Genomic DNA, 56,620 nt, shown 5'->3' on the forward strand with positions numbered 1-56,620 from the left:
GTGGTCCCGGCGGCCCCCTCGGTCCCGGCGGCCAGGGCGGTCCCGGAACCCCCGGCATCTCCGGCGGCCGGCCCACCGCCCCCGGCAACCAGCTCGGCACCGGCGCCCCCGGCACCCTCGGTCACCCGGGCGCCCCCGGCGCGGGCCTCGGCCCCGGTGGCGGTCTGAGCGACGACACCGCGATCCTCACCCCGCAGAAGCCGGCCCCCGAACCGGGCGCCCCCGGCTTCGGTAACCCGGACAACGTCTCCGGGCACACCGTCACCAGCGGCATCCCGGTCGTCCCGGGCGGCGCCCAGGCACCGGGTGCCGACGGCGCGCAGAGCGCGAAGCGGTCCGACTCCGCGTCCCAGGACGCCCCGGCCGCCTCGTCCAAGAAGAAGAAAAAGAAGGGCCGCAGTAAGCTCGCGATGGTCGGCGGCACCGTTGTCCTCATCGGCGTCGGCGCCTACGGCACGGGCCTGCTGATGAACCGGTCCGACGTGCCCAAGGGCACCACCGTGCTCGGCGTCGACATCGGCGGCGGCACCCGCGACGACGCCGTCAAGAAGCTCGACGACGCCTTCGGCGACCGCGTGAACCAGCCGCTGAAGCTGTCGGTCGGCGGCAAGACCGTCTCGCTCAAGCCGGACCAGGCCGGACTCCAGCTCGACGAGCAGGCCACCGTCGCCGCGGCCGCGCACAGCGACTACAACCCGGTCTCCGTCATCAGCTCCCTCTTCGGCAAGCACCGGATCGTCGACCCGGTCATGCCGGTCGACGAGGAGAAGCTGACCGCGGCCCTCCAGAACGCCTCGGGCGGCTCCGGCTCGTCGACCGACGGCACGATCAAGTTCGAGAACGGCAAGGCCGTCGCCGTCTACGGCAAGGCGGGCAAGGGCATCGCCGTCGACAAGTCGGTCGCGTCCGTCGAGGAGGCGTACCGCACCCAGGTGGAGACCGGCACGGCCGGCTCGGTAACCCTCCCGACGACCACCAGGCAGCCGACGATCGCCAATGCCGAGGTCGACCGGGAAATGAAGGCCTTTGCGACACCCGCGATGTCGGCCAACATCACGGTGCGGACGGACGCCACCCACTTCATCGAGTTCAGCCCGGAGAATTCCCTGTGGAGGTTCCTCCGGGTGAAGGCGGTGAACGGCAAACTCGTCGACAGCCCTGATCTGGAAGCGCTCAAGGAGCTCTACGGCAAGACCTTCGACGGCGTACTGATCACCCGGGGCAGCGGCGACAAGACGGCAGTCACTCCCCAAGACGTCTATGGCGCTGTGCGCCAGGCACTGCTGAGCACGACTGACAGAGACGTCACCATCGAGACGAATCCGACCTAGTCGAGCAGGGCAGAGAGGGGGCAGCCGGTGCACACCGGCTGCCCCCTTGTCGTAGGCTCCCGACCCTTCAGAACTGCCAACACGCCTTTAAAAAGGGCGCGTTGAGAGTGCACGAGGATGGTAGGTTGACGCGGCTGTTTGCAGGACAAACCTCGTCGGACTTCACTCAGACAGGAAACTGCATGCATTTTCTCCGTCGCGCCATGGTGTTCCTGGCCAGCCTGGCCACGCTCACCGGTGCCACCGTGTTCCTCGCGTCCCCCGCGCAGGCGGCTACTTCCTGCTCCGGCACCATCACCTACTCCGACACCGTCTCGCGCAGCGGGAGCGTCATAGGCGAGCTGGTCATCTACTACAACTCCAGCAATGGCGGCACCAACAGCGCCTGCTTCTACCACCGCGGCGTGTCCTACGGTGTTACGGCCTACACATCGATCCAGATCTACCGGTGTTCGCAGACGTCGGGCACCGGCGACGTGTGCAACCCGACCCAGAACTCGCTTCCGGACGACGGCAACTATGCCTACTACGCCGGTCCGGTAGGTGTGACGGGCACGGCGAACTACTGCGTCTCGGCGATCGGCTCCGTCACCTGGGCCGGTAGGGGATACTCCATCGAGACCGGTACGCGGGGTTGCTGAACCACACGTACTGACCAGGACAGTCCCAGGGGCATCCGGCACACGCCGGGTGCCCCTGGTCCTCGTATGACATCTGTCATGCGGCACTCCGGACGCCCGACACTGCCCGCCGCCGCCCCCGCGAAGCCACCATGGCCGTATGACAACGACAGCCCCGGTGGTCGCCTTCGACCAGGTGAGCAAGGCATACGGTGAGGTACGCGCCGTGGACGGACTGAGTCTGACCCTGCGGCCGGGGGAGACCGTGGCGCTGCTGGGGCCCAACGGGGCCGGCAAGTCGACCACCCTCGATCTGCTGCTCGGCCTCAAGCAGGCCGACAGCGGCAGCGTCCGGCTCTTCGGCACCACCCCGCGTGAGGCGATCGTCGCCGGGCAGGTGGGCGCGATGCTCCAGAGCGGCGGCCTGATGGACGAGGTCACGGTCGCCGAACTGGTCCGCCTCGGCTGCGCCCTGCACCCGAAGCCGTACCCGGTGAGCGACGTCCTCGCCCGGGCCGGGGTCTCCCAGATCGCCGACCGCAAGGTCAACAAGCTCTCCGGCGGCCAGGCCCAGCGCGTCCGCTTCGCCCTCGCGACCGTCGGCGACAGCGAGCTGATCGTCCTGGACGAACCGACGACCGGCATGGACGTCACCACCCGCCAGGCCTTCTGGGCCACCATGCGCGAACAGGCCGACCAGGGCCGTACGGTCCTCTTCGCCACCCACTACCTCGAAGAGGCCGACGCCATCGCCGACCGGGTGCTCGTGCTGCACCGGGGCCGCCTCCTGGCCGACGGCACCGCCGCCGAGATCAAGGCCAAGGCGGGCGCCCGCAGGATCGCCTTCGACCTGGAGGGCACGATCGACGAGGCCCCGCTCAGGAACCTGCCGTTCCTCAGCGCCGTCGACATCTCCGGCCAGACCGTCCGCATCCAGTCCACCGACGCCGACGCGACCGTCCACGCCCTCTACGGCCTCGGCGTCTACCCCCGCAACCTCGAAGTCGCCGGGCTCGGCCTGGAGCAGGCCTTCGTCGCCATCACCGAGGCCGAGGAGGCCAAGCAGTCATGCTGAGTACGTTCGCTTCGCGGGGCCTGATCAAGCTGGAACTCACCCGCGCCCTGCGCAACCGCAAGTTCCTCTTCTTCTCGGTGCTGTACCCGTCGCTGCTGTTCCTGATCATCGCGGGCAACGCCGACAGCACCACCAAGGTCGACGGCACCGGCCTGACCGTGCCGACGTACATGATGGTCTCCATGGCCTCCTTCGGCGCCCTGACCGCCGTCCTGATGGGCAACAGCGAGCGCATCGCCAAGGAGCGGGAGAGCGGCTGGGTACGGCAGCTGCGGCTGACCACGCTCCCGGGCCACGGCTATGTCCTCGCCAAGACCGCGAGCGCCGCCGTGGTGAGCCTGCCCTCCATCGTGGTGGTGTTCGTCGTCGCCGCGGTCGTGAAGGACGTACGACTGGACGCCTGGCAGTGGCTCGCCCTCACCGGCGCGATCTGGGCCGGCAGCCTGGTCTTCGCCGCGCTCGGCGTGGCCATCGGCTATCTGGCCAGCGGGGACGCCGTCCGCCCGATCACGATGATCACCTACTTCGGCCTGTCCATGCTGGGCGGCCTGTGGATGCCGACGACGACCTTCCCGCAGTGGCTCCAGGACATCGCCAAGTGGCTGCCCACACACGCGTACGCTGCGCTCGGCAGGGCCATCGAGCAGAGTCAGGCCCCGCAGGCCCAGGACATCGCCATCCTCGTCGTCTTCTTCGCCCTGTTCGCGGGCGGCGCGGCCTGGCTGTACCGGAAGGACACGCTGAAGGCGTGAGCACCGTCGGCATCGGACAGCGTCCGCAGAATCGCAGGCAGCAGGTCGTCAAGCTGCTCTGGATCGGCATCTGGCTCGCCTATCTGAGCGCGCCCGTCGGCGACTTGCTGCACGGCGGTCACAGCGACGGTGTCGCCGTCCTCGGCTGGATCGGCCTGGTCGCCTTCGTCGTCTGGTACTTCGCCCTGGTCTTCCGTACCGGACGCGGTGAGACCAACGCCGTGGTGCTGGGGTCGGTGGCGGTGCTCGGTGCCCAGTCGACGGTCCTCTCCCTCACGCTGGGCCGGGAGTGGCTCGTCCTGTACGTGTACGTGGCGATCTCCTCGGGCGCCGCCCTGCCGTTCCGGCTGGCCCGATGGAGCATCCCGGTCGTGTCCGCCCTGCTGACCGCCGTCGCCCTGGTCGTCCCGGGCGGCACCGCCTTCCTGGCCGGACTGCTCTTCCCGGCCCTCCTCGGCGGCTTCTCCATGACGGGCGTACGCGAACTCATCCGTACGACCATCGAGTTGCGGGAGGCCCGGGCCAAGGTCGCCCACCTGGCCGCCAACGAGGAGCGGCTGCGGCTCGCCCGCGACCTGCACGACCTGCTCGGCCACTCGCTCTCCCTCATCACCCTGAAGAGCGAGCTGGCGGGGCGTATGCTCCCCGGCCACCCGGAGAAGGCCGCCCAGCAGGTCGCCGACATCGAACAGGTCAGCCGCCAGGCCCTGGTGGACGTCCGCGAGGCCGTCACCGGCTACCGGCGCCCCCGTCTGGCCGCCGAACTGGCCGGAGTCGAGGTCGCGTTGTCCACCGCCGGTGTCACCGCCCGGGTTCCCGCGGAACCGGACCTCGCCGGCGTCCCCGAGGACAGCGAGGCCGCCCTCGCCTGGGCGCTGCGCGAGGCCGTCACCAACGTCGTACGGCACAGCGGCGCCCGGCGCTGCACGGTCGAACTGCTCCGCCGCCAGACCCTCGACGGACCGATGCTCGAACTCACCGTCGAGGACGACGGAACCGGGGGTTCGGGGGAAGGCCCGGGCAACGGCCTCACCGGTCTCACCGAGCGTCTGGAGAAGGCGGGCGGCACCCTGGAGGCCACCGGCTCCCGGCGCGGTTTCCGGCTGGTCGCCCGCGTGCCCGCCGGTTCCGCGACCGACGTAGGATCCGCCTCATGACGAGCCGCACGATCAAGGTCCTGCTCGCCGAGGACCAGTCGATGGTCCGCGAGGCCCTGGCCGCCCTGCTCGGCCTGGAGGACGACATCGAGGTCGTCGCCCAAGTGGCCCGCGGCGACGAGGTCCTGGCGACGGCCCGCGCCCACGACATCGACGTGGCCCTCATGGACATCGAGATGCCGGGCGCCACGGGCATCGAGGCGGCGGCCCAGCTCCACAAGGAACTCCCCTCGGTCAAGCTGGTCATCCTCACCACCTTCGGCCGCCCCGGCTACCTCCGCAGCGCGATGGAGGCGGGCGCCGACGCCTTCCTGGTCAAGGACGCCCCGGCGGCCCAACTCGCGGCAGCGGTACGGAAGGTCCTCGCGGGCGAGCGCGTCATCGACCCCACCCTGGCGGCGGCGGCCCTGGCAGAGGGCGCGAACCCCCTGACGGACAGGGAGAGGGAAGTACTGAGAGCGGCGGCCGACGGCTCCACGAACGCCGAACTGGCCAAGGAACTCCACCTCTCCCAGGGCACGGTCCGCAACTACCTCTCGACAGCGATCCAGAAACTAGCGGTACGGAACAGGGCGGAGGCGGTGAGGATCGCGCGTGAGAAGGGGTGGCTTTGATCGCCGTCCAGGGCAGCGGACCTAGGGGCGCGGGGAACTGCGCGACCAGCCACGACGCACCCGCAGACGCCCACGACCGTCAGTTCAACATCGCTCGCGCGGAATGAGCCTGCTGCCGAATCCGAGCCGCCGCAGCCTCGTCCACCGCGGCCACCACCCCCGCGTACGCCTCCAACTCCCCGGCCCCCTCGACGAAGTCACCCCGCTGCACCAGCAACTGCGCCCGCTCATACCGCAGTCGCGCCGGATGCGAGGGAAGCAGTAGGGCCAACTCCACGGCCCACAGCCCCACATCCGACCGCTCCGGCCGGGCCGTCGCCCACGCCCGCACGTTGTTGAGGATCCGCTGCACCACGTCGAGCGGAGCAGCCGGTGTCAACATCGCCGGATCCAGGGGCGCCCCCGTGGCCCCCGCCACCAGCAACTCGGCGTCGGCCCCCGCCAGGACCCGCCCCCCGTCGAACGGATCCGCCAGCACCTGCTCCTCCGGCGGCCCAAACCCGACCACGAAGTGCCCCGGCAGCGCTACCCCGTACACCGGCGCCCCCGCCCGCCGGGCCACCTCCATCCACACCACGGACAGCAGGATCGGCAGCCCCCTGCGCCGCCGCAGCACCTCGTGCAGCAGCGAGGACTCCAGCCGCTGATAGTCCACCGGCGCCCCACGGAACCCGCACCGGTCCCCGAGCAGTTCCCGCAGGGACACCGCCCACGACCGCGGCCCGCCCGGCCGGAACGGCAACTGCCCGGCCAGCCGGTCCAGTTCGATCTGCGCCCGGTCGATCCCGGCCTCGTCGAGCCCTCCGTCCGCCGCGGCCCCCAGCAGCAGACACAGCGCCGACAGATCGGGCCGTTCGGAGCGCGCCTCTTCGGCGAACCGCCTCCGTAGCTCGGCGGAACGTTCGGGCGGCGGGGGATACGGGGGACGCATAGCTGGCTCGTGCCCTCTCACAGCGATCGCTACTACCGCGCGCCGCCGGGGACGCCCGGCTCCCGGTAGTGGTGGTAGGCGTGGTGCGCGGTGAACCCCATGCCGTCATAGAGCGCCCGCGCACCGGAGTTGTCCGACTCGACCTGGAGCCACGCGGCCGACGCCCCCTCGTCGAGCGCCCGCCGCGCCAGCGCTGCCATCACGGTCGAGGCCAGCCCCCGTCGTCGCAGCGAAGGATCCACCTCGACCGCGGCGAACCCGGCCCACCGTCCGTCGACGACACACCGCCCGATCGCCGCGGGCGCTCCGCCGGTCTCCGAGGGGACCGTCGCGAACCACACCGAAGGGCCGCTCCCCAGCACCCGCAGCGCCACCTCGCTCACCCCCTTGCGCTGATACCGGGCCAGCCAGTCCGCGTCGGCCTCCCGGGACAGCACGACGACGTCACCGGGGGACCGGTCCGCCACCGGCGCCAGCGCCCCGGTCCACAGCTCCGACGTCACCTCCCGCGTCCAGCCCCGCGCCTCCAGCTCCGCGCAGAGCACCTCCTGGGTGCCCGCGGCGCCGGTCGCGGTCTGGATGTACGCCGGCAGGCCGCGGTCGCCGTACCAGCGTCGTACGGCGGTCAGGGCCGCGTCGAGGGGCAGCCCAGGGTCGCCGAGCGGGAGGACGGAGTTGGCGCGGCGGGTGAATCCGGAGGCGGCCCGCAGCTCCCAGTCGCCGAGCCGCTCGCTCTCCACCGGCTGCCAGCCGCGCGCGGCGATCCGGGCCAGCTCCTCGTACGAGGCGGCGGGGCCCCTGCGACGGGCGGGCGCCGCGGGGACGACCTTGCCCGCCACCAGCGCCGACTCCGGAATCCGGACACTCTCGCCGTCCCGGCGGGTGATCAGCAGCACACCGTCGTCCCATGATGTGAGAACACCCACCGTGTCGGTGAACTTCTGCTGCGTGACGCCGGTTTCGGCCAGGCGGCGCACGGATACCCGTTTGCCCACGTCAGCTGCGGAGATACGCACGACAAGGCGCCCGGCGGCGGAGATTTCCACAGGTCAGTTCACCCCTCCTGTTCGGATCATGCCCAAGAACGGAGATACTAGGGGCGGGCATCGACGACGCCGCGCTCCCGCGCGCGAGGCGGCGGAGCCTGAGGAGGCCCGCCAGCGCCCTATGGAGGAGGAACGACAGCGTGACCTACGTCATCGCGCAGCCTTGTGTCGACGTGAAGGACAAGGCCTGCATCGAGGAGTGCCCGGTCGACTGCATCTACGAGGGCTCCCGGTCCTTGTACATCCACCCGGACGAATGCGTCGACTGTGGTGCCTGTGAGCCGGTCTGCCCGGTCGAGGCGATCTTCTACGAGGACGACACCCCGGATGAGTGGAAGGACTACTACAAGGCGAACGTCGAGTTCTTCGACGAGCTCGGTTCGCCCGGCGGCGCCAGCAAGCTGGGTCTGATCGAGCGGGACCACCCGTTCATCGCCGCGCTGCCGCCGCAGGCCTGATCATCCGGCACCCCCAGGCGTGCCGCCTCGGTCCCGTACGGCCTGATCGTCCCTGATCACGGCCGTGCGGGACCGAGGCGTTTGCCGTACGACCCGTACGACCCGAAAGCGAGCCCGAACGCCGTGTCCGCAGTCTCCGACCGCCTTCCCACCTTCCCCTGGGACAAGCTGGAGCCGTACAAGAAGACGGCTGCCGCGCACCCCGGAGGCATCGTCGACCTCTCCGTCGGCACCCCCGTCGACCCTGTCCCGGACCTGATCCAGAAGGCCCTGATCGACGCGGCGGACTCCCCGGGCTACCCGACGGTCTGGGGCACCCCGGCCCTGCGCGACGCGATCACCGGCTGGGTCGAGCGCCGCCTGGGCGCCCGCGAGGTCACCCACCGGCACGTCCTGCCGATCGTCGGCTCCAAGGAACTCGTCGCCTGGCTCCCCACCCAGCTGGGCCTGGGCCCCGGCGACCGGGTCGCCCACCCGCGCCTGGCCTACCCGACGTACGAGGTGGGCGCGCGCCTGGCCCGCGCGGAGTACGAGGTCTACGACGACCCGACCGAGCTGGACCCGGCCGGCCTGAAGCTCCTGTGGCTCAACTCCCCGTCGAACCCGACCGGCAAGGTCCTGTCCAAGGACGAGCTGACGAGGATCGTGGCCTGGGCCCGCTCGCACGGCATCCTGATCTTCTCCGACGAGTGCTACCTGGAGCTGGGCTGGGAGGCCGACCCGGTCTCCGTCCTGCACCCGGACGTCAATGGCGGCTCCTACGACGGCATCGTGGCCGTCCACTCGCTGTCGAAGCGGTCCAACCTCGCGGGCTACCGCGCGGCCTTCCTCGCGGGCGACCCGGCCGTCCTGGCGCCCCTCCTGGAGATCCGCAAGCACGGCGGCATGATGACCCCGGCGCCGACCCAGGCGGCGGTGGTCGCGGCCCTCGGCGACGACACGCACGTGCGTGAGCAGCGCGAGCGCTACCTGGCCCGGCGCACGCTCCTGCGCGAGGCGCTGCTCGGCCACGGCTTCCGCATCGAGCACAGCGAGGCCAGCCTCTACCTGTGGGCCACCCGCGACGAGTCCTGCTGGTCGACGGTCGCGCACCTGGCCGAGCTGGGCATCCTGGTGGCGCCGGGCGACTTCTACGGCGAGGCGGGCGAGAAGTTCGTACGCGTGGCGCTGACGGCCACGGACGAGCGGGTGCGGGCGGCGGTCGAGCGGCTGGCGTAGTTGCATACGCGTACGGCGAAGGGGTCCAGGAACACCGTCCTGGACCCCTTCGCCGTATGCGCGCGTACTAGCCGAGCGGCAGGCTCTTCACCGGCAGGGAGTCGGCCGCCGGCAGACCGCCCTTGGTGAGGGAGTCGGTCGGGAGGCCGCCCTTGGTGGCGGTGGACGTGGTGTCCCCGACGAGGTCCCCGGCGGAACCGGCCGCGTCGCCCGCCGTCTTCTGCGCGGCCGGCGCCGCCTTCTTCACGGCCTTGCCGCCGGTCTTGCCCGCGGACGGCACCGCCTTCTCGACCGTCTTGCCACCGGTCTTGCCCGCGGACCCGGTGAGGTTCTGCGTCGCGCCGTCCACCGTGTTGCCGACGTGCGCCGCGTCCAGAGCGGTCAGCCCGCCGAGGTTCGGGGCGGCCGGCAGCTGCGCGGGGGCCGCACTGGCGGCGCCGGCCGCACCGACCCCGGCTGCCGCTCCCGCAGCGACGAGCAGCGCGGCACGGGCGATCCTGCGGGTCAGGGGGAGGGACATGTTGCTCCTTCGACGGAGGAAACGTTGCTAGGACGCCGTGACTACCGCTCGAAGCCGACGAAGGTTGCGGAGGGCCAACGTAAAGAGTTGGCAATGCGTCGCATTATCACCTGCGGATAAAAACGGGCAAAAAGCTGCCGGTCTGAAAGTCCGTCGAATCCTTGCAGCCCTTTGTTCGCAAGGGATCTGGCGGATACGGGGGTGACGTGACGAAAACCTGCGCACACCCCCTCCCGCGGCGGGCGGACGTGACCCTTCCAGGCGATCTTCCGAACTACCGTGCCGTGAGTATCCGCACCGACCCCGTGGCGCCCGCGCTGCCCGCCGGGCGCCACTGGCTGTCCGTGTTCCCGGCCGTCCACTGCCGCCCCGCGTACGAGACCCGCTCGATGCGCAGCGCCGAGGAGTTGGCGACCGCCCAGTGGGCGAGCTGCCAGCCGCGTTCCGTGAGGCTGCGGTCGGCTCCCGGGCTGGTGTCCTCGCGCACCGGAAGCGTCACCGTGCGCGCGTCGGCAGGGGCGGGCGAGGGACTCGCGCTCGGCGAGGACCCGGCGCTCACCTCGGCGGCGGTCGTCTGGAGCGCGTCCCGCCCGAAGTCCCGTACGAGAGCGGACCGTACGGCGTCCGGACCGGTGGCCGGGGGCGTGGCCGCCGCCGCGGTGGCCGTGGCCGTGGCGGCGGCAGTGGCGGTCCGGCTGGTGTCCTGGCGGCCGTCGCAGGTCAGGGTGGCCGCCGCGGAACCGGTGAGGGCGGCGGCGAGCACGGTGGCGTCCGGCTCGTGCTTGGCGTACGCCTCCGGATAGCCGCTGCGCTGCACGCGCTGCGCGGCGACGGTCAGCGGCAGCTCCTGGTAGTCGTCCACCTTCACCAGGTGCTTGTAGAACTCGCCCGCCGCGTACGCCGGGTCCAGGATCTCCTTCGGGGTGCCCCAGCCCTGCGAGGGCCGCTGCTGGAACAGGCCGAGGGAGTCCCGGTCGCCGTGCGAGATGTTGCGCAGCCCGGACTCCTGGAGGGCGGTGGCGAGGGCGATGGTCACGGCCCGCTCGGGCAGCCCGCGCCCGGTGCCGACGGCGGTGATCGTCGCCGCGTTCACCGCCTGCTCGGGCGTGAACTCGTACGACGGTCCGCCCGCCCGGCCCGAGACGACTCTGCAGGTCGGCCCTTCCGAGCCTCCGGTGACGTACTGCACCACGAGGTAACCGGCGACCGCGCACAGGACCACGAGGGCCGCCGCGAAGCGGAGGAAGCGGCCACGGCGCTTGCGAGTAGGGGGCAACGGCTCTGGCATCCGGACAAGATACTGGAGAGTACTGAGACCTCTGTGCCGGACGGGGAGGGCGGGGGCGGCCGACGGGGGAGTTAGGGTCGGGAGCATGGCCGACACCCCTCTTGACCTTTCGCTGGACGCCGCCCGGCTCACCGCGCAGCTCGTCGACTTCCCCTCCGAGAGCGGCACCGAGAAGCCCCTCGCGGACGCGATCGAGACCGCCCTGCGCGCTCTTCCGCACCTCACGGTCGACCGGCACGGCAACAACGTCGTCGCCCGCACGAACCTCGGCCGCCCGGAACGCGTCATCCTCGCCGGCCACATCGACACGGTGCCCATCGCGGGCAACGTCCCCTCCCGCCTCGACGACGAGGGCTACCTCTGGGGCTGCGGCACCTGCGACATGAAGTCCGGGGTCGCGGTCCAGCTGCGCATCGCGGCCACCGTCCCCGAACCCAACCGCGACCTCACCTTCATCTTCTACGACAACGAAGAGGTCGCCGCCCACCTCAACGGCCTGGGACATGTGGCCGAGGCCCACCCCGAGTGGCTGGAGGGCGACTTCGCGGTCCTGCTGGAGCCGACGGACAACCAGGTCGAGGGTGGCTGTCAGGGAACTCTGCGGGTGCTGCTGACGTTCAAGGGAGAGCGTGCGCACTCCGCGCGCGCGTGGATGGGTTCCAACGCGATCCACAAGGTTGCCCCGGCCCTCGAGAAGCTCGCCGCGTACGAACCGCGCAAGCCGGTGGTCGACGGCCTCGAATACCACGAGGGCCTCAACGCGGTAGGCGTGCAGGGCGGTGTGGCGACGAACGTCATCCCCGACTCCTGCGTCCTGGCCGTCAACTTCCGCTACGCGCCCGACCGCAGCGAGGCCGAGGCGGAGGCCTTCGTGCGGGACTTCTTCGCGGACTGCGGGGTCGACGAGTTCGTCGTCGACGACCACACCGGCGGCGCGCGTCCCGGCCTCAACCACCCTGTCGCACAGGCCTTCATGGCCGCGGTCGGCGGTGTCGCCCGCCCCAAGTTCGGCTGGACGGACGTCTCCCGCTTCAGCGCGCTGGGCGTGCCCGCGGTGAACTACAGCCCCGGTGAGCCGCTGCTCGCGCACAAGGTGGACGAGCGCGTGAAGGTCTCGCTGATCCCGGAGGCGGAGGCGAAGCTGCGGGCCTGGCTGACCTCGTAAGGAGGCGGCATGGCGGGGGCGCTGCACGGCGGACACGCGGACGTCCCCCCTCCGTAACCCGCGTAGATCTACGCTGATATGGAAAGACCAGGCAAGCGGAGGGAGCGCACATGGCTACCGGGAACCCCGAGGGCAAGCAGCAGCCACCGGAGGAGCAGCGCCTGGGACCGGTTCTCCGCAGGCGAGGACAGGTCACGGCGAGCACGACCGACCAGCGCCTGCTGGACGCGGGCGGTCCCTCGGACTGGGTCCACACCGACCCCTGGCGCGTCCTGCGCATCCAGTCGGAGTTCATCGAAGGCTTCGGCACCCTCGCCGAACTCCCGCCCGCGATCAGCGTGTTCGGCTCGGCACGGACACCGGCGGACTCGCCGGAGTACGAGGCGGGCGTGCGGCTCGGCCGTGGCCTGGTGGAGGCCGGCTTCGCGGTCATCACCGGCGGCGGCCCCGGCGCCATGGAGGCGGCCAACAAGGGCGCCTGCGAGGCCAGTGGCACCTCGGTCGGCCTCGGCATCGAGCTGCCCTTCGAGCAGGGGCTCAACCCCTACGTCGACATCGGCCTCAACTTCCGCTACTTCTTCGTGCGCAAGATGATGTTCGTGAAGTACGCGCAGGGCTTCGTGGTCCTCCCGGGCGGCCTCGGCACCCTGGACGAGCTGTTCGAGGCCCTGACCCTGGTCCAGACCCAGAAGGTCACCCGCTTCCCGATCGTCCTCTTCGGCAGCGAGTACTGGGGCGGCCTCGTCGACTGGCTCAAGAACACGCTGGTCGCGCAGGGGAAGGCGTCGGAGAAGGACCTGCTGCTGTTCCACGTGACGGACGACGTGGACGAGGCGGTGGCGCTGGTGTCCAAGGAGGCGGGGCGCTAGGCCCCGGACCGACCGCTCTACGCGAGCCCCCGGCGGGCGACCGCCGGGGGCCTGTGCCCCGCGATCGACGCCACCATGTCCAGCACCTGCCGGGTCTCGGCCACCTCGTGCACCCGGTACACCTGAGCCCCCAGCCACGCGGACACGGCCGTCGTCGCCAGCGTCCCGATGACCCGCTCCTTCACCGGCTTGTCCAGCGTCTCGCCCACGAAGTCCTTGTTGGACAGGGAGACCAGCACCGGCCACCCGGTCTCGACCATCTCGCCCAACCGCCGCGTCGCCTCAAGGCTGTGCCGCGTGTTCTTGCCGAAGTCGTGCCCCGGATCGATCATCACGGACTCCCGGGCCACCCCCAGCGCGACCGCCCGCTCCGCCAGCCCCACGGTCACCCGCAGGATGTCGGCCATGACGTCGTCGTACGTCACCCGATGCGGCCGCGTACGAGGCTCCGCGCCCCCGGCGTGCGTGCACACCAGCCCCGCCCCGTACCGCGCCGCGACCTCCGCGAGCCCCGGATCGACGCCGCCCCACGCGTCGTTGAGCAGATCCGCCCCCGCCTCGCACACGGCCTCGCCCACGGACGCCCGCCAGGTGTCGACGCTGATGACCACGTCGGGGAACCGCCGCCGGACCTCCGCCACGAACCCCACGGTCCGCCGCGCCTCCTCCTCGGCGGAGACGTCCTCCCCGGGCCCGGCCTTGACCCCGCCGATGTCGATGATGGCGGCCCCCTCGGCCACCGCCTGCTCCACGCGCGCGAGGGCGGGCTCGTCGTGGAACGTGGCTCCCTGGTCGTAGAAGGAGTCGGGGGTCCGGTTCACGATCGCCATGATCACCGGCTCGTGCGTGTCGAATTCACGCCTGCCCAGCCTGAGCATCCCCTGTGACCTCACTTCGTACGTCTGTGTCTTCGGCCTCTGCGGCCGCCTGCGACCCTAACTGTCAGACTCGCATGGCACGATCGGACCCTGACATATTCGACGCCGACGGCCGGCCGCCGGCAGGGACCCTGGGGACCTCAGCGATGGTTATGTTCTTGTTCCTGGTCATCGCACTCGCGGTCGTGGTCGCCGCGGTGACGCTCGCCGTGGTGGGCGGCGGCGAGAGCGACGGCCCGCTGCCGGACGTCGCCCCCGAGCGGCTCCAGGACCCGCTGCCGCTGGACCGCCCGGTGGACCGCGAGGACGTGGAGAGCGTGCGCTTCCCGCTCACCGCCCGCGGTTACCACATGGGCGAGGTCGACGACGTGCTCAGCCGCCTCGGCGCCGAGCTCGCCGAGCGGGACGCCCGGATCGCCGACCTGGAGTCCGCCCTGGCCGGCGCCCAGGCCGCCACCCACGCCGCCCCGCAGCACCCGGACCACGGCCACGGGGAGCAGCGGTGACCGACGGCACCGCCCTGGTCGGCCCGGACGGCGCGCCGCGCTGCCCCTGGGCGCTGTCCACGCCGGACTACGTGACGTACCACGACGAGGAGTGGGGCCGCCCGGTCCACGGCGACGACGCCCTCTTCGAGCGCCTCAGCCTGGAGGCCTTCCAGTCCGGCCTCTCCTGGATCACGATCCTGCGCCGCCGCGAGACCTTCCGCGCGGCCTTCGCGGGCTTCGGGATCGCCGAGGTGGCCGCGTTCGACGAGACCGACCGCGACCGCCTCCTCGCCGACCCCGGCATCATCCGCAACAAGGCCAAGGTCGACGCGACGATGGCCAACGCGAAGGTGCTGGCCGACTGGTCCCCGGGCGAGCTGGACGAGTTGATCTGGTCCCACGTGCCGGAGACCCACGCGGTCCCTAAGACCCTGGCGGACGTCCCGGCGGTGACCCCGGAGTCGACGGCGCTGTCCAAGGTCCTGAAGAAGCGGGGCCTGCGCTTCGTGGGCCCGACGACGGCGTACGCCCTGATGCAGGCCTGTGGGCTGGTGGACGACCACTTGGAAACCTGCGTGGCAAGGAGGTCGTAGGGCGTCCTGTGTGGCCAGGGCCTCCTAGGGGCGCGGGGCTGTTTCCGCGGAGGTCACCGCCCCAAGTACTCCGGAGTCTCCTTGTTCACGAACGCCCGCACCGCGATCGCGTGGTCCTCGGACGCCCCCGCCCGCGCCTGTAGCTCGTCCTCCTTCTCCAGCGTCTCCGCCAGTGTGTGCGACAGCGCGTAGGCCAGCGACTCCTTGATCGCCCCGTACGCCACCGTCGGCCCGGAGGCCAGCGCCCGCGCCACCTTCTCCGCCTCCGCGGGCAGGTCGGTGGACGGCACGAGACGGTTCGCGATCCCCAGCTCGTGCGCGTCCCGTGCCGAGACGGTGCGGGGGAAGAGCAGCAGGTCGGCGGCCCGGCCGGGCCCGACCACCCGCGGCAGCGTCCACGAGATGCCGGAGTCCGCGGTCAGGGCGACTCCCGCGAAGGACGTGTTGAAGGCGGCGGTCTCGGACACGACCCGGTAGTCCGCGGCCAGCGAGATCCCGAAGCCGGCCCCGGCCGCGACCCCGTTCACCCCGGCGACCACCGGCTTCGGCATCTCGGTCAGCGCCCGCACCACCGGGTTGTAGTGCTCCTTGACCGTGCTCATCACGACGTCGGACCCCTGCATCAGCAGCCCGATGTGCTCCTTGAGGTCCTGGCCGACACAGAACGCCCGCTCCCCGGCCGCGGTGAGCAGCACGGCCCGTACGGCGTCGTCCTCCGCCGCCGACTCGACCGCCTCCCGCAGGGCGACCTTGGTGGCGATGTTCAGCGCGTTCATCGCCTCGGGGCGGTTGAGCGTGATCGTCGCGAGCCCGTCGCTCACCTCGTAGAGCACGGTGTCGGTCATGGCGTATCCCCTCCGGAGCGTTCGATGGACCGGATGTCCGAAGGACAGCATGGCGGAGATCGCTGTCCGAGTACCGGACCGGACGTGTGACCTGCGTCAAAGAATTCGGGAGCGCGTTCGGGCGCCCTGGATCGGCGCGGCGGCGGAGTATCGCAGCCACATCGCCGAATTGGGTGGTTTTGCTCGCGCGCGTTGCCCAAGCGATGCCGACTGATGTTGGTCATCGGGTCCTGAGATGCGGGATAATGGCTTGGAAGCAATGTGTTCGATGCCGGTGTCGCGTGTCCCACTTTGACGCGCGTGCCCTCCCAGGGCCGTCGGCTTTGACGATGAGCTGGTTTCAGGAAGGGGAACGAGCATGGCGGCCATGAAGCCGCGGACGGGCGATGGCCCGCTCGAGGTGACAAAGGAGGGGCGGGGCATCGTCATGCGCGTTCCGCTCGAAGGCGGCGGTCGGCTCGTCGTCGAGCTGACCCCTGACGAGGCCGACGCGCTCGGCGACGCCCTCAAGAAGGTCGTCGGCTGACGCGGGAGCGACCATACCCTTTCGGCTGCCCCGGCATCTCACGTGGTGTCGGGGCAGAGGTCTGCCCGGCCGGACCCTCGGATGGCCGTACGGTCCCTGCCTGTCTTCACGGCCTCGCAGGGCTCAGCGCTTGACCGCGCACAGCAGTCCGTCGCCGACCGGGAGCAGCGACGGCAACAGGTCCTGGCTCTCCCGCACGGCCCGCAGCAGCTCCCTCAGGCGCAGTACCTCCGTGGGCTGCGGACCCGAGTCGACCGTGCGGCCGTTGGCGAAGACGCCCTCGAAGACGACCAGTCCACCCGGGCGCAGCAGGCGCAACGATTCAGCGAGATAGTCCATGACCTCCTGCCGGTCGCCGTCGCAGAAGACGAGGTCGTAGCCGGCGTCGGCGAGGCGGGGCAGGACGTCCAGGGCGCGGCCCGGGATGAAGCGGGCCCGGTTGCTGGCGAAGCCGCAGGCGCGGAAGGCCTGGCGGGCGAACTGCTGGTGCTCCGGCTCGGGGTCGACGGTCGTCAGTACCCCGTCGGGGCGCATGCCGTGCAGCAGATGGATCCCGGAGACGCCGGTGCCGGTACCGATCTCGGCGACGGCCTTGGCGTCCACGGAGGCGGCCAGCAACCGCAGCGCCGCGCCCGTGCCGGGCGTCACCGAGCGCAGCCCCGCGTCACGGGCCCGGTCCCGGGCCCAGCTCAGGACTTCGTCCTCGGCGACGTAGGCGTCGGCGAACGCCCAGCTCGTCTGCCGGTTGCCGGTAATGAGCCTCTCCTTGCCCCGTGGTTGCCTGGGCGTGACTGTATCCGTTGCCGCCGGGAACCCGCAGATGGGACCGGGCGTTTAGAGGGGTGGAGACGTACCCGGGGGGACACAGTTGGATCACGACGACGAGCAGGCCCTCGAGCAACTGCTGACGCAGGGGCCCGAGTGGTATCAGCCCAGATCAAATTCTCGTAAAACCGCTTATCCGGAGCTAACGGGCGAGGTGGCTATGGTAGGGGCTCCACTGGAGACAACCAGAGCCGACAGGGGAGGTGCGGCCGCGCCTGGAGACCGTGGGGGAGTGCTGAGGCGCTTCCTGGGGTCGGCGGGCAGGCCGAAATCCGTGAACGACAACGCAGCTGACCACACCCACGCCGGCGACTACGCCCAGACCGCGACCTTCACCACCGACGCGGACGGGCAGGCGTGGACTCCGCCCACCTGGGAGGAGATCGTCAGCATGCACAGCGGACGGGTCTACCGCCTCGCCTACCGTCTCACCGGCAACCAGCACGACGCCGAGGACCTCACGCAGGAGGTCTTCGTCCGGGTCTTCCGCTCCCTGTCCACGTACACACCGGGGACCTTCGAGGGCTGGCTGCACCGCATCACCACCAACCTCTTCCTGGACATGGTCCGCCGCAAGCAGCGCATCCGCTTCGACGCCCTCGGCGAGGACGCGGCCGAGCGCCTGCCCAGCCGCGAGCCCTCGCCCCAGCAGGTCTTCAACGACGCCCACTTCGACGCGGACGTCCAGCAGGCCCTCGACACCCTGGCGCCGGAGTTCCGCGCCGCGGTCGTCCTGTGCGACATCGAAGGACTGTCGTACGAGGAGATCGCCGCGACCCTGGGCGTCAAGCTCGGCACCGTCCGCTCGCGGATCCACCGCGGCCGTTCCCAGCTGCGCAAGGCCCTCGCGCACCGCTCGCCGGAGGCCCGCGCCGAGCGTCGCTCCTTCATGGCCCGTGTCCCCGCGCTGGGAGGAGGGGGCGCGACCGCGTGAGTGGATCCCGGCCCAAACCCGGCGAGGGGCGCCTCGCGGAACAGCATCTGGGAGACCGACTCGCCGCCCTGGTGGACGGCGAGCTCGGTCATGACACGCGGGAGCGCGTCCTCGCGCATCTCGCCACCTGTCCGAAGTGCAAGGCGGAGGCGGACGCCCAGCGCCGTCTGAAGAACGTCTTCGCGGAGGCCGCCCCGCCGCCGCCCTCCGAGAGCTTCCTGGCCCGCCTCCAGGGGCTGCCGGGAGGTGACCCGGAGGACGGCGACAGCTCGCCGTTCGGCGGGGGAGGACTCACCGGTGGACTCTCGGGACGACCCGGCGCCGCCGGGGTCTTCGGCGTGAGACGCGGAGAGCGCTTCGAGTTCGACTACGTCCCCGCCCGTCCGCACGCCGCGGTGCTCCCGCCCTCCCCTTCCGGCCGGGGCTTCCGCATCCATGACGTCAGCCGTCACGAGGCCGAGCGCTCGGCCTCGCGCGGCATGCGGTTCGCGTTCGTCGCGGCCGGGGCGGTGTCGCTGGCCGCGATCGCGCTCGGCGGCGTCACCACCGGGGCGCCGGGCGACACCGACGCCCGCGGGGCCGGCAGCAACGTGACCCCGGCGCGTACGCCGGGTACCGGTGCGGCGGTGCCGGAGAACCAGCGGCGCCGCGGTGTCGGTCCGCTGCTCGCCCAGCAAGAGGGACAGCGGACGCTCGGTGACACCCCGGCCGCCCCGACCGAGGTGTCGGCTCCGCTGCTGCCGGGGGTACCCGCGCAGGTTCGGGAGGCCGCCGTGCACACCCTCACGGCGCCCGTGGTCGCCGGTGCGGCCGCGATGTCTCCTCTGATACGTCCGCTCAGTGCCAGTCCGCCGCTCACCCTCACGTCCTTGTCCACGACCCCGGACCTCACCACACCCGGCCTCCTCGCCGCACCCGTCCCCGACGCCACCTCCGCGCCCACGTCGTTCGGCTCCCCCCGCTGACCGACGCCCTGCTCCGCGGCGCGTGAACCTGGTTGAATCCACAGACAGGCCATTAGTGGCCTGTCTGTGCCGTTGTGGGGTGGGGAGAGCATGGACGAGGGGAAGCCTGCGAAGGCGAAATGGTGGGGCCGGGGTCGGGGTCGGGGTTCGGGGTGGGGCGAGGACGCCGGGGGCTTTGAGGTTTCGGGGCGTGGGGGTGCCGAGGACGGTGTTGTGGGCGCGCGGGGTGTCGAGGGTGACTTCGAGCTTCAGGCGCCGAGCGGTGAGGTTGGTGGTGGGCCGGGGGTTGAGGGGGACTTCGGGTTGTCGTCCCGGCCGGTGAGTGGGGTTGGTCGGCCGACGGGGGAGTCTGCGGTGGCTGGGGGTGGTGGGGAGGGTTTGGTGGCGGCTGCGTCTGGTTCTGCGGGGGATGGCTCGGCGAGGCCTGCTGGGGGTTCTGCTGGGGATGGCCTGGCTGCACCTGCGACCGGGTTTGCTGGGGAGGGCGCTGTGGCTTCTGGTGCGGGTCCTGTCGAGGACGGGGCTGTGGCGTCTGGTGCGGGTTCTGCCCGGGAGGGGTTTGCGGGGGCCGCTGCTGGTGGTGCTGGGGATGCGTCTGCGGTGCTCGCTTCCGGTTCTGTCGGAGACGGGCCTGAGGTGTCTGCGTCCGGTGCTGTTGAGGAGGGCCTGGCGACGCCTCCGTCCGGTCCTGCCGGAGACGGGCAGGTGACGTCTGCGGTCGGTGCTGTTGGGGAGGGCTCGGTGACGTCTGCGGTCGGTTCTGCTGAGGATGGCTCCGTGACGCCTGCTGCGGGCTCTGCTGAGGCGGGCCCGGTGACGCCTGGTGCGGGTTCTGGCGGGGAGGGCTCTGCGGTGCCTGGGTTCGTAGCTGCCGGAGAGGGGCCTGCGGTGCCCGCGTACGTACCCGCCGTTCCGCCGTACGACCCTGACTCCTCCAGCACCCCGCCGTACGGCGTACCGGGTCCCTGGGCCTCCGCTCCACCGGTCCAGCACCCGGGCACGGCCCCGGCTCAGGGCATGGCGATACCGATACCGCCTCCGCCGCAAGGCCCACCGGCGCTGATGCCAACCACGCTTCCCGGCCTGCCGGTTCCCCGGAGGGCGCCTGTTTCCACGCCCCAGGAACCACCAGCCTCCTTGCCTGTTTCCCAGGAACAGCCCATCTCCTCGCCCTCGCCTCATGACCCCCCGCTGCCAGAGCCTCCCGCCCCGCACGGCACGCACACTCCATCGCCGCCCCGTCCCGCCGGAGGCGATGCCCCCACCCCGTTCCAGTTCCCGCACGCGGACGCGGACACCACGTCGCCCGACCCTCACCCGACCGGGCACCTCGCTGCCGCGACTCCGCTGTCCGCCGACCCGCTTCGGCCCGAGCCGCCCTCCGCGCCTGCACTCCCGTTCTCAGGCCCGCTCCCACCGGGGCCGTCCGCGACACAGCCCCCGCAGCCCACAAGCTCGCCCCGCCCCGAGTGGCCCTCGGCCCAGCCCCCGCAGCCCACAAGCCCACCCCACCCCGAGCCGCCCTCAGCCCAGCCCCCGCAGCCCACAAGTCCGCTCCCGGTCGGCGAGTACCCCGCTCCGTCACCGCCCCCGGAACCCCACCCCGACGTGCCCTTCCCGGCCCCGCAGCCCAGCCGGCTCACCGCGCCCACCCCACCCCCGCACCCCCATGCCCATGCCCCCGCCAAGGGCCTGGCGACCGACACACCGCTCCCCTCCGATTCCCCCGCGTCCCCACCCTCCCCCTGGCAGAACTACGACCCCTGGGCCCCCCTCCCCGCCCCCCTCCAACAAACCGGCGCCCCCGCCGACAGCAAAGACACGCGGCGCCGGAGAACCCGGCGGGTGCTGCTCCTCGGGGCTCTGGCGCTCGCGCTCGTGGCGGGCGGGGTCGGGGGAGTCGTAGGGGCGTGTCTGGAGCGGAACCGTGGGGGTGGGGAGGTGGAGTTGCCGCAGGCCGCCGTGGAGTCCGGGGCGCGGGCGCCGGAGAGTGTCGCGGGGATCGCGGCGCGGGCCCTGCCCAGTGTCGTGACCCTGCATGTGCGGGGGACCGCGGAGTCCGGGACCGGTACCGGGTTCGTGCTCGACGGGCTCGGGCACATCCTCACCAACAACCACGTGGTGGAGCCCGCCGGTGCCGGTGGTGAGATCTCCGTGACCTTCCACAGCGGGGACACCGCCAAGGCCACCGTCGTGGGCCGGGACACCGGGTACGACCTCGCCGTCGTCAAGGTGAGCGGGGTCCACGGACTGACGCCCATGCCCCTCGGCAACTCCGACAACGTCCAGGTCGGCGACCCGGTCGTGGCGATCGGTGCCCCCTTCGACCTGGAGGGCACGGTCACCTCGGGCATCATCAGCGCGAAGGAACGGCCCATCACCGCCGGCGGCGACAGCCCGGACGGCAGCGACGTGTCGTACGTCGACGCCCTCCAGACCGACGCGCCCATCAACCCCGGCAACTCCGGCGGCCCCCTCCTCGACTCCCGGGCCCGGGTCATCGGCATCAACTCCGCCATCCGCTCGGCGGACGACGCCACCGGTGACGAGAGCGGCCAGGCCGGTTCCATAGGGCTCGGGTTCGCGATCCCGGTGAACCAGGCCAAGCGGGTCGCGGAGGAGCTGATCAACACCGGGAAGGCGACCCACCCCGTCATCGGCGTCACCCTCGACATGGACTACACGGGTGACGGCGCGCGGGTCGGCGCCAAGGGCAACGACGGGGGACCCGCGGTCACCGAGGGCGGTCCGGGGGACCGGGCCGGGATCGAGGCCGGAGACGTCATCACCGAGGTCGACGGCCGCCGTGTCCACTCCGGCGACGAACTGATCGTCAAGACCCGCGCCCACCGCCCCGGCGACCGCCTGGAGCTCACGGTCGAGCGCAACGGCGAGGAGCGGACCGTAGTGCTGGTGCTCGGTTCCTCGGACGGTGGTTGAGGGCGACGGCGGCTATGAGAATGGATAGAGAACTGCCAGAGGCCCGATTAACAGAAACCTCACAGTGACCGCCCCAAACCCCGCTCCACAAGGCAAACAACCCGGAAAACCGCCCACCCGCCCGCACTCGGAGCCCTCGGGACAGTACCGGTCGTACGGGAACCCCAGGTACCGTGGACCCGGCCCGGACCACGGAAGACCCGCGCAGACCACCGAGGGCCGAGGACCGAGGACATCGCAAGGAGCTTCAGGTGTTCAATGACATAGGACCGCTCGAGCTGATCACGCTCGTTGTCCTCGCCGTGCTCGTCTTCGGTCCGGACAAGCTCCCCAAGGTCATCCAGGACGTCATGCGGACCGTGCGCAAGATCCGCGAGTTCTCGGAGAGCGCCAAGCAGGACATCCGCTCGGAGCTGGGCCCGGAGTTCAAGGACTTCGAGTTCGAGGACCTCAACCCCAAGACGTTCATCCGCAAGCAGCTGGACAACGACGAGCTGGGGCTCAAGGAGATCCGCAACGGCTTCGACCTGAAGAAGGAGATGGCCGAGGTCACCGACGCGGTCCACAGCACGGACACCTCGTCGCCGTCCTCCTCCTCGTCGTCCTCTTCGTCCGGCGGCCGGATCGACATGACCAAGAAGCCCGAGGAGCCCGGCAAGGACGACCGCCCGCCCTTCGACGCGGACGCCACCTGAGCCGTACGTCCCACCAGAAGGCGCCCGCCGAGCAGTTCGCGGGCGCCTTCGTCGTCGTACGTGACGCGTTTCATACTCCGCCCCCACCCCGTACGGCCTGAACCCGCCCTCCGGGCGCCCCGCGCGCCGGGCGGTTTACCAGCAGCTCGGAGCGGTGTGGCTATGCTGCCGAGTTGTTGTGCGGGCCGTACGCGAACCAGCGACGCCGCCCGAAGGGGGGCGGGCCGTTCCGGTCCGACGAGAGCTAGGAGGCGTCCGGCACATGGAGACGACGAGTGGGGCAGTCGCGCAGGCGCCGGCCGCGGAGGGCGGACAGCAGGTCCCCTCCGCCCGGCGCACGGTGGACGGCTACCTTCAGGCGCCCTTCCCCTGGTACGGCCTCGACGAGGCCTTCACGGGGCCGCGCTGGCTGATGCAGGTCGGCATGTCGGCCGACGGTGCCGTGGAGCACGGCTCGATCGGTCACGGTGACGAGCCCTCCGTGAAGAACGAGGTCGGCGCGTCGGGCGGTGAGCCGAAGGAGAAGTTCGCGGTCGTCGTGACCGTCGCGGCGAACCCGTCCCGCAGGAGCGCCGACGGCACGGGCCTGTTGGAGGCCACGTCGGTTTCCTCGGCCGCCTGGCTCGCGGGCGTGGGGCTGCTGTCCTTCACCTGGCCCGGTCAGATGGACCACTCCCTGCGCGACGACTGGCTCGACCAGCAGACCGAGACGGCCTGGGTCCTGGCCGACGACCTGGACGGCTCCGACTGGTCGACCCTCTCCCTTCCGGTCGACGGGGTGCCCACCCCCTTCCACTACCGGGAGTCCGAGTTCGGCTGGGTGCTCGCCGGGTCCACGCAGGAGGGCGTGCACGTGGGCGCGTACGGGAGAGGAATGAGCGCGTACGGCCTCGGCTTCGCCGTCGTCAAGGACATCTCGGCGTACGCCTAGCGGCCGAGGGGGCACCTCGGACGGTGTGTGCCCCCCTCCGGCACCGGGCTATCGGCTCAGCCGTCGTCGTACCCGCTGCACCCGCCGCACCTGGCGGTTGTCGGCGACCGCGTCGAGAAGCCTGCGTCCGGTGCCGGTCTCGTGGGCCGGGCCCTCCACGCGGAGCAGCGCTCCGTCGCGGACGACCGCGTACGCCACGGGGGCGGCCGTCCGCGGGAGGGTGACCGGGTGTCGGCCGGACGGCAGCTTCAGACGGGCCGGGAGGCGCAGTTCGGCTGTCGCCCCGTCGGCAGCGGGGACCACCTCCGCCTTCACCGACAGACTGGACACCGTGACCTTGACGGGAACCGGGGTGTCGGCCGGGCCCGCCGCCACGTACGGAAGCGGGAGCGACCGCCTGCCGCGCGCGGTGTTCACGGCGGCGGCCTCGGCCGTGTCCGGGCCGAGGTGACGCAGACGCTGGTCCAGGTCGACGGTGAGCTGCCCCTTTCCGACGGTCCAGTAGGGGAGGGCGAGCCGCCCGCCGGTCAGCGCCGGGCCCGCGGCCGGGCTGCCCAGTGCGCCGTCGCCGGTCACGCGGATCAGACGGTCGATGCCCAGAACCTGGACGAAGGCCCACACCTCGTGCGGTCCGCGGGGCAGTGGCTGCCCGCCAGCCAGCCGCTGCGGGTCGACGCGCAGCTGCCCGGACGCGACGAGCCGTGACCGGCCTTGCCCGAACGGCTCCGGCCGGATCTCCAGGTCACCCTCCGGATACCACCAGTCCTCCCGGTCCCGGTCCTTGACGATCAGTTCGGCGTAGGCCAGCCGGAAGGGATCGCGGACCTCCCACCCGCCCTCGGTGCCGGGCACACCGGCCAGCAACTCCGGGTCGAGCCACTGCTTCCCGTCCCGCTCGACGAGGACCAACGGCTCGCCGTCCCCGTGCAGCAGGCTCAACTCGATGTCGGCGACCAGACAGCCGTCCTCCCAGCGGAGCCGGCCCACCTCGCTGTGTGCCCGTACCTCGCGGACGCGCTCCGCGAGAGCCACGGCTCCGTCGAAGTCTCCGCTTTCGAGGAACTCGGCGCGCAGTCGTGACACCGCGGGCAGCCCTTCCCGGACGGCAGCGGGGAATTCCTCCCGTGCCACCTCACCGGCCGCCGCGAAACGCTGCCGTTGTTCGGCCGGGTCGGCGCGCAGGATTTCGGGTTCCCGGGCCCGGGAGAGGACCTCGACGTGGTAATTGCGGTGCAGCAGCCGATTCTGGAGGGCGTCCAGGTCGTTCGAGGCTTCCGTGCCGTCCTTGATCTGACGGACGACGGTGCGGACATTGCGCCAGAACCCGAACCGGGGGTCGAACCGGTGCTGGGTGTTGTTGCCGCCGTCGTCTCTTTTCAGCCAGTAGTAGCAGGGGTAGTCGGCGAGCACCGAGATCCGTTCGGCCTTGAGGTAGGCGGCGCCGACGAAGAGCATGTCCTCAAGGAACCAGGGGCCTTCCGGAAACCGCAGACCGTGCTCCTCGATGAACGCCCTGCGGAACATCTTGTGCGGCGTCATGCTCTGCATGAGTTCGACGTTCTCGATCGTGCAGGCGTCCACCGTGTGCCGGAACACCCGCCGGGGTCGCACCATGGTGCTGGACATCTTGCCGAGCACCACGTCGGCGTCGTTCCGCTTCGCGTGCTCGTACAGCCGCTCCAGAGCCTCCGGCCCGAGCATGTCGTCGTGGTCGACGAACTGGATGTACTCACCCCTGGCGTGCCGCATGGCGAGATTGCGCGGTGCGCCCGGCCAGCCCGAGTTGGGCCGGGTGTGCACCTGGACGTTGGAATGCGCGGCGGCGATCTTCTCCAGCCGGCCCAGTGTGTCGTCCGTGGAACCGTCATCGACGTAAATCACTTCGTACTCGTCGCTGGGCAGGCTCTGCTTCAGCAGCGAGGGCGCGCATTCGTCTATGTATTTTCCGGTGTTGTATACGGGGACGACCACACTGACTTTTAGTCTCGGCATTTCACGGACTTTATCCGGCAGGAATTTCGATATTCAAGCCGACATTCAAGCCGACATTCAAGCAGGCGTGAAATTCGCCTGTTCGAAGGTCCGTGCCGCCTGAACGTACCATGGCCTTCCTGTGTGCGCCATGTGAAGCACTGGTTCCGCATAATGCGCAGGAGCCCCGCCGGAATATCCATCCGGCGGGGCTCCTGAAGCCTCTGGTGTGCGAAACGGAGGGCCGCAGCGAACGGCCCGGCGCGTTTAGAACTTGTTCTTCGGAGTGATCCCCAGCGACAGTCCCGAAAGCCCCCGCTGCCTGCCCCCGAGCTTCCCCGCGATCCCCCGCAGCGCGGCCCCCGCCGGGCTGTCCGGGTCGCTCAGGACCACCGGCTTGCCCTCGTCCCCGCCCTCGCGCAGGCGGACGTCGATCGGGATCGAGCCGAGGACCGGGACGGTCGCGCCGGTCGTGCGGGTGAGGCCGTCGGCGACGGTCTGGCCGCCGCCGGTGCCGAAGACGTCGACCATCTCGCCGCAGTGGGGGCAGGGGAGGCCGGACATGTTCTCGACCACGCCGACGATCTTCTGGTGGGTCTGGACGGCGATCGAACCCGCGCGCTCGGCGACCTCCGCGGCGGCCTGCTGAGGGGTCGTCACGACCAGGATCTCCGCGTTCGGGACCAGCTGGGCCACCGAGATCGCGATGTCGCCCGTGCCCGGCGGGAGGTCCAGCAGGAGCACGTCCAGGTCGCCCCAGTACACGTCCACCAGGAACTGCTGGAGCGCGCGGTGGAGCATGGGGCCGCGCCACACCACCGGGGTGTTGCCCGGGGTGAACATGCCGATCGAGATCACCTTCACACCGTTCGCCGACGGCGGCATGATCATGTTCTCGACCTGAGTGGGAAGGCCGTCCGCGCCGAGCATGCGCGGCACCGAGTGGCCGTAGATGTCGGCGTCGACGACCCCGACCTTCAGGCCGTCGGCCGCCATCGCCGCCGCCAGGTTGACCGTCACCGAGGACTTGCCGACGCCTCCCTTGCCGGAGGCGACCGCGTACACGCGGGTCAGGGAGCCCGGCTTCGCGAAGGGCACCTCGCGCTCGGTCTGGCCGCCCCGCAGGGCCGTCGCCAGCTCCTTGCGCTGCTCGTCGCTCATCACGTCGAGCGTGACGTCGACGCGGGTGACGCCCTCGACCGCCGAGACCGCGTCGGTCACGCGCTGCGTGATCGTCTCGCGCATCGGGCAGCCGGAGACCGTCAGGTACACGGTGACCGCGACCGCCCCGTCCGCGCCGATGTCGACCGACTTGACCATCCCGAGTTCGGTGATGGGCCGGTTGATCTCGGGGTCGTTCACCGTCGCCAGTGCCTCGCGCACCGCGTCTTCGCTAGCCATACAGACGATGGTACGGCCCCGGCCACACCCTCCAGTAAGGCCTTCAGCGGTCTTCTACGTCACGTCCCGAAGACCGATCCGACCGTTCTGCCGGGAATACGACATGCCCGTCGTGCTGCCGTGACTCCAGCTCCTTCACCAGGTCCTGGAGCTCCGAACGGATCCAGTCCCGGGTCGCCACCTCCCCGAGCCCGATCCGCAGCGAGGCGATCTCACGGGTCAGGTACTCGGTGTCCGCGATGGACCGCTCGTTCTGCTTGCGGTCCTGCTCCAGGTTGACCCGGTCCCGGTCGTCCTGCCGGTTCTGCGCGAGCAGGATCAGCGGGGCGGCGTAGGAGGCCTGGAGGGACAGCATCAGGGTGAGGAAGATGAACGGGTAGTGGTCGAAGCGCAGATCGCCGGGCGCGAAGATGTTCCACAGCACCCACACGATGATGACGACCGTCATCCAGACGATGAACCGTCCGGTGCCGAGGAAGCGGGCGATCCGCTCCGAGAGGCGTCCGAAGGCCTCCGGGTCCCACTCGGGAAGCAGCCTGCGCCGCGGCGGGCGCGGCTGGTCGAGCCGGGTGCGGGAGCGGGTCGTCGCGGTGGCCCCGGCGGGCCCCCCGCGCTCACGGGCCGACCCGCCACGCTCACGGGCCTGCCCCCCACGCTCACGGATCGGGGTCTCACGCTCAGGCGTCATGGTGGGCCACCCCTTCGGCGTCGAACTCCGCCTCGCGCCAGTCCTCGGGCAGCATGTGGTCGAGTACGTCGTCCACGGTCACCGCGCCGAGCAGCGAGCCCGAGTCGTCGACCACGGGCGCCGCGACCATGTCGTACGTCGCGAAGAACCCGGCGACCACCGGCAGCGGCGCCTCCGGGTCGAGGGCCTGGAGGTCGTCGTCGACGAGCGAGCTGACCAGGGTGTACGGAGGATCGCGCAGCAGCCGCTGGAAGTGGACCGTGCCGAGGTACTTGCCGGTCGGGGTCTCGTCGGGCGGGCGGCACACGTAGACCTGGGCGGCCAGGGCCGGGGAGAGGTCGGCGTTGCGGACGCGGGCGAGCGCGTCGGCGACGGTCGCGTCCGGCCGTAGGACGATGGGTTCCGTGGTCATCAGACCGCCGGCCGTGTGCTCCTCGTACTGCATCAGGCGCCGCATGTCGGCCGCGTCGCCGGGCTGCATGAGGCTCAGCAGGCGCTCCTGCTCCTCGGTGGGCAGCTCGGAGAGCAGGTCGGCCGCGTCGTCCGGGTCCATGGCCTCCAGGACGTCGGCGGCCCGCTCCTCCTTGAGCTTGCCGAGGATCTCGATCTGGTCGTCCTCGGGGAGCTCTTCCAGTACGTCGGCCAGGCGGTCGTCGTCGAGGGCGGCCGCGACCTCCGCGCGCCGCTTGGGGGAGAGATGGTGCAGGACGTTGGCGAGGTCCGCTGCGCGCAGCTGCTCGAAGGTGGCCAGGAGGCTCTCCGCGCCCTGTCCCTGCTCCTCCAGCGTGAAGCCGGTGACCGCGGACCACTCGACGGTCAGCGCCTCGCCCTTGCGGCGGAACGCCCCGCCCTTGCCGCCCCTGCGGACGAAGACCCGGTCGATCTCCCAGTCCCGGCGGGCCGGCAGCTGCTGCACCGACACGTCGAGGACGGTGACCTGCTCGTCGTCCTCCACGAGCGTGACCCGCCGGTCCAGCAGCTCCCCGAAGACCAGGCGCTCGGTGGGCCGTTGCTCGAAGCGCCGGACGTTGAGCACACCGGTGGTGATGACCTGGCCGGACTCGATGCTCGTCACCCGGGTCATGGGCAGGAAGATGCGGCGCCGGGTGGAGAGTTCGACGACGAGGCCGAGCACCCGGGGCGGGCGGCGTCCGACGCGCAGGACGACGACCAGGTCGCGTACGCGGCCCACCTGGTCGCCGTTGGGGTCGAAGACCGCGACACCGGCGAGGTGCGACACGAAGATCCGGGGGGCTCCCGCTGCCATGGCTGTGCTTCCTTTGCGTACGAGGCCGTGTACGGGGGTGCGTACGACGGGATTCGTTCCTGCTCCGTTGTCCGGATTGCCCGCTCGGGAGGGCTTCAGGCTAGCCCGTCCCGATCGGATACGCCCTGGTGAGCGCTTCGGACGGTCTGGCTCCGCCCGGGGGCGCGGGCCCCGGTACGCTGCCGTACGCCGCTGAAGGACCCTCGTCAGAAAGGCAGCTCCACCTGTGACTGCGATTCCCCGGGGCCGGACCCGCAGGGCCGTGCTGGTGGGCGCGATGTGCGCGCTGGTCGTGACGGGAACCGGGCTGACAGGGTGCAGCGAGGACCCCGACGCGGGCACCAACGGCGTCGGCAAGCTGTCCGCCGAGCAGATCCAGGACAGGACGCGGAAGGCCGCCACGTCCGCCGCCGCGCTGCGCCTGTCGGGCAACGTCGTCACCAGTGGCCGTACGTACAAGCTCGACATGCGCCTGAACGCCGACGGCGGCTCAGGCTCGGTCACCGCGGAGGGGACCACCTTCCAGCTGCTGCGGATCGGCGAGGAGCTGTATCTGAAGGCGGGCGCGGGCTTCTGGACCCAGGCCGACGGCAAGGGCGGCGACTCGGACGCGGCCGCCGACAAGCTCGACGGCAAGTACGTGAAGGTGCCGTCGGGCGACCCGGCGTACAAGAAGTTCAGTGGGTTCACGGACAAGGGTGTTCTCCTCGACGGGCTTCTGACCCTGCACGGCACCCTGGGCACCGACGGACATCACGAACAGGCGGGTACCCGCACCATCCGGATCACGGGTGACGAGGGCGACGGCGGCACGCTGGACGTCTCGCTGGAGGGCGAGCCCTATCCGCTGCGCCTGGCGCGGGCCGGCGGCGCGGGCACGCTGACGTTCTCGGCCTGGGGCAAGAACTTCACCCTGACCGAGCCGAAGAAGGACGAGACGGTGGACTACGGCAAGCAGCTGCCGACGTCCTAGCCGCGAGCGGCCGCCGCCCTAGCCGCGTTTACGGCGTTTCAGGAGCAGCCGGGGCAGCCCGGCCGGGATCGGTTCCCGGGTGGTCGCCGGTGTCGGCAGCGGTGGTTCGGCCAGATCGCCGTCGGGCAGCGCGGCCGTGACCCCGGTGGGTTCGAGACGCAGCACCCGGCACTCGCGGGACCAGCGGTCCGTCATGGCCTCGCCGTCGGGGGCGTTGAGCCGCTTCCCCTTCAGCTCGGCGACGGCCGCGCGCCACTCCTCGGACCCGGGCGCCAGTTCTACGACCTTCGCGGCCCAGGAGACCAGCCGGCCCCCCTTGTCCTTGCTGCGGACGGTCACCTCGGCGGTGCCCCCGCCGGCGAGCCCCGGCAGCGGCTGCTCGCCGGGCCCGTCGCCGACCAGGCACGCGGCACCCTCGTGCCAGACGTGCCACAGGGCGCGGGCCGGGCCGTCGGACCCCTTGACCCAGACGAGGCCGGACTTCTTGGTGGCCTCCTCGACGAGGGCCCGGTCGAGCAGCTCGCTTGTCATGGCGCCCACTCTAGAGCCAGCCGTTGCGCTTGAGGGTGCGGTGGATGCCGAGGCAGATGACCCCGGTGATCGCCATGATCACGGGGTAGCCGAGCTTCCAGTGGGTCTCGGGCATGTAGTCGAAGTTCATGCCGTAGACCCCGCACACCATCGTCGGTACGGCGATGATCGCGGCCCAGGACGTGATCTTCCGCATGTCCTCGTTCTGCGCGACGGACGCCTGCGCGAGGTTGGCCTGGAGGATCGAGTTGAGCAGCTCGTCGAAGCCGAGGACCTGCTCCTGCACCCGGGCGAGGTGGTCGGCGACATCGCGGAAGTACTTCTGGATGTCGGGGTCCACGAGCCGCATCGGGCGCTCGCTGAGCAGCTGCATCGGCCGCAGCAGCGGGGCGACCGCCCGCTTGAACTCCAGTACCTCGCGCTTGAGTTGGTAGATCCGCGCCGAGTCGACACCGCGCGAGACCTTGCCGCCGCGTCCCGGGGTGAAGACCTCGGTCTCCACCTCGTCGATGTCGTCCTGCACCGCGTCGGCGACCGCGACATAGCCGTCGACGACGTGGTCCGCGATGGAGTGCAGGACCGCCGAGGGGCCCTTGGCGAGGAGTTCGGGGTCGTCCTGGAGCCGGTGCCGCAGCGCCCTGAGCGAACCCTGGCCGCCGTGCCGGACGGTGATGAAGAAGTCCCGGCCGGTGAAGCACATGACCTCGCCGGTCTCGACGATCTCGCTGTTGGCGGTGAGTTCGTCGTGCTCGACGTAGTGGATGGTCTTGAAGACGGTGAACAGGGAGTCGTCGTAGCGCTCCAGCTTGGGCCGCTGGTGGGCCTGGACGGCGTCCTCGACGGCGAGCGGGTGGAGCCCGAACTCGCCTGCGATACCGGAGAATTCGGCCTCGCTCGGCTCGTGCAGACCGATCCACACGAACCCGCCGTCGCGGCGCACCTGGCGCATCGCCTCGTGCGGGCTCGGCTGCCGGTCGGTCTCCACGCGCCGGCCGTCGCGGTAGACCGCGCAGTCGACGACGGCCGAGGGCGTCGAGGGGTCGCGCGTCGCGTCGTACGCGCCGGTGTCCTTGCGCAGCGAGGGACGCGACGGGCGTACGGCGGCACGCAGGTCACGGATCATCGACATGGCAGGCTCCTTCGTGACGGGCAACCAAGGGCCCCGGCGACGGATGGAACTACCCGGAATGAGGACGTCCTGCTGTGGGTGTTTGGCACGTCCACAAAGCGGGGAGCACCGCACCATCGCGGTGGCGGACTTCGTTGCTGAAGTACTGATTCAGCTACTGCTACAGATCAGACAGATCAGGCAAAACGAACGAAGTGCTCTTCCGCACGAAGACGCGAACGTGAAAGGCGGCGGTTGCCGAAAGTCACAGAGCTGCATCAGCGGCCGGAAGAACGAGTGGTACTACCAGGTCGACTTCGATCCATGACAGCCCCACCTCCTCCGGCCGGTCCCTCGTAAGGGACGATCCATTCCCGTAAGGGAGTCTCACCAGGCGTCGGGACTCGATCGCGACGCTTCTGCGTGCTGCCCCGACGGCCGGGCCAGACTATCAGCAGGCCGAAGTGTCAAGGCGCTGCTTTGCCCGGTACTGACGAGTTCTATGCTCGCCGCATGGCTGATGTTCTTCCTCTGGTCGAGGCCCGGTTGCGCACCGCGCTGGGCGAGCCGGACGCGCGCGCTGCGGTCACTTTCCTGGGCACGGACCGCATCGAGGTGCTCCGCTTCAGCGACGGGGACGTCGTCCGTTACGCCTCCCTCGGCATGTCGGCCCAGCCGATGAGCGACCCCACCGCGACCCTCGCCGATCCGGTCAAGGGCCCGCGCGCCGAGCTGGTCATCTCGGTACGAGGAGGGCTCGCCGACACCGACAAGGTGCTCCGCCCGCTCGCCGTGCTCGCCGCGTCCCCGCAGGTCGAGGGCGTGATCGTGGCCCCGGGCGCCTCGCTCGACGTGGGCGGACCGCTGTGGCCCGGCGCCCCGTTCACCTCGGTCCTGGTCGCCGAGCCGGGCGGCCTGGTCGAGGACCTGGACCTCGACGAGCCCCTCGACCCGGTCCGCTTCCTGCCGCTGCTCCCCATGACCCCGAACGAAGCGGCCTGGAAGCGCGTCCACGGCGCCCAGGCCCTCCAGGAGCGCTGGCTGACACACGGGACGGACCTCCGGGATCCGTCCCGGAAGTCCGCCCCTCTCGACTGACCCCGGCGTGAGGAAGCTCACCAACCGGTGGCCGGAATCGGTCAGTTGGCGAACACGGCGACACTGTCCTCGCTCGCGTGCCGCGGCTCCAGCTCCTCGGCCTCGTGCGTGAGCGCCTTCCGCCGTACGACGACCACGGCCGCGCCCAGCACCGCGGTCACCGCGGCCACCACGAACGGCATGTGGATGTCGCTCCACTCCTCGATCTTCGGCGCGAAGAAGGGCGCCGCCGCTGCCGCGAACCACCGCACGAAGTTGTAGCCCGCGCTCGCCACGGGCCGCGGGGCGTCCGAGACGCCGAGCGCCAGCTCCGTGTAGACCGTGTTGTTCACGCCGATGAAGGCGCCGGACAGGATCGTGCAGACGACGGCCGCGGTGTGGTTGCCGTAGCCGAGGACGAGCACGTCGGCCGCGAGCAGCACCAGGGAGCCGCCGAGCACCTTCAGGGAGCCGAACCGCTTCTGGAGGCGTGGTGCCGCGAACACCGAGAACACGGCGAGCAGCACACCCCAGGCGAAGAACACGGCACCCGATTTGTACGGGGTCATGTCCAGCACGAACGGGGTGAAGGCCAGCACGGTGAAGAACGTGTAGTTGTAGAAGAAGGACGAGATCGCCGCCGAGGCGAGACCGCCGTGGCCGAGCGCCCTCAGCGGGTCCAGCAGGGAGGTCTTGCGGGCCGGTGTCGGCTGTTCCCTCAGGAACACCGTGATGCACAGGAAGCCGACGGCCATCAGGAAGGCCGTACCGAAGAACGGGTAGCGCCAGCTGGCGTCACCGAGCAGGGCGCCGAGCAGCGGGCCGCACGCCATGCCGAGGCCCAGGGCGGACTCGTACAGCAGGATCGCCGCCGCGCTGCCGCCCGCCGCCGCGCCGACGATGACGGCGAGGGCCGTCGAGACGAACAGGGCGTTGCCGAGACCCCAGCCGGCCCGGAAGCCGACCAGTTCCGCGACCGAGCCCGAGGTGCCCGCGAGTCCCGCGAAGACCACGACGAGGGCGAGGCCGAGCAGCAGGGTCTTCTTGCCGCCGATGCGGCTGGAGACGAAGCCGGTGACCAGCATCGCGATCGCGGTGATCAGGAAGTACGAGGTGAACAGGAGCGAGACCTGGCTCGCCGTGGCGTCCAGGCCCTTGGCGATCGACGGCAGGATCGGGTCCACGAGTCCGATGCCCATGAAGGCGACGACGGACGCGCCCGCCGTCGCCCACACGGCCTTCGGCTGGCGCAGGATGCCGCCGGCTCCCGCATCGAAGGGGTCCATGGTCGTTCCTCCACTCCTCACGGAGATAGTTGGTATATGCACATAGTAAGTTAGGTCAGCTAATTAATGCAAGCTACATCTAGTTGTGCCTGATGGGGCCGGCCTGTGCCCGTCCTGAACCGCTTCCGTCCGGACGGGTGATCGTCCTTGACGTGGGGGAGCGAGGGTAGGACCGTGGGGCCCTATGAGGGGCGAACCCAGTTGCCCGAAGTGTGGTGGCCGGGTCAGGGCTCCCGGACTCTTCGCCGATACCTGGCAGTGCGATGTGCACGGGACGGTGCATCCGCTCCAGCCCGTGATCCCGCCCAGCGTCGAGGCCCTCGGTGTCGTGGTGCATCGCACGCAGGTACCGGTGTGGATGCCGTGGCCGCTGCCGGTCGGCTGGCTGTTCACGGGCGTGGCCTGCGCGGGTGACGACCGCAGCGGCGGTCGCGCCACGGCCGTGGCGTGCACGGGACCCGGGCCGCTCGGCGGTGTCGGCGAGCTGATTCTCGTGGCCGAGGAGCTCGGGGTCGGGCTCGGGGCGCGCTACGCGGGGATCGACGGGCCGGACCCGGGGCCGTTCATGAGCGTGGAGAAGCCGCCGCAGGCGAAGGTGCTGGCCGCGGGTCGGCCCACGCCGTTGTGGCATGTCGCGGGGGCGCCGGACGACCGGGCGGTCTTCGCCGGGGAGGCGCTCGGGCTGTGGCTGTGGGCCGTGGTGTGGCCCGAGCAGTCCGGGCTGCTGATGTACGACGAGCTGGTGCTGACGGACCTGCGGGACGCGGGGGCGGAAGTGGAGCTGGTGCCCTGCGGGGCGCTGTCGCCGCGCCTGCTGAAACCCTGACTGTAGGGGTTGTATCCCCGCTGCGGGTGTGACAGGGGAGCCGGAAAATCCGGTTATCCTTGAGCGTCCTCATCCGTTCCGTCCGTGTCTGGAGTCCGCGTGCGTATCGACCTGCACACCCACTCCACCGCCTCCGACGGAACCGACACCCCCGCCGAGCTGGTCCGCAACGCCGCCGCGGCCGGGCTCGACGTCGTCGCGCTGACCGACCACGACACGACCCGTGGGCACGCCGAGGCCGTCGCCCGGCTGCCCGCCGGGCTGACCCTCGTCACCGGGGCCGAGCTGTCCTGCCGTATCGACGGGGTGTCCATGCACATGCTGGCCTACCTCTTCGATCCCGAGGAGCCCGAGTTGCTCGCCGAGCGGGAACTCGTGCGGGACGACCGGGTGCCGCGGGCGCGGGCCATGGTCGCCAGGCTCCAGGAGCTGGGCGCGCCGGTGACCTGGGAGCAGGTGGCGCGGATCGCCGGGGACGGGTCGGTCGGGCGGCCGCATGTCGCCACCGCGCTCGTCGAGCTCGGGGTCGTGCCGAGCGTGAACGACGCCTTCACCACCGACTGGCTCGCCGACGGCGGACGCGCCCACGTGGCCAAGCACGAGACCGACCCCTTCGAGGCGATCCGGCTGGTCAAGGGCGCCGGCGGGGTCACCGTCTTCGCCCACCCGGGCGCCAGCAAGCGCGGTCGCACCGTCCCGGAGTCCGCGATCGCCGAGATGGCCGCCGCCGGGCTCGACGGCATCGAGGTCGACCACATGGACCACGACGAGGAGACGCGCGTACGGCTGCGCGGGCTCGCCGCGGACCTGGGACTGCTCGTCACCGGGTCCAGCGACTACCACGGCAGCCGCAAGACGGTCACGCTCGGCGAGTACACGACCGACCCCGAGGTGTACGGCGAGATCACGCGCCGGGCGACGGGCGCGTTCCCGGTGCCGGGGACCGGCGGAGCCTGAGGCCGACCCCAGCCTCCTCGTTCACCCCTCTTCTCCCGCAAGGCCATCATGTTCGACGTCGCCGTCTTCGGCTCGCTCTTCCTCACCCTGTTCGTGATCATGGACCCGCCCGGGATCACGCCGATCTTCCTCGCCCTGACCGCCGGCCGGCCCGGCAAGGTGCAGAAGCGGATGGCCTTCCAGGCCGTCTGCGTGGCGGGCGGTGTCATCACCGTCTTCGGGCTCCTGGGCCACCAGATCCTCGACTACCTGCACGTCTCCGTGCCCGCGCTGATGATCGCGGGCGGGCTGCTGCTCCTGCTGATCGCGCTCGACCTGCTCACCGGCAAGACCGACGAGCCGAAGCAGACCAAGGATGTCAACGTGGCGCTCGTACCGCTGGGTATGCCGCTGCTGGCCGGTCCCGGTGCGATCGTCTCCGTCATCCTCGCCGTGCAGAAGGCCCACAGCGTGGCCACGCAGGTCTCGGTGTGGTGCGCGATCCTCGCCATCCATGTCGTGCTGTGGCTGGTGATGCGGTACTCGCTGCTGATCATCCGGGTCATCAAGGACGGCGGGGTCGTGCTGGTGACGCGGCTCGCGGGCATGATGCTCTCCGCGATCGCCGTGCAGCAGATCATCAACGGTGTCACCCAGGTGATCCGGGCAAGCTGAAAGGGCCCCGGTCCGAGACCGGGGCCCTGAAGCCTTCGCGGTGATCCGCGTGCGAGTCGTCAGTGGTGGGTGTTATGAGGCCGTGGTGTCGGCCGGACGGATCCACAGCCGCTGCCCGATGGCGGCGGCCTGCTGAACGATCCGGTTGACGGAGGCGGCGTCCACGACGGTGCTGTCCACGGGCGTGCCGTCGACGTCGTCGAGTCGCATGATTTCGAAGCGCACAGGCTTCTCCCTTCGTCTGGTCATCCTCCTGCGGAGAATTGCTGCGTACGTAGGTAGTCAACGGGGTGCGTGTTACAAACATTCCCTACGCTAAAGAAATTTTTCGAACGACTAACTACTGACCGGTAAGTGAGTCTTCGGAGACTCCTTGGGACCGGTTGTGTTCGCAGCGTGACCGCCGGGACAATGGAGGCGATGAACGACGACCTGGCGCCGCTGAGCGCCCGCATCGACCGCACGAACGAGCTGCTCCAGCGCATGCTCGCCGAGGTGGCGAAGACGCCCTCGACGCATGCGATCTTCGTCGACGCGGGGTACCTCTACGCGGCCGCGGGGCGACTCGTCGCCGGCACCGAGGACCGACGCGCCTTCGACCTCGACGCCGAGGGGCTGATCGAGGCCCTCATCGACCGGGCCCGCACCATCTTCGCGGACAGCAGACTGCTGCGCGTCTACTGGTACGACGGCGCGAGACGCCGTATCCACACCGCCGAGCAGCAGTCCATCGCCGAACTCCCGGACGTCAAGGTCCGGTTGGGCAATCTCAACGCCAACAACCAGCAGAAGGGCGTCGATTCGCTCATCCGCACCGACCTGGAGTCCCTGGCCCGCCACCGCGCCATCAGCGACGCGGCCCTCCTCGGCGGGGACGAGGACCTGGTCTCGGCGGTCGAGGCGGCCCAGGGGTACGGCGCCCGCGTGCACCTCTGGGGCATCGAGGCGCCGGAGGGCCGCAACCAGGCCGAGCCGCTCCTGTGGGAGGTCGACAGCCAGCGCACCCTCGACCTCGACTTCTTCAAGCCGTACGTCGCCCGGCGGACCGCTGTCGCCTACGAGGCCGGCGCCACCCGGCCCACCCGCGACGCCGTCCGTTTCGTGGGCGCGCAGATCGCCGCGAAGTGGCTCGCCGAGCGGGGCCGGGCGGCCCTCCAGGAACTGCTCCCGGGCCACCCGTACCTGCCCGGCTCGGTGGACCAGGACCTGCTGGTGGAGGCGGAGGGGCTGCTCCAGTACTCCCTGCGCGGCCAGTCGGACCTGCGGCGGGCGCTGCGGGACGGGTTCTGGGAGCACTTGCAGGGGCAGTACTAGACGCTCTACGGGACGACGGTGTCCCAGAAGTCGGCCAGGGCCCGGGCCGTGGGCTCGGGGCGGTCGGTGTTGGGGGAGTGGTCGGCGCCGGGGACGACCGTACGGCGCGCGTGCAGTCGTAGGGCCATGTCGTCGAGGAGATTCACCGGCCAGGTGTCGTCCTGGGAGCCGGACAGGACGTGGAACGGCAGCGGGACGGCGGCGAGTTCGGCGACCCGGTCCGGTTCCGCGCACAACTGGCGGCCCGTGGCGAGGAGTTGGGCGGGCTTGTTGCCGAGCCAGCGGCGGCGGAGCTGCTCGATGTCCCCGATGCCCTTCGCGGGGCCGCCGACCTCCTCCGGAGGACCCATGGCCAGGATCGCGTCCCACACCTCGGCCATCGTCATCACTTCCAGCGCGTCCCGCAGCAGTTTCACGCGCTGCTGCTGGGAGTCGGAGATCTGCGCCGGGCCCGAGGAGACGAGGGTGAACGACAGGAAGGGGGAGTGGTCCAGGAGTACGGCCGCGCGCGCGATCTGGCCGCCGAGGGAGTGCCCGACGAGATGCACGGGGCCGTCCAGAGCGGCGGCCTGCGCGAGCACGTCCTGGGCCAACTCGGGCCGCGCGTAGGCGGATTCGTCGCTCTCCGGCCCGTCCGACTCGAACTGCCCACGCCCGTCCACGGCCACGACCCGGTACCCACGGGCCGTCAACGGCTCGTGCAGCAGCGTGAAGTCCTCCTTGCTCCCCGTGAAGCCGGGCAGCAACAGGGCGGTGCCCTTCTCGGCGACACCGGTCGGCACGGCCGAGTCCACCACCGCGAAGTCACCGCGGGCGGTGCGGAGGGGGTAGGCGCGGGCGCCGGGGGGCGGGGGGAAGACGGCTCGGGTGCTCACGGGGTGAGGGTATCCGCGGTGGTACGGGGTGGCGCGGCAGGGGGTGGGACGGGGTGGTGTCCGGCGGTCGCGGGTGCGTTGTGGCTGGTCGCGCTCGCGTCGGCGGTGTGCCGCGCCCCTTGGCGGATGCGGGCGGCGTGAGGCTGGCGGATGCGGTCGGCGTGAGACGAGCCGGTGGTTCCGGTGTCCGGTGTCCGGTGCCGGGAACGCCGACGGCCCGGTCCCTGTGCGGGGACCGGGCCGTTCGGGTGTGGGATCAGCTCTCCGCGGGCTCCGCGGCGGCCGTCTTGCGGGTCCGGCGGCGCGGGGCGGCCGCCTTCGGCTCCTAGTCGGACTGGGCCGGGATCTCGGCGGTCGCCGCGGCGGCTGCCGTCTTCCGGGTGCGCCGGGGCTTGGCCTCGGCGACCTCCGCCGTCTCCGCCGCCGTGGTGGTGGCCTTGCGGGTGCGGCGCGGCTTGGTGGCCGTGCCCTCCGCGGTGTCCACGGCGGTCTCGGCGGCCTTCGTCGCCGCGGTCTTGCGGGTACGGCGCGGCTTGACCTCGGCGGCCTCCGGCTCCTGGGCCGACGGAACCGCCTGGACCGGGATCTCGGCGGTCACCACGGGCTCGGCGGCCTTGCGGGTGCTGCGGCGGCGGGGCTTGGCCTCAGCAGCCTCGGCGGTGTCCACGGCGACCTCGGCCGCCTTGGTCGCCGCCGTCTTGCGCGTACGGCGCGGCTTGACCTCGGTGGCCTCAACGGTCTCCACGACGGCCTCGGCGGCGGTCGTGGACGTAGCGGCGGCGGCCTTGCGGGTGCGCCGGGGCTTGGTCTCGACGACCTCGGCCGTGTCGGTGGCCGTCTCCGCCGGGGCGGTGGTGGCCTTGCGGGTGCGGCGCGGCTTGGTGGCCGTTCCCTCCGCGGTGTCCACGGCGGTCTCGGCGGCGGTCGCCGCGGCGGCTGCCGTCTTCCGGGTGCGGCGCGGCTTGGCCTCGGCGACCTCCGCGACCTCCGTCGTCTCCACCGCGGTCACGGCGGACTCGGCAGGCTCGGCGGCCTTGCGGGTACGGCGACGGGGCTTGGCCTCCGCAGCCTCAGCGGTGTCGACGGCGGTCTCGGCCGCCTTGGTCGCCGCCGTCTTGCGGGTACGGCGCGGCTTGGTGACCGGAGCCTCTGCCTCGGCCGGAGCCTCGGTGACCGGAGCGGCCTCCACGACCGTCTCGACCGCGGCCGGCGTCTCCGCGGCCTTGCGGGTACGGCGGCGGCGCGGCTTGGCCGGGGCCTCGGTGTCGAGGGCCGGGCCCTCCGCCGTCGTGATGGCGGACTGCGCGGCCTCCGACGCGGTGGCCGGCTCGACCGGTGCCGCTGCCGCGGTCGCCGTGACCGGCGCCGAGTCGGCCGCTCCGCCACGGGTGCGGCGACGACGGCGCGGGGTGCGGGACGCGGTGTCCTCGGCGGCGGTCTCCGAAGGGGTGACCGCCTCGGCCGGGGCCGTCGCGTCCAGCGGGGTTCCGCCACGGGTACGGCGGCGGCGACGCGGCGTACGGTCCGAACGCTCGCGCTCGGCGGAGCGGGACTCGTCCCGGCCGCCACGCCCGCGACCCCGGTCCCGGTCGCCGCGGCCACGCGCACCGCGTCCGCCCGGCTCGCCCAGGTCCTCCAGCTCCTCCGCGTCGAGGCCCGCACGGGTGCGCTCGGCCCGCGGCAGGACACCCTTGGTGCCCGCGGGGATGTTCAGCTCCTCGTAGAAGTGCGGGGAGGTGGAGTACGTCTCCGGCGGGTCGTTGAAGTTGAGCTCCAGCGCCTTGTTGATCAGCTGCCAGCGCGGGATGTCGTCCCAGTCGACGAGGGTGATCGCGATGCCCTTGGCACCCGCGCGGCCGGTGCGGCCGATGCGGTGCAGGTACGTCTTCTCTTCCTCGGGGGACTGGTAGTTGACGACGTGGGTCACGCCCTCGACGTCGATACCGCGCGCGGCGACGTCGGTGCAGACGAGGACGTCGACCTTGCCGTTGCGGAAGGCGCGCAGGGCCTGCTCGCGGGCGCCCTGGCCGAGGTCGCCGTGGACCGCGCCGGCCGCGAAGCCGCGCTGCTTGAGCTGGTCGGCGAGGTCGGCCGCGGTGCGCTTGGTGCGGCAGAAGACCATGGCCAGTCCCCGGCCCTCGGACTGCAGTATCCGCGCGACCATCTCGGGCTTGTCCATGTTGTGCGCGCGGTAGACGAACTGCGCGGTGTTCGCGACCGTCTTGCCCTCGTCGTCCGGCGCGGTGGCGCGGATGTGCGTGGGCTGCGACATGTAGCGGCGCGCGAGACCGATGACCGCGCCCGGCATGGTCGCCGAGAACAGCATGGTCTGGCGGCGGGCCGGCAGCAGGTTGATGATCTTCTCGACGTCGGGCAGGAAGCCCAGGTCGAGCATCTCGTCGGCCTCGTCGAGGACGAGCGCCTTGATGTGGCCGAGGTTGAGCTTCTTCTGGCCCGCGAGGTCCAGCAGTCGGCCCGGGGTGCCGACGACGACGTCGATGCCCTTCTTGAGGGCCTCGACCTGGGGCTCGTAGGCGCGGCCGCCGTAGATGGCCAGAACGCGTACGTTGCGCACCTTGCCCGCGGTCAGCAGGTCGTTGGTGACCTGGGTGCACAGCTCGCGCGTGGGGACGACGACGAGCGCCTGCGGGGCGTCGGTGAGGGCCTCGGGCTTGGCGCGGCCGGCCTCGACGTCGGCCGGGACGGTGACGCGCTCCAGGAGCGGGAGACCGAAGCCCAGCGTCTTGCCGGTGCCGGTCTTGGCCTGGCCGATGACGTCGGTGCCCGAGAGAGCGACCGGGAGCGTCATCTCCTGGATGGGGAAGGGGTTGATGATGCCGACGGCTTCAAGGGCTTCGGCGGTCTCGGGAAGAATCCCGAGCTCTCGAAAAGTCGTAGTCAGGGTGCTGCCTCTTCTGTGTGCGCGGTGCGAGGCGAGCGCGGGGGTCGTCTTCAACCGTGCTGGGGACATCGGCTGCCTTACGGGCAAGCCGTAATGGCACGGGACCACTGCCGACGCTCTAGCGCTCGTACCGCTGAGGGTCCCCCTCCGAACTTCGTACGCACTGTGCCGTACGGGCGAGGAGGGCTGTCGGGTCGGAGCCGATCGGGCCACCGACCGGGCATCCTCATACGTGCGGCCTGTCGAGATACGGCGCACTCATGAAATGGCGCACTCATGAAGGACTGTCGTACCAGCAGGCGCATTACCACCATACCCCGGATTCGCGCACATGCGATGGCCGATTTGGTCACGTAGTCGTCGTCACACTGATTGACCAGGGACTTCCGTGGCTCGGCGAGCGGACTATTGTGCGCTTCATGACGACGCCTGACAACACCTCTGACGCACCCGCCGAGCCCACCGGAGTGGCCGCCCAGAACTGGGACCAGGCTTCCGCGGAGCCCCAGTACCGGGCCGCGGTCGTCGACCTCCTCGGTGCCCTCGCCTACGGCGAGCTCGCGGCCTTCGAACGGCTCGCGGAGGACGCGAAGCTGGCGCCGACGCTGGCGGACAAGGCGGAGCTGGCGAAGATGGCGTCGGCCGAGTTCCACCACTACGAGAAGCTGCGCGACCGGCTGGCCGGGATCGGCGAGGAGCCGACGCTCGCCATGGAGCCGTTCGTCGCGGCGCTGGACGGCTTCCACCGGCAGACGGCTCCGTCGGACTGGCTGGAGGGGCTCGTCAAGGCGTACGTCGGCGACTCGATCGCCAGTGACTTCTACCGGGAGGTCGCGGCCCGGCTCGACACGGACACGCGTGAGCTGGTGCTGGCCGTTCTCGACGACACCGGGCACGCGGAGTTCGCGGTGGAGAAGGTGCGGGCGGCGATCGACGCGGAGCCGCGGGTCGGGGGCCGACTCGCGCTGTGGGCACGGCGGTTGATGGGGGAGGCGCTGTCGCAGTCCCAGCGGGTCGTGGCCGACCGGGACGCGCTGTCGACCATGCTGGTGGGCGGGGTGGCCGACGGGTTCGATCTCGCCGAGGTGGGGCGGATGTTCTCGCGGATCACGGAGGCGCACACCAAGCGGATGGCCGCGTTGGGGTTGGCTGCGTAGCGCCTGACAGCTCGGGGGCTGTGCTTCGCCGGCGACTGCGCGTCCATTGTGGCTGGTCGCGCAGTTCCCCGCGCCTCTGGGCGGGTGCCGGTGCCGGTGCCGTCTACGCCGGTGCTGAGCGGCTGAGTCTGCCGTTCGGGCGCAGCAGCAGGGACAGGGACGCCACCGAGACCACTGCCGCGCCCAGGAGGATCAGCAGGACGTTGCCCGGGTCCAGGGCGGTGTGGGTGACGAAGGCGCCGAAAAGGGCTCCCGCCGTGCCCGTCGCGAGGACCAGGGAGCGGGTCGGGAGACGGTGGGCCAGGCGGTGTGCCGCCAGGCCGGCCAGTACGAGGCCGAGCAATGCGGAGCCGAGTGCTTCGATCAACAACATGGGGTCCCTCCCACACGGCCACACTGCGCATCACGGTCGTAGCCCGTCATACCCGTGACCTGCGGAATGCAATCCTCCTCCGTGGACGACCCGTGCTCCATATGCGGACTCCACATGTGGAGGGAGAATTCCCGCCGGGATCCCGTCGGCCTTCCGCCGCAGGAACGAGGAGGGGCCCGGCGACTCGCGGTCGCCGGGCCCCTCCTCGTCTGTCCGACTACAGCGCGCCGAAGCCCACCTTGCGCGGGGCCGGCTCACCGAGCTCGACGTACGCGAGACGGTCGGCAGGGACGAGGACCTTGCGGCCGTGCTCGTCCACGAGGCTCAGCAGCTGAGACTTGCCGGCCAGCGCCTCCGCCACCGCGCGCTCGACCTCCTCGGCGCTCTGACCGCTCTCCAGAACGATCTCGCGGGGCGCGTGCTGCACGCCGATCTTGACCTCCACGGCTATGTCCCTCCGACGGTCAGTGAAGTGCGCGACCTTCCGCGCCGTACCCAGCACACATTAGCCCGGTGAGGGGACGTACACGCTCCGCGCAAGAACGCCAACAGCGAACAGCGGGCGGGAACAAACGACCCGCACGCGTGCGTGCGGGTCGAGTGGTGGGCCGAGTGGTGCGCCCGCGGTGTTCGCGGGGGTGCGCCCGGCGGTGTGCGGGATGGTGCTCAGTGGTGGTCGGTGCCGTGCATCGGGAAGCCCGCGATGCCGCGCCACGCAAGGGACGTCAGCAGCTGGACCGCCTGGTCGCGCGGGACGCTGCGGTCGCTGTGCAGCCAGGAGCGGGCCACCACCTGGGCGAGACCGCCGAGGCCCGAGGCCAGCAGCATCGACTCCGCGCGCGAGAGGCCGGTGTCCTCCGCGATGACCTCGCAGATCGCCTCGGCGCACTCGTTGGTGACCTTGTCGACGCGCTCGCGCACCGCGGGTTCGTTCGTCAGGTCCGACTCGAAGACCAGCCGGAAGGCGCCGCCGTCGTCCTCGACGTACGCGAAGTAGGCGTCCATGGTCGCCCGGACGCGCTGCTTGTTGTCGGTCGTCGACGCGAGCGCGGTGCGCACCGCCTGGATGAGGGACTCGCAGTGCTGGTCGAGCAGTGCGAGATAGAGGTCGAGCTTGCCCGGGAAGTGCTGGTAGAGCACCGGCTTGCTGACGCCGGCGCGCTCGGCGATGTCGTCCATCGCGGCCGCGTGGTAGCCCTGTGCCACGAAGACTTCCTGTGCGGCACCCAGCAGCTGGTTCCGTCGGGCACGGCGCGGCAGGCGCGTTCCCCTCGGGCGTGCCGCCTCTGTCTGCTCGATGGCTGTCACGCCGCCTCCCAATGTCGTCCACATGCGGTGTGCGCCGCGCCGCCATCGTACTTTTCGGTAACCCTGCTGTGCGCGGTGCGAACGCAGAATTTCACGGACCGGACGGTGACGAAAACCATTCATAGGTTTCAAACGGGATGCGCCACCCGGCCCGGGACGTCACCGATAGTCGTCCTCGTCGATCGAGACGACCCTGGCCTGCTCGATGAGGTCGGCCTCGCTGGCCCGGTCGGCGTCGACACCGGTCAGGGGGTCGTCGCGGTCCGGCGTGAGGTCGGTGTGCTGTTCGGCCGCGTCGACCTCGGGAGCCTCGACGTCGAGCTCGGCCGCGTCGTCCTCCTCCTGGAAGGACTCGGGTTCGGTGGGGTCGTAGGCCATGGCGGGCTCCCTTCCTAGAACGTCCCTGATGTACACAGGGGGCCACATGCGGGTGCCCTGCGTACGAGCCTAGGAGACACGCGATCCGGGCGCCATGTGATGTGCCTGCTCGCGGTGCGGGCCTTGCGGTGCAAGGCTCGTACGTGTGCCCTGTGACGGCGAACACATGAACCAGTGCGTGATCGTCTCGTAACATTGCCGCATGTCTTCGACCGAGCTGCCCTTCGTGCCGCCCGCCAACGTGCTGCCGAAGGTGGCACCCGTCAGGGTCGGCGAGGGTGAGCGGCTGAGGTCGGTGGGGCTGCCGGGGATCACTCTGACGGTGCGTTCGAGACCCCCCGCGCGTGAGGGCCTGCCGCCCGCGCTCTTCGTCCACGGCCTCGGCGGCTCATCGCAGAACTGGTCGGCGCTCATGGAGGAGCTGGAGGGCGACGTCGACGGCGAGGCCGTCGATCTGCCGGGCTTCGGCGACTCCCCGCCGCCGGACGACGGCGACTACTCGATCACCGGGCACGCGCGCGCGGTGATCCGTTTTCTCGACGCGTTCGGCCGCGGCCCCGTGCACCTCTTCGGCAACTCCCTCGGCGGCGCGGTGTCCACGCGCGTCGCGGCGGTCCGGCCCGACCTGGTGCGCACGCTCACGCTCGTCTCGCCGGCCCTCCCGGAGATCCGCGTCCAGCGCACCGCCGTGCCCACGGGACTGCTCGCGCTGCCGGGCGTGGCCGGCCTGTTCACCCGCTACAGCAAGGACTGGACCGCCGAGCAGCGGGTCCGCGGGGTCACGGCCCTCTGCTACGGCGACCCCGGGCGGGTGACTCCGGAGAGCTTCCAGCACGCCGTCGAGGAGATGGAGCGGCGGCTGCAACTGCCGTACTTCTGGGACGCGATGACACGTTCCGCGCGCGGGCTGGTGAACGCGTACACGCTGGGCGGTCAGCACGCGCTGTGGCGCCAGGCCGAGCGGGTCCTCGCACCCACGCTCCTCGTCTACGGCGGCCGCGACCAGCTCGTCGGCTTCCGCATGTCCCAAAAGGCGGCCCGCTCCTTCCGCGACTCCCGCCTGCTGACCCTGCCGGAGGCGGGGCACGTGGCGATGATGGAGTACCCGGAGACGGTGGCGGGGGCGTTTCGGGGGCTGGTGAGGGAGGGCGTGGGGGCCGGGGGTGCTGCGGCCTCCGGCGGTTCTGGTTCTTCCGGCGGTTCTGGCTCTTCTGGGGGTGCTGGTTCTTCTGGGGGTGCTGCGGTCTCCGGTGGTTCGGGCGGGGCCGTGGTGGGCTCCGGCGGGCGTGAGGGGAGTGCGGGGGCGTCCTCCGGACCTGGGAGCGGCTCGGTGGTGTCCGACGGCGAGGGCGACGCCACGCAGGCTTCTGACCGGCTTGATGGGGCTCATGGGGCCCCTGGTGTGCATGATGGGTCGCCGAAGGCGTCCGGCGGTGGAGCCGCCAGCACGGCGTCCGGCGGCCGGGGTGATGCCACGACGGCCTCCGGCGGCGAGGCCGACGCCACGACCGTGGGGAGTTGAGGCGGGGCGTGGGACGCCACAGTCGACGCGGGCCCGCTCCCAAGAAGGGGCCCGACAAAGGCGGTTCCAGTAACGGCGGTTCGGGCCAGCCGGGTGCCGACGGAGTACGCGGGGGCAAGGGTCCCGGCGCGGAAACGGCGGCGGGCCGGGCTCGGATGCAGGCTGCTCCCGCTACGGCGCAGGGGACGCGGGGGCCGGAGTACGGGGCCCCGGGGGTCGGCGCCGGCGGGTACCGGACGCCCACGCAAGGAGGCCCGAGGCTGTCTGACGGGACGCCGGCGCACGGGTTTCCCCGGCTGCCCGACGGGACCCCGGCCCAAGGTTTTCCCCGCTTGCCCGACGGGACCCCGGCTCACGGGATCGCCCGGCTTCCGGATGGCACGCCCGCGCGTGGTGTTCCCCGGTTCCCCGACGGCACCCCGGCTCACGGGTTTCCCCGGCTTCCGGATGGCACGCCCGCGCGTGGTGTTCCCCGGCTTCCCGATGGCACCCCGGCCCACGGCGTCCCCCGGGTGCGCGGTGGGCACCCCGAGCAGCGTGAAAACGGGGGTGGCTGGGGGGAGTTGAGCGGCCAGGGGCCGGGCGGGTACGCCGCCGCCGGGTCGGCCGGTGCTCCTCCGCGGCAGCGGCAGGCGCCGTCGGCCGGTGGGCGGGGGCCTCGCCAGGACTACCTCGACGCGTTCTCCGACGAGGAAGCGGACGTCTTCGCTCCCGGCGGTCCTCAAGGGCTCCGCGGTCCCCGCAGCCCCCAAGGTCCTCGCGGACCCCGGGGTTCCATGCCGGGCCCCGGTTCCGGCGCGGGTGTGTCCGTCGCCGCGCACCCCTCCGACCCGTACGGCTCCGACCCGTACGGCTCCGACCGGTACGGCTCCGTCACCGACTGGCCGGACCGCACGGACCCGGACACCGGCACCGGCTCCGACGGCACACCCCCCGCCGACCCCGCGCCGCCGGCCAAGGGCGGCAAGGGCCGCGCCTTCACCGGCATCGCGGCCGCCGCCGTGGTCACCGTGCTCGCCGTCGTCGTGGCCGGACAGGTCGCCGACGGCCGTGGCGACGGCGTGGGCGCTCAGCAGTCCGCGACCGACCGGGCGCGGGACCTCCGGGACTCCGGCACGGGCGTGGACGGGCAGTCGTCGCCGTCCCCCTCGCCCAGCGTGGCGACGCTGACGTACGAGCAGGCGATGGGCACGAAGTACCCGCTCAGCGCCAAGCTCGACGGCTCGGGGAAGTTCGACGCGATCCCGGGGGTCGCCAAGGCGCCCGGTAAGGGGCAGAAGTACACGTACCGCGTCGACGTGGAGCAGGGGCTCGGCCTCGACGGCGAACTGTTCGCCGAGGCCGTACAGAAGACGCTCAACGACGACCGCAGCTGGGCGCACAACGGCGCCCGGACCTTCGAGCGCGTCTACTCCGGCAAGCCCGACTTCGTGATCACGCTCGCCAGCCCCGGCACCACGGCCGACTGGTGCGCCAAGTCCGGCCTGGACACCACGGAGGACAACGTCTCCTGCGACTCGGCCGCCACCGAGCGAGTGATGATCAATGCGTATCGATGGGCGCAGGGGTCAACCACATACGGTGATCAGATCCATGCGTACCGTCAAATGTTGATCAACCATGAAGTCGGCCACCGCCTCGGCTACTCCCATGTGACGTGCGACAAGAACGGCGAGCTGGCCCCGGTGATGCAGCAGCAGACCAAGTTCCTCGACCACGACGGGATCCACTGCCGCGCCAACGCCTGGCCGTATCCCGGGAGTTGACCGATGGCGTATATGTCACATTGACATGGGTTGATTCGGTCGTACATATTGCTGCTCATGTGGTCTAGTCATGTCGTCGAGAACAGCGCCGCCATCGAGCTGGCGCTCATCGGCGTGACCCCGCTCTGCGTGGCCGACATCCTCTGTCGCTGACGCCCGCCCTCAGGCGCGTGCGTCGCGAATCCCGCTTTTCTCCGTGACCGGGGTCACGGCTGTTCGACGACCCGACGCCAGGGCAGACGTCCGTTCACTTTCGTCTCACCCTTCGTCAATCCGTCTCGCCATTCGAGACTAGTCATTCGAGAGGTCGTCTCCGATGCGTCAACCGTCCCTCACGAAGCGCCGCGTGGCCGCGGTGTCCGTAAGCCTGGTTCTGGCAGCGGGCGCCGCCGCCTGCGGCCCTGAGGACAACGATGCCAAGAGCTCCGGTGGCGACTCCACGCCCCACAAGGGCGGCACCCTCACAGTCCTGAACTCCGACCCGCAGTCGGACTTCGACCCGGCCCGCCTGTACACCTCGGGCGGCGGCAACGTGCCCTCCCTCGTCTTCCGCACCCTCACCACCCGCAACCGCGAGAGCGGCGCCGCCGGAGCCAAGGTCGTCCCCGACCTCGCCACCGACACCGGGCGCCCCAACAAGGACGCGACCGTGTGGACGTACACCCTGAAGACGGGCCTGAAGTACGAGGACGGCACCGCGATCACCTCGGCCGACATCAAGTACGGCATCGAGCGCTCCTTCGCGCCCGAGCTGTCCGGCGGGGCGCCCTACCTGCGGGACTGGCTGGTCGGCGCGGCCGACTACCAGGGGCCGTACAAGGACAAGAAGGGCCTGTCGGCCATCGAGACGCCGGACGAGCGCACCATCGTCTTCCACCTGAACAAGCCCGAGGGCGAGTTCCCGTTCCTCGCCACGCAGACGCAGTTCACGCCCGTGCCGAAGGCCAAGGACACCGGAACCAAGTACGAGGAGCACCCGGTCTCGTCGGGCCCCTACAAGGTCGTCAAGAACGAGAACGACGGTGAGACCGTCACCCTTGAGCGCAACACCTACTGGTCCGCCACGACCGACGCCGAGCGCAAGGCGTACCCGGACCGGATCGAGGTCAAGTCGGGCCTCGACTCCTCGGTGATCAACCAGCGGCTGTCCGCGTCCCAGGGCACCGACGCGGCCGCGGTCACCACGGACACCAACCTCGGCCCGGCCGAACTTGCCAAGGTGACCGGCGACAAGGACCTCGCCGCCCGCGTCGGCACCGGGCACTTCGGCTACACGAACTACATAGCGTTCAACCCGACGGTCAAGCCGTTCAACAACGTCAAGGTACGGCAGGCGATCTCGTACGCCATCGACCGTTCCTCGGTGGTGAACGCGGCGGGCGGTTCCGCGCTGGCCGAGGCCGCCACCACCTTCCTGCCCAACCAGAAGTCCTTCGGCTACGAGCCCTACGACCACTTCCCGGCGGGCGCGACCGGCAACGCGGCCAAGGCCAAGGAACTGCTCAAGGAGGCCGGTTACCCGAGCGGTCTCACCGTCACGCTGACCCACGACAACGCCCAGAACTTCAGGACCAGCCCCGAGATCGCGACCGCGATCCAGGACGCGCTCAAGAAGGCCGGCATCACGGTCAAGCTCCAGGGCCTGGAGGACAACAACTACTCCGACACGATCCACAACGTGAAGACGGAGCCGGGCTTCTTCCTCTCCGCGTGGGGTGCCGACTGGCCCTCCGGCGGTCCCTTCCTCGCCCCGATCTTCGACGGCCGGCAGATCGTCAAGGACGGCGCGAACTTCAACTCGGGCCTGCTCAATGACAAGTCGGTCAATGCCGAGATTGACGCGATCAACAAGTTGACGGATCTTGACGCTGCCGCCAAGAGGTGGGGCGCGCTGGACAAGAAGATCGGTGAGCAGGCGCTGACCGTGCCGCTGTTCCACCCCGTCTACAAGCGACTGGTCGGCAAGGACATCAGGAACGTCGTGATCAGCGACTGGACCGGCGTCCTGGACATCTCGCAGGTCGCGGTCAAGTAACCCGATGAGCGAGGCACTTGTCGCCACCGAGGTCCCCGAGGCAGCCGCCCCGGGGGCCTCGGGGGCTCGTCAGTTCTGGCGGCGGCTGCGGGCGCAGCGCGCCGCCATGGTCGCGGCGGCCGTCGTGGCGCTGCTCGTCCTGGTCGCGCTCGCCGCGCCCCTGCTCACCGCGCTGGAGGGCCAGGACCCCACCACCTACCACCCCTCCCTCGTGGACTCCGCGCGCGGCGGTGTGCCCGTCGGATCCTTCGGCGGCGTCAGCGGCGACCACTGGCTCGGCGTCGAACCGCAGACCGGGCGCGACCTGTTCGCCCGCCTGGTGTACGGCGCCCGGGTCTCCCTGGGCGTCGCGCTGGGCGCCACCGCCGTACAGGTGTTCCTCGGTGTCGTCGTCGGCGTCGCCGCCGCGCTCGGCAACCGATGGGTTGATCAACTGTTGAGCCGGATCACCGACATCATCGTGGCGATGCCGTTGATGATCATGGCGTTGGCACTGCTGGCCATCGTGCCCGCCGACTTCCCGAGGCCGATCCTGGTCGCGCTCATCATCGGCTTCGTCGCCTGGGGCACCATCGGCAAGATCGCGCGCGCCCAGACCCTCACCCTCAAGGAACTCGACTACGTGGCCGCCGCCCGGCTCAGCGGCTGGAGCACCTGGCGGATCGCCCGCCGCGACCTGCTGCCCGGCCTCGCCGCACCCGTCATCACCTACGCCGCCCTGATGGTCCCCGCGAACATCAGCATCGAGGCGGCCCTGTCCTTCCTCGGCGTCGGCGTGAAGCCACCCACGCCGTCCTGGGGACAGATGCTCTCCTCGGCCGACGTCTGGTACCAGGCGGCCCCGCAGTACCTGCTGCTGCCCGCCGCCGCGCTCTTCGTGACCGTGCTCGCCCTCACCGTCCTCGGCGACGGCGTCCGCACCGCCCTGGACCCGCGCGCGGCCTCCCGACTGCGCGTCGGGACCGGCCGCAAGCAGGAGGCGAAGGCGAGCGCGTCCACAGCGGGCGAGCCCGAGGCGGGCGCTGCCACGGCCGACGAGTCCGACACCCGCGAGGAGGCCACCTCATGAGCGGCTTCGCGGGATTCGCCGTACGCCGGACCGTGAGCGCCGTCCTCACCCTGCTCGCCCTCTCGGTCATCATCTACGTCGTCTTCTACGCCACCCCCGGCAACGTCGCCCAGATCACCTGCGGCCCGCGCTGCTCGCCGGAACAGGTCCACCAGGTCGCCCAGCAACTCCGGCTCGACGACCCGCTGTACCTGCGCTACTGGCACTTCCTCCAGGGGATCGTCGTAGGCCATGACTACTCCACCGGCACCTCCGTGGAGCACTGCTCGGCGCCCTGCCTCGGGCTGTCGTACCAGAGCGACCAGCAGGTCACCCAGATCATCCTGAACAAGCTGCCCGTCAGCCTGTCCCTGGTGATCGGCGGCATGGTGCTCTGGCTGCTCCTCGGCGTCGGCACCGGTGTGCTGTCCGCCTGGCGGCGCGGCCGGTTCACCGAGCGGGCGCTGACCGGCATCACCCTCGCGGGTGTCGCCACACCCGTGTTCGTCATCGGGCTCGTCCTGATGATCGTGGTCTGCGGACAGCTGGAGCTGCTGCCCTTCCCGGAGTACGTCTCGTTCTCCGACGACCCCGAGCAGTGGGCCTGGGGCCTGCTGCTGCCCTGGGTGACGCTCGCCCTCGGCGAGGCGGCCTACTTCGCCCGGCTGACCCGGGCGTCGATGCTGGAGACGCTCGCCGAGGACCACATCCGCACCTTCCGCGCCTACGGCGTCGGGGAGCGCTCGATCGTCGGCCGGCACGCCCTGCGCGGGGCCCTGGCGCCGATCATCGCCCTGAACGCCAACGACTTCGGCAGCGCGGTCGGCGGTGCCGTCCTCATCGAGTCGCTGTTCGGCCTGCCCGGCATCGGCCAGGAACTCGTCCATGCCGTCACGGTCGTCGATCTCCCGGTCGTCGTCGGGATGGTCCTGGTCATCGGCTTCTTCGTAGTGCTCGCCAACGCCGTCGCGGACGTCCTGTACGCGGTGGCCGACCGACGGGTGGTGCTCGCATGAGCCTCGTCCAAGTCACCGACCTGACGGTCGAGTTCGGCGACCTGCGGGCCGTCGACGGCCTCTCCTTCAGCCTGGCCGACGGCGCCGCCCTCGCCCTGGTCGGCGAGTCCGGATCCGGCAAGTCCACGGTCGCCTCGGCCCTGCTCGGGCTGCACCGGGGCACGGGAGCGCGCGTCAGCGGTTCGGTCGAAGTGGCCGGAGTGGACGTACAGCAGGCGTCGGACGACGAACTGCGGCGGCTGCGGGGCGCGAAGGCGGCGATGGTCTTCCAGGACCCGCTGTCGTCCCTGGACCCGTACTACGCGATCGGCGACCAGATCGCCGAGGTGCACCGCGTGCACACGCGTGTGTCGCGTCGAGCGGCACGCGCGCGTGCGGTCGAGGTGCTGGACCGGGTTGGAATTCCGGACGCACCCCGCAGATCGCGGTCCCGGCCGCACGAGTTCAGCGGCGGCATGCGCCAGCGCGCCCTCATCGCGATGGCGCTGGCCTGCGAGCCCGACCTGCTGATCGCCGACGAGCCGACCACCGCGCTCGACGTGACGGTCCAGGCCCAGATCCTCGACCTGCTGCACACACTGCGCCAGGAGACCGGCATGGGGCTGCTGCTCGTCACGCACGACGTGGGCGTGGCCGCCGAGAGCGTCGACGACGTGCTCGTCATGCGGCACGGGCGGGCCGTCGAGCACGGGCCGGTCGGCACGGTCCTGGGGGCGCCCGCGGAGGCGTACACCCGCGAACTGCTCGCCGCGGTCCCGCGCGTGGACGCGCCCCGGGCCCCCTCCGGGGCGTCCGGTGACGTGGTCCTCGAAGCCAAGGGCCTCCGGCGGGAGTTCGGGCGCGGCAAGAAGGCCTTCGCGGCCGTCGACGACGTCTCGCTGACGATCCACCGGGGCGAGACCCTCGGTGTCGTCGGCGAGAGCGGCAGCGGCAAGACGACCCTCGGCCGGATGCTGGTCGGGCTCCTCGAACCGACGGCGGGGGAGGTCCGCGACGAGGCACGCACACGCGTGGGCGTGAATCCGGCCGTGCAGATGGTGTTCCAGGACCCGGTCTCCTCCCTCAACCCCCGCCGCAGCGTGGGCGAGTCGATCGCCGATCCGCTCCGTGCGAGGGGCATGGGGGTCGCCCCGTTCGAGCGCAGCCGAGAGCGGGGGAGGGACGAGAAGCGGATCAGGGGGCGTGTGACGGAACTCCTGGAGCGCGTGGGGCTCGAAGGGGCGCACTACGACCGCTACCCGCACGAGTTCAGCGGCGGCCAGCGCCAGCGCGTGGGCATCGCCCGGGCGCTCGCGGCCGACCCGCGCGTGATCGTCTGCGACGAGCCCGTCTCCGCGCTCGACGTCACCACCCAGGCCCAGGTCGTCGCCCTGCTCGGCGAGTTGCAGCGGGAACTCGGGCTCGCCCTGGTCTTCGTCGCGCACGACCTCGCCGTCGTACGCCAGGTCAGCGACCGGGTCGCCGTGATGCGGCGCGGCCGGATCGTCGAACAGGGCCCGGCCGACGAGGTGTACGACAACCCCCAGGACCCGTACACCAAGCAGCTCCTGGCCGCCGTACCGGCGCTCGATCCGCAGGTGGCGGCCCGGCGCCGGGCGGAACGCCGTGCGGTGGCCGTGACCTGACGTTCCGTGTGCGCATGATCTCTTAGCGCGACCGAACGCGACCCGCACGGGAAAGTTACGACCGTTCACCCCTTTTGGTGGCGCGATGGACAACCGTCCGTCGCGCCACCGCCTTGTCCGCATACGTTCGTCCCGCTGCGAGCCGCCGGGCCAACGGCGGCTCCTCATACGGGAGATCGGGGGTGCACTCGTGCGCATAGGACTGCTTACGGAGGGTGGCTATCCGTATGTGAGCGGTGACGCCAGGCTCTGGTGCGACCGGCTCGTGCGCGGGCTCGAGCAGCACGAGTTCGACATCTACGCGCTCAGCCGCAGCGAGCACCAGGAGGACGAGGGCTGGGTCCAGCTGCCGCCGCAGGTCAACAGGGTGATCACGGCCCCACTGTGGAGCGCCGAGGACGACGGCGTGGTGTACGGGCGCCGCGCGCGCCGCCGGTTCGCCGAGTCCTACGGCGAGTTGGCGGCGGCTCTGTGCGAGGGGACGGCCGGGGACGCCGCGGGGGAGTCGTCCGGCACCGAGGCGGACCGTTTCGCCAGCGCCCTGTACGGGCTCGCCGAACTCGCCCGCGACGAGGGCGGGCTGGTCGGAGCGCTCCGCTCCGAGACCGCCGTACGCGCCCTGGAGCGCGCCTGTCGCGCGCCCGGCGCCCGGCAGACGGCGCGCGCGGCGCGCGTACCTGATCTGCTCGCCGTGGCCACCCACCTGGAGCGCGCCCTGCGCCCCCTCTCGCTCGACTGGTACGAGGACGACGGCCTCGGCGCGGTCGACCTGTGCCACGCGGCCTCCGGCGGCCCGGCCGCGCTTCCCGGGCTCCTCGCGCGCCACTTCTGCGGGGTGCCCTTGCTGGTGACCGAGTACGGCGTACGGCTGCGCACGCATTACCTGGCCGACACCGAGGCCACCCCCGCCGTGCGCGCCCTGCTCGCCGCCTTCCACGGCCGGCTCGCCGCCGAGACCTACGCCCGCGCCGCGGTCGTCACGCCCGGCAACACCCACGCCCGCCGCTGGCAGGAACGCTGCGGCGCCGACCGCGAGAAGCTGCGCACGGTCTACCCGGGCATGGACGCCGCCCACTTCACCGAGGTGGGGGAGTCGGCGGAGTGCGTGGACCCGGACACGCTGGTCTGGGTCGGCCGGGTCGAACCCGCCAAGGACCTGATCTCGCTGCTCCACGCCTTCGCGGAGATCCGCAAGGAGGAGCCCAAGACCCGCCTGAGAATCGTCGGCGCGCCCGCCGGCCCCGAGGGCGCGGCCTACCTAGGGCACTGCAAGGCGCTGGCCGCACAGCTCTTCCCCGACGAGGCGGAGGGGCTGCACTCCGTCGGCGACAACCCCGTCTCCTTCGAGGAGATCGGCGGCCCCGAGGTGCCCACGCTTGCCGACGCGTACGCCTCCGGTGCCGTCACCGTCCTGTCCAGCGTCGTCGAGGGCTTTCCGATCAGCCTCGTCGAGGCCATGTTCTGCGCGCGGGCCACGGTCTCGACCGATGTCGGCGCGGTCGTCGAGGTCATCGGCGGCACCGGGCTCGTGGTGCCGCCGCGCAACCCGAAGGCGCTCGCGGAGGCGTGCGTGACGCTGCTGCGCGACCCCGAGCGCCGTGAGCGCCTGGGTGCCGCCGCGCGCGCCCGGGCGCTCGAACTGTTCACCGTGGAACAGAACATCACGGCATTTCACGGCATTTACCTGGAGATCGTCTCGCACACCCCGGTCCACCGGGTCGTGCTCGACGGCACCGGCGAACCCCTGCCGTTCGCCGCCCCCGCCGAGGCCCACGTCCCCGGCCGCTGGACCGAGCTCAGCACCCGCGTCGTGGCCCGCGGCGGCCCCGGCTGGGCGGCGGGCCCCCCGGTCCGCGCGACAACTCCCCTCGCCGCCACGGAAGGAGCGGCCGGATGAGCGGCGACCTGGGCGAACTGGACCGGCCCGGCACTCCGGGGAGCCCGGGGGCGCTGAAGGCCGGGGTCGTCGGGGACTCCGGGGTGCTGGAGGTTGGTGCGGCCGAGGACCCTGGAGTGCTGGAGGCGGGAGCCGCGGGGTACGCCGAGGGACTGGCCCTCGATGGCGATGGCGATGGCGACGGCGGTGCCGATGGCGATGCCCGTGCCCATGCCGCCGACCCCGATCACGACGCCGACGCGCTCGCTGAGTCGGGGCCGGAGCCGTACGCCCCCCTGACCTCCCCCATCCCGGACGCCCTCCCCCCGTCACCCCCCACCCCCCGCGCCCCCGAAGTCTCCACCGGCCGCAAACCCACCACCGGCCCCGGCCGCCGTTCCGCCGCCGACCCGGTGAAGGCCCTGATGCACCGGCACCGCGAGCTGTGCGAACGGGCCGTCGACCCCCTGGAGATCGCGGCGGGTCTGGAGGCCCACGGCGTCACCGACCGCACCGCCGTTCGCTTCCGGCACCGGGACGTCTTCGCGCTCGCCGAGGAGATGTACGCCCGAGTCCCGAGGGACGGCGACCCGGCACCGACTCCCACAGCGGAGCCCGCGCCCCGGGCCCGGACCGACTGGGCGCTGCTCTCCCTCCTTCCCGGCGCCCTGTGCGCCGCCACGATCGTCGGCATCCGTCTCACCGACGGCCAGTCCCGCCTGGTCGCGGCGCTGGTGGGCGTCCTCGCCGTCGCCCTGGCGGTGCGCGCGGCTCTGTCCCGCGGCCCGCTCGGCGTCCCGGACCACGCCCCCACCACCGGCACCTCCAGCTGGACGTACTGGCTCCTCGCCTACGCCGCCCTGGGCGACGGACTGCTCGGGGAGGCCGTGACCGGCGGCCCCGACGCCCTGCCCACCGGCGCCGCGCAGTCCCACTGGCCCGTGGCCACGGCCTCCCTCCTCGCGCTGACCCTGTCCTGCGCCCCGGCCGCCTGGGCCGCCCACCTCTTCACGGCACGCGCC

53 protein-coding genes and 2 pseudogenes (1 of these 55 cut by a window edge) are annotated in these 56,620 nt (G+C 71.3%); 34 read left to right on the top strand and 21 right to left on the bottom strand.

Annotation, left to right across the window (positions count from 1 at the left end):
• From G3I78_RS42425 to G3I78_RS42450, 6 genes and pseudogenes are all read left to right on the top strand, one after another.
• Positions 1-1,331 (top strand): annotated as a pseudogene (locus G3I78_RS42425) (hypothetical protein); the annotation flags it as partial.
• 182 nt (positions 1,332-1,513) lie between these two features.
• On the top strand, positions 1,514-1,972 hold the full coding sequence (locus tag G3I78_RS42430) for a hypothetical protein (protein ID WP_164435016.1): 459 nt from the start codon (positions 1,514-1,516) through the stop codon (positions 1,970-1,972).
• A gap of 139 nt (positions 1,973-2,111) precedes the next feature.
• The gene (locus G3I78_RS42435) at positions 2,112-3,026 is read left to right on the top strand and encodes an ABC transporter ATP-binding protein (RefSeq protein WP_164435018.1); all 915 of its coding nucleotides are present in this window, start codon (positions 2,112-2,114) and stop codon (positions 3,024-3,026) included.
• Positions 3,020-3,778 carry an ABC transporter permease gene (locus G3I78_RS42440; protein WP_164435020.1) on the top strand — a complete coding sequence of 253 codons (759 nt, stop codon included), beginning with the start codon at positions 3,020-3,022 and terminating at the stop codon, positions 3,776-3,778. The genes G3I78_RS42435 and G3I78_RS42440 overlap by 7 nt, the downstream gene beginning before the upstream one ends.
• A complete protein-coding gene (locus G3I78_RS42445; protein ID WP_164435022.1) occupies positions 3,775-4,935 on the top strand; it encodes a histidine kinase in 1,161 nt (386 codons plus the stop codon). Before G3I78_RS42440 ends, G3I78_RS42445 begins: the two co-directional genes overlap by 4 nt.
• Complete coding sequence (locus G3I78_RS42450) at positions 4,932-5,549, top strand: response regulator transcription factor (RefSeq protein WP_164435023.1); 618 nt, start codon at positions 4,932-4,934, stop codon at positions 5,547-5,549. Before G3I78_RS42445 ends, G3I78_RS42450 begins: the two co-directional genes overlap by 4 nt.
• A gap of 79 nt (positions 5,550-5,628) precedes the next feature.
• On the opposite strand, the gene G3I78_RS42455 is transcribed toward G3I78_RS42450, so the two are convergent.
• Both G3I78_RS42455 and G3I78_RS42460 read right to left on the bottom strand, forming a co-directional pair.
• Entirely contained in the window at positions 5,629-6,480 is an 852-nt protein-coding gene (locus G3I78_RS42455) for a transglutaminase-like domain-containing protein (protein WP_164435026.1), read from the bottom strand.
• A 32-nt stretch (positions 6,481-6,512) separates the two neighbouring features.
• The gene (locus G3I78_RS42460; protein WP_164435028.1) at positions 6,513-7,526 is read right to left on the bottom strand and encodes a GNAT family N-acetyltransferase; all 1,014 of its coding nucleotides are present in this window, start codon (positions 7,524-7,526) and stop codon (positions 6,513-6,515) included.
• Between the two features lie 140 nt (positions 7,527-7,666).
• Here G3I78_RS42460 and fdxA point away from each other — a divergent pair, with 140 nt between their 5' ends.
• Both fdxA and G3I78_RS42470 read left to right on the top strand, forming a co-directional pair.
• On the top strand, positions 7,667-7,984 hold the full coding sequence (fdxA, locus tag G3I78_RS42465; protein WP_007384503.1) for a ferredoxin: 318 nt from the start codon (positions 7,667-7,669) through the stop codon (positions 7,982-7,984).
• A 123-nt stretch (positions 7,985-8,107) separates the two neighbouring features.
• Positions 8,108-9,202: a bifunctional succinyldiaminopimelate transaminase/glutamate-prephenate aminotransferase gene (locus G3I78_RS42470; protein WP_164435030.1), complete on the top strand. Its 1,095-nt coding sequence runs from the start codon at positions 8,108-8,110 to the stop codon at positions 9,200-9,202.
• A gap of 67 nt (positions 9,203-9,269) precedes the next feature.
• Here G3I78_RS42470 and G3I78_RS42475 read toward each other — a convergent pair whose 3' ends face one another.
• The gene (locus G3I78_RS42475; RefSeq protein WP_164435032.1) at positions 9,270-9,722 is read right to left on the bottom strand and encodes an ATP-binding protein; all 453 of its coding nucleotides are present in this window, start codon (positions 9,720-9,722) and stop codon (positions 9,270-9,272) included.
• Between the two features lie 274 nt (positions 9,723-9,996).
• The gene (locus G3I78_RS42480) at positions 9,997-11,010 is read right to left on the bottom strand and encodes a heavy metal transporter (RefSeq protein ID WP_164435034.1); all 1,014 of its coding nucleotides are present in this window, start codon (positions 11,008-11,010) and stop codon (positions 9,997-9,999) included.
• Between the two features lie 85 nt (positions 11,011-11,095).
• On the opposite strand from G3I78_RS42480, the gene dapE reads away from it, so the two are divergent.
• Together dapE and G3I78_RS42490 are read left to right on the top strand one after the other, a co-directional pair.
• Positions 11,096-12,175 carry a succinyl-diaminopimelate desuccinylase gene (gene dapE / locus G3I78_RS42485; RefSeq protein WP_164435036.1) on the top strand — a complete coding sequence of 360 codons (1,080 nt, stop codon included), beginning with the start codon at positions 11,096-11,098 and terminating at the stop codon, positions 12,173-12,175.
• Positions 12,176-12,285: 110 nt separating this feature from the next.
• Positions 12,286-13,044 carry a TIGR00730 family Rossman fold protein gene (locus tag G3I78_RS42490; protein WP_164435038.1) on the top strand — a complete coding sequence of 253 codons (759 nt, stop codon included), beginning with the start codon at positions 12,286-12,288 and terminating at the stop codon, positions 13,042-13,044.
• Positions 13,045-13,061: 17 nt separating this feature from the next.
• Here the strand turns inward: G3I78_RS42490 and folP are convergent, their stop codons facing one another.
• The gene (gene folP, locus G3I78_RS42495; protein ID WP_164435040.1) at positions 13,062-13,922 is read right to left on the bottom strand and encodes a dihydropteroate synthase; all 861 of its coding nucleotides are present in this window, start codon (positions 13,920-13,922) and stop codon (positions 13,062-13,064) included.
• A 152-nt stretch (positions 13,923-14,074) separates the two neighbouring features.
• Between folP and G3I78_RS42500 the strand changes: the two genes are divergently transcribed.
• On the top strand, positions 14,075-14,428 hold the full coding sequence (locus G3I78_RS42500) for a DivIVA domain-containing protein (protein WP_203616286.1): 354 nt from the start codon (positions 14,075-14,077) through the stop codon (positions 14,426-14,428).
• Positions 14,425-15,003, top strand: coding sequence for a DNA-3-methyladenine glycosylase I (locus tag G3I78_RS42505; protein ID WP_164435044.1), 579 nt, complete (start codon positions 14,425-14,427; stop codon positions 15,001-15,003). The genes G3I78_RS42500 and G3I78_RS42505 overlap by 4 nt, the downstream gene beginning before the upstream one ends.
• Positions 15,004-15,056: 53 nt before the next feature.
• On the opposite strand, the gene G3I78_RS42510 is transcribed toward G3I78_RS42505, so the two are convergent.
• Entirely contained in the window at positions 15,057-15,848 is a 792-nt protein-coding gene (locus tag G3I78_RS42510) for an enoyl-CoA hydratase-related protein (RefSeq protein WP_164435046.1), read from the bottom strand.
• Positions 15,849-16,206: 358 nt separating this feature from the next.
• Between G3I78_RS42510 and G3I78_RS42515 the strand changes: the two genes are divergently transcribed.
• Positions 16,207-16,374, top strand: coding sequence for a DUF3117 domain-containing protein (locus G3I78_RS42515; protein ID WP_003966491.1), 168 nt, complete (start codon positions 16,207-16,209; stop codon positions 16,372-16,374).
• 123 nt (positions 16,375-16,497) lie between these two features.
• Here G3I78_RS42515 and G3I78_RS42520 read toward each other — a convergent pair whose 3' ends face one another.
• On the bottom strand, positions 16,498-17,196 hold the full coding sequence (locus G3I78_RS42520; protein WP_343243989.1) for an O-methyltransferase: 699 nt from the start codon (positions 17,194-17,196) through the stop codon (positions 16,498-16,500).
• Between the two features lie 163 nt (positions 17,197-17,359).
• On the opposite strand from G3I78_RS42520, the gene sigE reads away from it, so the two are divergent.
• The 5 genes from sigE (at position 17,360) to G3I78_RS42545 (ending at position 23,664) form a co-directional block, all read left to right on the top strand.
• Complete coding sequence (gene sigE / locus G3I78_RS42525) at positions 17,360-18,133, top strand: RNA polymerase sigma factor SigE (RefSeq protein ID WP_203616289.1); 774 nt, start codon at positions 17,360-17,362, stop codon at positions 18,131-18,133.
• Positions 18,130-19,098 carry a zf-HC2 domain-containing protein gene (locus G3I78_RS42530; RefSeq protein ID WP_164435052.1) on the top strand — a complete coding sequence of 323 codons (969 nt, stop codon included), beginning with the start codon at positions 18,130-18,132 and terminating at the stop codon, positions 19,096-19,098. Before sigE ends, G3I78_RS42530 begins: the two co-directional genes overlap by 4 nt.
• Positions 19,099-20,115: 1,017 nt before the next feature.
• The gene (locus G3I78_RS42535; RefSeq protein WP_239158384.1) at positions 20,116-22,038 is read left to right on the top strand and encodes a trypsin-like peptidase domain-containing protein; all 1,923 of its coding nucleotides are present in this window, start codon (positions 20,116-20,118) and stop codon (positions 22,036-22,038) included.
• Positions 22,039-22,289: 251 nt separating this feature from the next.
• Positions 22,290-22,733, top strand: coding sequence for a sec-independent translocase (locus tag G3I78_RS42540; RefSeq protein ID WP_164435056.1), 444 nt, complete (start codon positions 22,290-22,292; stop codon positions 22,731-22,733).
• 262 nt (positions 22,734-22,995) lie between these two features.
• Positions 22,996-23,664: a hypothetical protein gene (locus G3I78_RS42545; RefSeq protein WP_164435058.1), complete on the top strand. Its 669-nt coding sequence runs from the start codon at positions 22,996-22,998 to the stop codon at positions 23,662-23,664.
• Positions 23,665-23,712: 48 nt separating this feature from the next.
• On the opposite strand, the gene G3I78_RS42550 is transcribed toward G3I78_RS42545, so the two are convergent.
• The 4 genes from G3I78_RS42550 to G3I78_RS42565 all read right to left on the bottom strand — a co-directional run bounded on the left by G3I78_RS42550 (position 23,713) and on the right by G3I78_RS42565 (position 28,991).
• On the bottom strand, positions 23,713-25,656 hold the full coding sequence (locus G3I78_RS42550) for a glycosyltransferase family A protein (protein ID WP_164435060.1): 1,944 nt from the start codon (positions 25,654-25,656) through the stop codon (positions 23,713-23,715).
• A 246-nt stretch (positions 25,657-25,902) separates the two neighbouring features.
• Positions 25,903-27,036 (bottom strand): Mrp/NBP35 family ATP-binding protein, encoded by a 1,134-nt coding sequence (locus G3I78_RS42555; protein ID WP_164435062.1) that lies wholly within the window; start codon positions 27,034-27,036, stop codon positions 25,903-25,905.
• Between the two features lie 43 nt (positions 27,037-27,079).
• Complete coding sequence (locus tag G3I78_RS42560) at positions 27,080-27,724, bottom strand: DUF1003 domain-containing protein (protein WP_164435064.1); 645 nt, start codon at positions 27,722-27,724, stop codon at positions 27,080-27,082.
• Positions 27,714-28,991 (bottom strand): CBS domain-containing protein, encoded by a 1,278-nt coding sequence (locus G3I78_RS42565; protein WP_164435066.1) that lies wholly within the window; start codon positions 28,989-28,991, stop codon positions 27,714-27,716. Before G3I78_RS42565 ends, G3I78_RS42560 begins: the two co-directional genes overlap by 11 nt.
• A gap of 226 nt (positions 28,992-29,217) precedes the next feature.
• Here G3I78_RS42565 and G3I78_RS42570 point away from each other — a divergent pair, with 226 nt between their 5' ends.
• Positions 29,218-29,964, top strand: a complete 747-nt coding sequence (locus G3I78_RS42570; protein ID WP_164435069.1) for a hypothetical protein — start codon at positions 29,218-29,220, stop codon at positions 29,962-29,964.
• Positions 29,965-29,982: 18 nt separating this feature from the next.
• Here G3I78_RS42570 and G3I78_RS42575 read toward each other — a convergent pair whose 3' ends face one another.
• A complete protein-coding gene (locus tag G3I78_RS42575; protein ID WP_164435071.1) occupies positions 29,983-30,495 on the bottom strand; it encodes a hypothetical protein in 513 nt (170 codons plus the stop codon).
• A gap of 10 nt (positions 30,496-30,505) precedes the next feature.
• Positions 30,506-31,624, bottom strand: coding sequence for a magnesium and cobalt transport protein CorA (locus G3I78_RS42580; RefSeq protein WP_164435073.1), 1,119 nt, complete (start codon positions 31,622-31,624; stop codon positions 30,506-30,508).
• A gap of 492 nt (positions 31,625-32,116) precedes the next feature.
• Here G3I78_RS42580 and G3I78_RS42585 point away from each other — a divergent pair, with 492 nt between their 5' ends.
• Positions 32,117-32,701 (top strand): suppressor of fused domain protein, encoded by a 585-nt coding sequence (locus G3I78_RS42585; protein WP_164435075.1) that lies wholly within the window; start codon positions 32,117-32,119, stop codon positions 32,699-32,701.
• Positions 32,702-32,742: 41 nt separating this feature from the next.
• Here the strand turns inward: G3I78_RS42585 and G3I78_RS42590 are convergent, their stop codons facing one another.
• Entirely contained in the window at positions 32,743-33,966 is a 1,224-nt protein-coding gene (locus G3I78_RS42590) for an MFS transporter (protein ID WP_164435077.1), read from the bottom strand.
• A gap of 184 nt (positions 33,967-34,150) precedes the next feature.
• Between G3I78_RS42590 and G3I78_RS42595 the strand changes: the two genes are divergently transcribed.
• From G3I78_RS42595 to G3I78_RS42605, 3 genes are all read left to right on the top strand, one after another.
• On the top strand, positions 34,151-34,792 hold the full coding sequence (locus tag G3I78_RS42595) for a DUF6758 family protein (protein WP_164435079.1): 642 nt from the start codon (positions 34,151-34,153) through the stop codon (positions 34,790-34,792).
• A gap of 99 nt (positions 34,793-34,891) precedes the next feature.
• The gene (locus G3I78_RS42600; protein ID WP_164435081.1) at positions 34,892-35,749 is read left to right on the top strand and encodes a PHP domain-containing protein; all 858 of its coding nucleotides are present in this window, start codon (positions 34,892-34,894) and stop codon (positions 35,747-35,749) included.
• A 48-nt stretch (positions 35,750-35,797) separates the two neighbouring features.
• The gene (locus G3I78_RS42605; protein ID WP_164435083.1) at positions 35,798-36,403 is read left to right on the top strand and encodes a MarC family protein; all 606 of its coding nucleotides are present in this window, start codon (positions 35,798-35,800) and stop codon (positions 36,401-36,403) included.
• A 72-nt stretch (positions 36,404-36,475) separates the two neighbouring features.
• Here the strand turns inward: G3I78_RS42605 and G3I78_RS51395 are convergent, their stop codons facing one another.
• On the bottom strand, positions 36,476-36,628 hold the full coding sequence (locus G3I78_RS51395) for a hypothetical protein (protein WP_020136747.1): 153 nt from the start codon (positions 36,626-36,628) through the stop codon (positions 36,476-36,478).
• Between the two features lie 195 nt (positions 36,629-36,823).
• Here G3I78_RS51395 and G3I78_RS42610 point away from each other — a divergent pair, with 195 nt between their 5' ends.
• The gene (locus tag G3I78_RS42610) at positions 36,824-37,717 is read left to right on the top strand and encodes an NYN domain-containing protein (RefSeq protein WP_164435086.1); all 894 of its coding nucleotides are present in this window, start codon (positions 36,824-36,826) and stop codon (positions 37,715-37,717) included.
• Positions 37,718-37,722: 5 nt separating this feature from the next.
• Here the strand turns inward: G3I78_RS42610 and G3I78_RS42615 are convergent, their stop codons facing one another.
• Positions 37,723-38,592 (bottom strand): alpha/beta hydrolase, encoded by an 870-nt coding sequence (locus G3I78_RS42615; RefSeq protein WP_164435088.1) that lies wholly within the window; start codon positions 38,590-38,592, stop codon positions 37,723-37,725.
• Between the two features lie 325 nt (positions 38,593-38,917).
• Positions 38,918-41,401 (bottom strand): DEAD/DEAH box helicase, encoded by a 2,484-nt coding sequence (locus G3I78_RS42620; protein ID WP_164435090.1) that lies wholly within the window; start codon positions 41,399-41,401, stop codon positions 38,918-38,920.
• A gap of 512 nt (positions 41,402-41,913) precedes the next feature.
• On the opposite strand from G3I78_RS42620, the gene G3I78_RS42625 reads away from it, so the two are divergent.
• The gene (locus G3I78_RS42625) at positions 41,914-42,651 is read left to right on the top strand and encodes a ferritin-like fold-containing protein (RefSeq protein ID WP_164435092.1); all 738 of its coding nucleotides are present in this window, start codon (positions 41,914-41,916) and stop codon (positions 42,649-42,651) included.
• Positions 42,652-42,754: 103 nt separating this feature from the next.
• Here the strand turns inward: G3I78_RS42625 and G3I78_RS42630 are convergent, their stop codons facing one another.
• The 4 genes from G3I78_RS42630 to G3I78_RS42645 form a co-directional block, all read right to left on the bottom strand.
• Positions 42,755-43,024, bottom strand: a complete 270-nt coding sequence (locus G3I78_RS42630) for a hypothetical protein (RefSeq protein ID WP_164435093.1) — start codon at positions 43,022-43,024, stop codon at positions 42,755-42,757.
• Between the two features lie 217 nt (positions 43,025-43,241).
• The gene (locus G3I78_RS52460) at positions 43,242-43,469 is read right to left on the bottom strand and encodes a DUF3107 domain-containing protein (RefSeq protein ID WP_020119766.1); all 228 of its coding nucleotides are present in this window, start codon (positions 43,467-43,469) and stop codon (positions 43,242-43,244) included.
• Between the two features lie 221 nt (positions 43,470-43,690).
• Positions 43,691-44,332, bottom strand: coding sequence for a TetR/AcrR family transcriptional regulator (locus G3I78_RS42640; RefSeq protein WP_164435094.1), 642 nt, complete (start codon positions 44,330-44,332; stop codon positions 43,691-43,693).
• A 159-nt stretch (positions 44,333-44,491) separates the two neighbouring features.
• The gene (locus tag G3I78_RS42645; RefSeq protein ID WP_164435095.1) at positions 44,492-44,710 is read right to left on the bottom strand and encodes a hypothetical protein; all 219 of its coding nucleotides are present in this window, start codon (positions 44,708-44,710) and stop codon (positions 44,492-44,494) included.
• 202 nt (positions 44,711-44,912) lie between these two features.
• On the opposite strand from G3I78_RS42645, the pseudogene G3I78_RS42650 reads away from it, so the two are divergent.
• From G3I78_RS42650 to G3I78_RS42685, 9 genes and pseudogenes are all read left to right on the top strand, one after another.
• Positions 44,913-45,851: pseudogene (locus G3I78_RS42650) on the top strand (alpha/beta hydrolase); the annotation flags it as partial.
• A gap of 389 nt (positions 45,852-46,240) precedes the next feature.
• Positions 46,241-47,998 carry a DUF3152 domain-containing protein gene (locus tag G3I78_RS42655; RefSeq protein ID WP_343243987.1) on the top strand — a complete coding sequence of 586 codons (1,758 nt, stop codon included), beginning with the start codon at positions 46,241-46,243 and terminating at the stop codon, positions 47,996-47,998.
• 57 nt (positions 47,999-48,055) lie between these two features.
• A complete protein-coding gene (locus tag G3I78_RS53345; protein WP_343243988.1) occupies positions 48,056-48,151 on the top strand; it encodes an Ms4533A family Cys-rich leader peptide in 96 nt (31 codons plus the stop codon).
• A 163-nt stretch (positions 48,152-48,314) separates the two neighbouring features.
• Positions 48,315-50,033: an ABC transporter substrate-binding protein gene (locus G3I78_RS42660; protein WP_164435097.1), complete on the top strand. Its 1,719-nt coding sequence runs from the start codon at positions 48,315-48,317 to the stop codon at positions 50,031-50,033.
• A gap of 4 nt (positions 50,034-50,037) precedes the next feature.
• Positions 50,038-51,102 carry an ABC transporter permease gene (locus G3I78_RS42665; RefSeq protein ID WP_164435098.1) on the top strand — a complete coding sequence of 355 codons (1,065 nt, stop codon included), beginning with the start codon at positions 50,038-50,040 and terminating at the stop codon, positions 51,100-51,102.
• Complete coding sequence (locus G3I78_RS42670; protein WP_164435099.1) at positions 51,099-52,097, top strand: ABC transporter permease; 999 nt, start codon at positions 51,099-51,101, stop codon at positions 52,095-52,097. The genes G3I78_RS42665 and G3I78_RS42670 overlap by 4 nt, the downstream gene beginning before the upstream one ends.
• On the top strand, positions 52,094-53,722 hold the full coding sequence (locus G3I78_RS42675) for an ABC transporter ATP-binding protein (RefSeq protein ID WP_164435100.1): 1,629 nt from the start codon (positions 52,094-52,096) through the stop codon (positions 53,720-53,722). Before G3I78_RS42670 ends, G3I78_RS42675 begins: the two co-directional genes overlap by 4 nt.
• Positions 53,723-53,912: 190 nt before the next feature.
• A complete protein-coding gene (locus tag G3I78_RS42680; RefSeq protein ID WP_164435102.1) occupies positions 53,913-55,619 on the top strand; it encodes a DUF3492 domain-containing protein in 1,707 nt (568 codons plus the stop codon).
• Positions 55,616-56,620, top strand: partial view of a hypothetical protein gene (locus G3I78_RS42685; RefSeq protein ID WP_239158380.1) — the 5' portion only. It continues 459 nt past the right edge of the window; the window shows 1,005 of its 1,464 coding nt (coding positions 1-1,005); its start codon is at positions 55,616-55,618; its stop codon lies off the right edge, out of view. The genes G3I78_RS42680 and G3I78_RS42685 overlap by 4 nt, the downstream gene beginning before the upstream one ends.

This window comes from Streptomyces sp. SID13726, assembly GCF_010548375.1.
Lineage (GTDB): Bacteria > Actinomycetota > Actinomycetes > Streptomycetales > Streptomycetaceae > Streptomyces.

Coding starts and splice junctions, on each gene's coding strand:
- G3I78_RS42480 (WP_164435034.1), bottom strand. CDS start 11,010: ATGCCAGAGCCGTTGCCCCCTACTCGCAAGCGCCGTGGCCGCTTCCTC.
- G3I78_RS42590 (WP_164435077.1), bottom strand. CDS start 33,966: ATGGACCCCTTCGATGCGGGAGCCGGCGGCATCCTGCGCCAGCCGAAG.
- G3I78_RS42500 (WP_203616286.1), top strand. CDS start 14,075: ATGTTCTTGTTCCTGGTCATCGCACTCGCGGTCGTGGTCGCCGCGGTG.
- G3I78_RS42630 (WP_164435093.1), bottom strand. CDS start 43,024: ATGTTGTTGATCGAAGCACTCGGCTCCGCATTGCTCGGCCTCGTACTG.
- G3I78_RS42510 (WP_164435046.1), bottom strand. CDS start 15,848: ATGACCGACACCGTGCTCTACGAGGTGAGCGACGGGCTCGCGACGATC.
- G3I78_RS53345 (WP_343243988.1), top strand. CDS start 48,056: ATGTGGTCTAGTCATGTCGTCGAGAACAGCGCCGCCATCGAGCTGGCG.
- G3I78_RS42625 (WP_164435092.1), top strand. CDS start 41,914: ATGACGACGCCTGACAACACCTCTGACGCACCCGCCGAGCCCACCGGA.
- sigE (WP_203616289.1), top strand. CDS start 17,360: ATGGTAGGGGCTCCACTGGAGACAACCAGAGCCGACAGGGGAGGTGCG.
- G3I78_RS42550 (WP_164435060.1), bottom strand. CDS start 25,656: ATGCCGAGACTAAAAGTCAGTGTGGTCGTCCCCGTATACAACACCGGA.
- G3I78_RS42440 (WP_164435020.1), top strand. CDS start 3,020: ATGCTGAGTACGTTCGCTTCGCGGGGCCTGATCAAGCTGGAACTCACC.
- G3I78_RS42580 (WP_164435073.1), bottom strand. CDS start 31,624: ATGTCGATGATCCGTGACCTGCGTGCCGCCGTACGCCCGTCGCGTCCC.
- G3I78_RS42430 (WP_164435016.1), top strand. CDS start 1,514: ATGCATTTTCTCCGTCGCGCCATGGTGTTCCTGGCCAGCCTGGCCACG.
- G3I78_RS42435 (WP_164435018.1), top strand. CDS start 2,112: ATGACAACGACAGCCCCGGTGGTCGCCTTCGACCAGGTGAGCAAGGCA.
- G3I78_RS42450 (WP_164435023.1), top strand. CDS start 4,932: ATGACGAGCCGCACGATCAAGGTCCTGCTCGCCGAGGACCAGTCGATG.
- G3I78_RS42545 (WP_164435058.1), top strand. CDS start 22,996: ATGGAGACGACGAGTGGGGCAGTCGCGCAGGCGCCGGCCGCGGAGGGC.
- G3I78_RS42515 (WP_003966491.1), top strand. CDS start 16,207: ATGGCGGCCATGAAGCCGCGGACGGGCGATGGCCCGCTCGAGGTGACA.
- G3I78_RS42565 (WP_164435066.1), bottom strand. CDS start 28,991: ATGGCAGCGGGAGCCCCCCGGATCTTCGTGTCGCACCTCGCCGGTGTC.
- folP (WP_164435040.1), bottom strand. CDS start 13,922: ATGCTCAGGCTGGGCAGGCGTGAATTCGACACGCACGAGCCGGTGATC.
- G3I78_RS42490 (WP_164435038.1), top strand. CDS start 12,286: ATGGCTACCGGGAACCCCGAGGGCAAGCAGCAGCCACCGGAGGAGCAG.
- G3I78_RS42675 (WP_164435100.1), top strand. CDS start 52,094: ATGAGCCTCGTCCAAGTCACCGACCTGACGGTCGAGTTCGGCGACCTG.
- G3I78_RS42605 (WP_164435083.1), top strand. CDS start 35,798: ATGTTCGACGTCGCCGTCTTCGGCTCGCTCTTCCTCACCCTGTTCGTG.
- G3I78_RS42610 (WP_164435086.1), top strand. CDS start 36,824: ATGAACGACGACCTGGCGCCGCTGAGCGCCCGCATCGACCGCACGAAC.
- G3I78_RS42555 (WP_164435062.1), bottom strand. CDS start 27,036: ATGGCTAGCGAAGACGCGGTGCGCGAGGCACTGGCGACGGTGAACGAC.
- G3I78_RS42665 (WP_164435098.1), top strand. CDS start 50,038: ATGAGCGAGGCACTTGTCGCCACCGAGGTCCCCGAGGCAGCCGCCCCG.
- G3I78_RS42595 (WP_164435079.1), top strand. CDS start 34,151: ATGAGGGGCGAACCCAGTTGCCCGAAGTGTGGTGGCCGGGTCAGGGCT.
- G3I78_RS42660 (WP_164435097.1), top strand. CDS start 48,315: ATGCGTCAACCGTCCCTCACGAAGCGCCGCGTGGCCGCGGTGTCCGTA.
- G3I78_RS42535 (WP_239158384.1), top strand. CDS start 20,116: ATGGCGATACCGATACCGCCTCCGCCGCAAGGCCCACCGGCGCTGATG.
- G3I78_RS42670 (WP_164435099.1), top strand. CDS start 51,099: ATGAGCGGCTTCGCGGGATTCGCCGTACGCCGGACCGTGAGCGCCGTC.
- G3I78_RS42560 (WP_164435064.1), bottom strand. CDS start 27,724: ATGACGCCTGAGCGTGAGACCCCGATCCGTGAGCGTGGGGGGCAGGCC.
- dapE (WP_164435036.1), top strand. CDS start 11,096: ATGGCCGACACCCCTCTTGACCTTTCGCTGGACGCCGCCCGGCTCACC.
- G3I78_RS42475 (WP_164435032.1), bottom strand. CDS start 9,722: ATGTCCCTCCCCCTGACCCGCAGGATCGCCCGTGCCGCGCTGCTCGTC.
- G3I78_RS42645 (WP_164435095.1), bottom strand. CDS start 44,710: ATGGCCTACGACCCCACCGAACCCGAGTCCTTCCAGGAGGAGGACGAC.
- G3I78_RS42585 (WP_164435075.1), top strand. CDS start 32,117: ATGGCTGATGTTCTTCCTCTGGTCGAGGCCCGGTTGCGCACCGCGCTG.
- G3I78_RS42455 (WP_164435026.1), bottom strand. CDS start 6,480: ATGCGTCCCCCGTATCCCCCGCCGCCCGAACGTTCCGCCGAGCTACGG.
- G3I78_RS42575 (WP_164435071.1), bottom strand. CDS start 30,495: ATGACAAGCGAGCTGCTCGACCGGGCCCTCGTCGAGGAGGCCACCAAG.
- G3I78_RS42620 (WP_164435090.1), bottom strand. CDS start 41,401: ATGACGCTCCCGGTCGCTCTCTCGGGCACCGACGTCATCGGCCAGGCC.